The following is a 55,117-nucleotide window of genomic DNA, read 5'->3' on the forward strand; positions in this document are numbered from 1 at the left end:
CTCCAGCACGCCCGGCAGGTGTCGTCTCCAGTGGGCCGCGAGCCTCCCGAGCCCCGGCAGCTCGGCGCCCATGGACAGGCGGTAGGCCGGGATCCGGTCCTCGGGGCGCACCGCGCCCCACAGGGCCGAGACGACGACGAGGGACTCCGCCGCGGCGGCCCGCTGCGCCGTGGTCATCCCGACCGGGTCCAGGGCGTCGTAGAGCACCCCGGTGTAGACGCTCAGGGCCGGTGAGGCGGGCTCCGCGCCCAGCCGGGTGTTGCGCTCGATCTCCCCTCGCAGCCGCTCCCCCACGCCCAGCACCTCGAGGGCGTCCTCGCGGGCGCTCGTCGCGGCCAGCTCGGTCAGGACCTGCTCCCGGGCGGCGGTGAGCCCGGGGAAGGACAGGGTTGCGGGGTCGACGGGCGAGCCGGCGCCGGGGGCGGTCTTGGTCTCGGAGGGCGGGAGGAGGATCAGCACCCGCAGAAGTCTAGTGATCCCGCGCGGCCGCGTCGCACGCGGGACCCGGCCGGAACCGGTCGGGGCCGGTCGGGACGCCCCGGTCCGGCGGGTAGGATGGGCGGCGGACAGGTCGGCCGGGTGACCGCGGGCCGCGCAGCTCCGGCTGCCGCGGCGCGAGGAAAGTCCGGGCTCCGCAGAGCAGGATGATGGGCAACGCCCACTCGGGGAAACCCGCAGGAAAGTGCCACAGAAAACAGACCGCCCGCTCCCGGTCCGTCCGGGCGGCGGGTCAGGGTGAAAAGGTGGTGTAAGAGACCACCAGCGCGCCGGGTGACCGGCGCGGCTCGGTAAACCCCATCCGGAGCAAGGCCAGACAGGGTGCGTCCGAGGGCTGCTCGTCCGAGCACCCGGGTAGGCCGCTCGAGCCCACCGGCAACGGTGGGCCTAGATGGATGGTCACCAGCACGGCACGGGCGACCGGCCGTGTGCACAGAACCCGGCTTACAGGCCGGCCTGTCCCCCGCTCCCCTTCCGGCGCCGACGGGGCCCCCCTGGCCCCGGCCGGTCGTCAGGAGCGGACGAGGATCACCCCGCACTCCGGGCAGGTGAGGACCTCGTCCTCGGCCGCCGCCCGGAACGTCGCCGCGTCGGTGGGGCTGAGCGCCGATCCGCAGGACCCGCACGCGGTGCCCCGCAGCTCCGCGGCCGCCGGCCGCTCGGTGCCGCGCCCGGTCCGGATCTTCTCGTACCGCGCCAGCAGAGCGGGATTCCCCACGCCCTCCGCGGCGGCGGTGCGCGTGCCGGCCAGCCCGCCGCGCTCGGCCGTCAGGGCCTGGCCCTCCTCGTCCCGGGCCGCGACGCGACGGCGCGCCTCCGCGTCGGCCTCCTTGAGCCGCGGCGTGATGCGGGCGCGGTGCGCGACCGCGTCGTCGAGCTCCTGCATGATCTCCAGCTCGGCCTCCTCCGCCTCGGCCAGCTGCCGGGTGCGGGTCTCGATCTCGTGCTGCAGGCCCATGAGGTCCTTGGCGGACCCGCCCTGCTCGAGACGCCGGCGGTCCTTCTCGATCGAGGCCTGGACACGGGCGGCCTTCTGCTCGGCTGCGGCCAGCCGGTCGCGGATCTCCTGCTCCCCGGACTCGAGCTCCTTCGCGGCGGCGATCGCCCGGGCCCTGAGCTGCAGCGCGGCGGCGACGTCGGGGTCGGCCTTCAGCTCCGCGATCCGGGCGGCGATCCGGCGCAGCCGGGCGTCGACCCGCTCGAGCTCCAGCAGGGCGCGTTGCTGCTCTGTCGTGGCGGTGCTCATGCGGGTCCTCCTGCGGTCGGTGCGGCGGGGTCAGCGGCGGGTTCGGAGTCGGGGTCGGCAGGGCCGGGGGCGGGGTGGTCGATGCGGAAGTCCCACGGGTCGGTGCGCCGTTCCGAGACCTCGATCTGGACGTCGTGGCCGCGCGCGGCGAGCGCCGCCCGCAGTGCGGCGGCGCCCACGGGCAGCCACAGCCACTCGCTCGCGAAGTGGGAGAGGTCCACGAGGTACGGGGTGCCGTCGGCGCCGGGGCCCACGGCGGCCTCGCGCGCCTCGGACGCGGGGTGGTGGCGCAGGTCCGCGGTCACGTAGACGTCGGCGCCGGAGGCCCGCACCGCGTCGAAGAGCGAGTCCCCCGCTCCCCCGCACACCGCGACGCGCCGGACGAGGGCGTCGGGGTCCCCGGCCACGCGCACGCCGTGGGCGGTGGGCGGCACGGCGTCGGCCAGGCGCCGGGCCAGCTCCCGCAGGCGCAGGGGCTGCGCCAGGTCCCCCACGCGCCCGATGCCCACGGCCGGGTCCGCGGGGTGCGGCGCGAGCGGCGTCGTCGTCGTGAGCCCGGCGGCCCGCGCCACGGCGTCCGAGACGCCGTCCGGGGCGGAGTCCGCGTTGGTGTGGCAGGCGAGCAGGGCGCACCCGTGCTCGATGAGCTCGTGCACCACGGCGCCCTTGAAGCCGTCGGCGGCCACGGAGGTGACACCGCGCAGGAGCAGGGGGTGGTGGGTGACCAGGAGGTCGGCACCGGTGGATACCGCCTCGGCCACGACGTCGGCCACCGGGTCCACCGCGAAGAGGATGCGGCGCACGGGCCGGTCCGGGCGGCCGGTGACGAGCCCGCTGGCGTCCCAGGGCTCCTGCAGGTGCAGCGGCCACAGCTGCTCGACGGTCTCGAGCACCTCCGACAGAGAGGGTGCGGGCCCGGGCGGGGACGTGCTCTGCGCGCTCATGGGCCCAGTCTAGGAGTCGGTCCCGCACCCGCCCCGGTGCGGGCCCGGAGGGTCGCGGGAATGATGCGGGCCGCGCGGTGTTGTACGGGTCATGGCCTTCTCCGCGCACGACGACGCACGCCCCGCCCCAGCCCCCGACCCGGATCCCGTTCCCGGCGATCCCGCCGAGCCCGTGACCTTCGTGCTCGCCGGCGGGTGCTTCTGGTGCCTCGACGCCGTCTACCGGATCACCCGGGGAGTCACGTCCGTGGTCTCCGGGTACACCGGCGGCGACCCCGGGCGCCCGAGCTACTACGAGGTGTGCTCGGGCACGACCGGCCACGCGGAGGCCGTCGCCGTGACCTTCGACCCGTCGGTCGTGCCGGCGGACGTGATCCTCGACCTCTTCTTCACCGGCCACGACCCCACCACGCTCAACCGGCAGAACTACGACGTCGGCACCCAGTACCGGTCCGCCATGTTCTGGGCCGACGAGAGCCAGCGGGAGCTGTTCGAGCGGTCGATCACCCGGACGCAGCCGGCGTGGGACCGGCCGATCGTCACGACGCTCGAGCCGCTGGGCACGTTCTGGGAGGCGGAGCCCGAGCACCAGGGCTTCTACGCCGCACAGCCCTGGAACGGCTACTGCCAGGTGATCATCAACCCCAAGCTGGCGAAGGTCCGGAAACGTTACTCCGCGTGGCTTACCGCGTAGTAGCGGTTGCGGGGCCTGGCTAGGCTGAGCTAGGACCGCGCCGTCGCGGGCCCCCCAGAGCACCGGCGGCCAGTGCACCACCCGAGATCCGACAGAGAACCGACCACGCAGAAACCGAGGTACGCACATGCCGAAGATCTACAACGACGTCACCGAGATCGTGGGCCGCACCCCGCTCGTCCACCTCAACCGGCTCGACGAGGGCCTGCCCGGCAACGTCGCCGTGAAGCTGGAGTTCTACAACCCTGCCAACTCCGTCAAGGACCGCATCGGCGTGGCCATCATCGACGCGGCCGAGAAGTCCGGCCAGCTCAAGCCGGGCGGCACGGTCGTCGAGGGCACCTCCGGCAACACCGGCATCGCGCTGGCCATGGTCGGCGCCGCCCGCGGCTACAAGGTCGTCCTGACCATGCCCGAGACCATGTCCACGGAGCGCCGGGTCATGCTCCGCGCCTACGGCGCCCAGATCGTGCTCACCCCGGGCGCGGAGGGCATGCGCGGCGCCGTCGAGAAGGCCCAGGAGATCGTGGACTCGACCGAGAACGCGGTCCTCGCCAGCCAGTTCGCCAACGAGGCCAACCCGGCGATCCACTACGCGACCACGGGCCCCGAGATCTGGGAGGACACCGACGGCAAGGTCGACGTGTTCATCTCCGGCGTCGGCACCGGCGGCACCATCACGGGTGCGGGCCGCTATCTGCGCGAGCAGAACCCGGACGTGCGCCTCGTCGTCGTCGAGCCGGCCGACTCGCCCCTGCTCACCGAGGGCAAGGCGGGGCCGCACAAGATCCAGGGCCTCGGGGCGAACTTCATCCCGGACATCCTGGACCGCGAGATCTACGACGACGTCTACGACGTGACCGTCGAGGACTCCGTGCGGGTCGCCCGCGAGCTCGGCACGAAGGAGGGCATCCTCGGCGGGATCTCCTCGGGCGCCATCGTCTGGGCCGCCCTGCAGGAGGCCGCCAAGGAGGAGAACCGGGACAAGCTGATCGTGGCGATCGTGTGCGACTTCGGCGAGCGCTACATCTCCACCCTGCTCTACGAGGACATCCGGGGCTGACCCGCACGACGGGCCCACGACCCGCCCCCCGCCGGGAATAGCGCCGCCTGCCGGTGACGTTGCTCCCGGTGGTGGGCGGGTCGTTCCCGTCCGCGCCCCCACACGTCCTGCCGGCCCCGGCGGGACAGGACCCCGCCCCCGGAAGAACAGAGGAAGACCGTGAGTTTCTGGAGCAGACTCGCCGAGGACCTGCAGACGGCCCGGACGCACGACCCGGCCGCGCGCTCCCGGGTGGAGATCGCCCTCAACTACTCGGGTCTGCACGCCATCTGGATCCACCGGCTGTCCCACCGGCTGTGGCAGCACCCGGACCGGCGGCTGCTGGCCCGCACGGTCTCCCAGCTCGGCCGCTTCCTCACCGGCGTGGAGATCCACCCCGGCGCCACCATCGGGCGCCGCTTCTTCATCGACCACGGCATGGGCGTGGTCATCGGGGAGACCGCCGAGATCGGCGAGGACGTGATGATCTACCACGGGGTGACCCTGGGCGGGCGCTCCCTGGCGAAGGTCAAGCGGCACCCCACCGTGGGCGACCGGGTGGTGATCGGCGCCGGGGCGAAGATCCTCGGCCCGGTGGAGATCGGCGCCGACTCCGCCGTGGGCGCCAACGCCGTGGTGGTCAAGGACGTGCCGGAGGACTCGATCGTGACCGGGATCCCCGGCAAGGTCCGCCCGCGCACCCCCGAGAAGCAGCAGCCGCTCGTGGACCCCTCCACCTACATCGACCCCGCCATGTGGATCTGATCCCCTCGCGCCGCGTCCGCGCCTCCCGCGAGGCGGCGGGCGCCGCCGCCCGGGTCGGGACGACGCCGGCCGGCCGCCCCCGTGCTGGGGACGGCCGGCCGGCGTCGTCGTGCGGGGCGTCGGCTAGGCGACGACCTCGGAGCGGTCCCCGCTCCACAGGGTGTGGTAGACGCCCTCGGCGTCGTCGGTGCGCCGGTAGGTGTGCGCGCCGAAGAAGTCGCGCAGCCCCTGCGTCAGGGCCGCGTTGAGCCGAGGCCGGCGCAGGGAGTCGTAGTAGTTCAGCGTGGTGGCGAACACCGGCGCGGGGATGCCGCGCTCCACCGCACGGGCCACGACGCGCCGCCAGGACGGCAGGGCGTCCTCGATCGCGGAGACGAACTCGGGGGCGAACAGCAGGTTCAGCGGCTGCTTGTCCCCCTTGTACGCCTCCATGATGACCTCGAGCAGCTCGGCCCGGATGATGCAGCCCTCGCGCCACAGGCCGGCGATCGTCGCGAGATCCAGGTCCCAGCCGTACTCCCGGCCGGCCATCGTGAGCATGTCCAGACCCTGGGCGTAGCTGACCAGCTTCGAGGCGTAGAGGGCCTTGCGCACGTCCTCCACGAACTCGGGGTCGTGCACGACGTCCTCGGTGGTGCCCCCGACTCCGGCGGGCAGCACGCGCTGCGCCTCGAGGCGCATGTCCGGCCCGGCGGAGGAGAGCGCCCGGGCGAAGACGGACTCGGCGATCGCCGTGACCGGGGAGCCGAGCTCGAGGGCCTCCTGGACGGTCCAGCGGCCGGTGCCCTTCTGCCCCGCGGCGTCGACGATCACGTCGATGAGCGGCTGGTCCGTGCGGGCGTCGACCTGGCGCAGCACGTGGGCGGTGATCTCGATGAGGTAGGAGGCCAGCTCGGTGCGGTTCCACTGCTCGAAGACGTCGGCCTGCTCGGCCGGCTCGAGCCCCGCGACGGAGCGCAGCAGCTCGTGCGCCTCGCCGATGACCTGCATGTCGGCGTACTCGATGCCGTTGTGCACCATCTTCACGAAGTGGCCGGCGCCGTCCGTGTCGATCCACGCGCAGCACGGCTTGCCGTCCTCGGCCTTGGCGGCGATGTCCTCGAGGAGGGGGCCGAGGGAGTCGTAGGACTTGGCCGGCCCGCCGGGCATGATGGACGGGCCGAGCAGGGCGCCCTCCTCACCCCCGGAGACGCCGATGCCCACGAAGTCCAGGCCCTTCTCGGCGAGCTCGCGCTCGCGGCGCCGGGTGTCCTGGAAGTAGGAGTTGCCGCCGTCGATGATGATGTCGTCCTTCTCGAGCAGCGGCACGAGCTGCTCGATGACGGCGTCCACGGGGGCGCCGGCCTTGACCATCACGAGGATGCGGCGGGGGGTCTCGAGGGCGTCCACGAGTTCCTGGAGGGTCTCCGTGCGGATGAACGTCCCCTCGTCGCCGTGGGCGTCGAGCAGAGCGTCCGTCTTCTCGACGGAGCGGTTGTGGAGGGCGACGGTGTAACCGTGCCGGGCGAAGTTGCGGGCGAGGTTGGCGCCCATGACCGCGAGGCCGGTGACGCCGATCTGAGCTTTCTGTTCTGCTGCCATGCCCCCAGCCTACAAACTCCGGGGGGTCGCTCCGTCCGGTGCCCACTTGTTGCCGCGGTTCGCCGGGGTCCGCCCGTCCTCGCCGAGGCGCAGGCCGCCGCAGGACGTCCGCGGAGGAATCGCCGTCACAATCACCGCTCGCCCCCGAGCGGCTCCTACATTGGTGCTGAGGGACGAGAGCCGGGGGGCTGCGATGGACGCATGGAAGAGGGCACTGACCGGGGTCGTCGCCTGCGCCGCGCTGTGGTCGGGTGCCGGGCTCGCACCGGCTGCGGCCGCCGGCGGCGGGGTCGACCTGCTCCTGGGCACCAAGCAGGTGCTCGACGAGGCGACGGTCGCCCAGGCCAGCGAGGGGGCGGCCCGACTGTGCGGGGGGACGCCCTCCAGCTACGCGAAGAAGGCCCGGAAGGCCGCCGCCACGGGCAGCATCGTGGTCCTCTGCACCCGGCCCGGGGGCAAGCAGGTGTACTTCCGCTAGCCGTGCCCTGCGCCGGCTCCCGCGGAGGGCGCGCACCGCTCGTGGTGGGTCCTACCGGGATCGAACCGATGACATCCACGGTGTAAGCGTGGCACTCTACCAGCTGAGCTAAAGACCCTGACAACCGGGTGGGAGGTTTGCGCAACCGCCGGCACCCGGTTCCCGAACAGGCTACCCGCCGTGACGGACCGGCGCCGACCGGGTGCGCACCGGCCCCGGTGTGATGTTGACCATACTTCGGCGCGAAGCCTACGGGCGGGCGAGTCGCCGCTCGAGACCGACCAGGAACTCCGTCGCGGAGGCGTCGACCTTCAGCCGTGCCGCGGCGTCCCCGCGGGTGCGCCCGTGATTGACGATCAGCACGGGCACGTCGGCGCGCACGGCGTGCCGGACGAACCGGCGCCCCGAGTTCACCGTCAGGGACGACCCGACGACCAGCAGGGCGTCGGCGGCGTCCACCATGCGCAGCGCACGCAGCACCCGGTGCCGGGGCGCGTTCTCGCCGAAGAACACGACGTCGGGCTTCAGGATCCCCCCGCAGACGGGGCAGTCCGGCACCCGGAAGCCGGCCGTGCGCGGCACCACGGCGTCGGCGTCCGGGGCGAACTCGATGTCCTCCGGCGACGAGATGGACGCGTAGAAGCCGGGGTTGAGCTCGTCGAACAGGTCGGAGAGCACGGCCCGCGGGATCAGGGTCGCGCAGCGCATGCACCCCACCTGCGTGTAGCGCCCGTGCAGGTCCACGACGTTGAGGGACCCCGCGGCCTGGTGCAGGCGGTCGATGTTCTGGGTGACCACGCCCGTCACGGCCCCCGACTCCTCGAGACGGGCCAGGGCCGCGTGCCCGGGGTTCGGCCGGGCGCGCGCCAGGTGGCGCCACCCGTACTGGTTGCGCGCCCAGTAGTGGCCGCGCAGGGCGGCGCTGCCCATGAACTCGTCGAAGGTCATGGGGGTGCGCGGGGTGGAGCCGGGGCCGCGGTAGTCCGGGATCCCGGAGTCCGTGCTGATGCCCGCGCCCGTCAGGACGGCGGTGCCGCGGCCCTCCAGCAGCGCAACCGTCCGGGCCAGACCGTCCTCGAGCCCGGCGGCGTCGGGATCGGGGAACTGGTCGGGGCGTACGGGAGCGCCATAGCCGGGGCGGACGGTGGGCATCGTGGTTCGCTCGGGACCGGGCCGGCCGCGCTCAGCCGCGCAGCCTGGCGAGCGCGGTGCGATAGGCCTCGAGCTCTCGGGGGGTGCCGCGCTCGGACCGGAAGGCGTCGACGACGACTCCCTCCGCGTCCAGCACGAACGTGGCCCGCTCCGCGAGACCTGCCACCGGGTCGAACACCCCGTAGCGCTGCGCCACGGCCCCGTGGGGCCAGAAGTCGGAGAGCAGGTCGAAGTCGAAGGACTCCTCCCTGGCGAACGCCCGCAGCGTGTACTTCGAGTCCACGGACACCGCGAGCAGCCTCACCCCGGCGTCGTCGAACACGGGCAGGCTGTCCTGGAGCCGGCACAGCTCCCCGGTGCAGGTCCCGGAGAACGCGAACGGGAAGAACACGATCGCCACGGGACGGCCCCGCAGGCCGCTGAGGGTGACCGGTTCGCCGAACTGGTTCTGGAGGGTGAAGTCCGGAGCGGGGGCGCCGATCTCGAGCATGCGTGGTCTCCTCCGGTGGGGTCTGTGACGCCCGGTCAGACGTTGCGCTTGGGCATGAGACGGGTCGCGGCCCAGTCCGCACTGACGCGTGCGGTCGTGGTCACGTGCAGTCCCGCCGTGGGCGCGGCCTCCTGGACCTCCGCGGGCGGCACGTAGCCGTCCCGGCCGGCCTTCGGGGTCAGCACCCACACCACGCCGCCGTCGTCCAGGGTGGTGGTGACGTCCACCAGCGTGTCGACGAGGTCGCCGTCGCCCTCGCGGAACCACAGGAGCACGGCGTCCACGACCTCCTGGTCGTCCTCGTCGAGCAGGTCCGAGCCGATCACTTCCTCGATGCCGTCCCTCAGGTCGAGGTCGACGTCCTCGTCGTATCCGAACTCCTGGATGTAGTCGCCATCCTTGAAACCGAGCTGGACTACCGCGTCACCCGCGGTGGTCTTGGCCTCGCTCACTGTTCTTGCTCCTTCTGGGATCGGGTCGACGAACGACGACCGCGCACTGCGTACCGGTGCTGGGCTCCGCCTGCCCGTCGGCGGACCGCGGGGGCACGGTGGCGGGCCGGATACCGGCTTCACCGTCCAGACAACACCGGATCAGGGACTCTTTCAAGCTCCCGCACGGTGAGCACCTCCGAATCATGGGGTGACGCGTGGGGTGACACGCCGTGTGACGGTCCGCCCCGGGTGTGGAAGCATGGTCCCAACAGACACCCCGTACGCCCGAGCAGCCCGGTCGGCGCAATCCGCACGACGGGCCGTTTCCCGGACGGCCGCCCGCTCCGGGTGGCGTCCGGACAGCGGAGCGGGCAACGGGTATTTTGAGACTGTCGGACGACCCGGACGCGTCCGCGCGCGCGCACCCGCCCGGGTCCGGTCCGGCAACTCGACGAAGAGAGGTTGAACGTGCCTTCATCCAGCAACCACCACATCCTCAGTGGCTTGACCAACAACCTGAAGGACTCCGACACCGAGGAGACCCGGGAGTGGATCGAGTCCTTCGAGGGCCTGATCGAGACGCAGGGCACGGAGCGGGCGCAGTACATCATGCGCGCCCTCCTCCAGCACGCCGGCGCGAAGAGCGTGGGCGTGCCGATGGTGACCACCACCGACTACGTGAACTCGATCCCCGTGGACCAGGAGCCGGAGTTCCCCGGTGACGAGGAGATCGAGCGGCGCTATCGGGCGTTCCTGCGCTGGAACGCCGCCGTGATGGTGCACCGGGCCCAGCGCCCTGAGATCGGGGTGGGCGGGCACATCTCCTCCTACGCCGGTGTGGCGACCCTCTACGAGGTGGGCCTCAACCACTTCTTCCGCGGTCCCGACCACCCCGGCGGCGGGGACCAGGTGTTCTGGCAGGGCCACTCCTCACCCGGCAACTACGCCCGCGCCTACCTCGAGGGCCGGCTCACCGAGGAGCAGCTGGACGGGTTCCGGCAGGAGAAGACGAAGGCCCCGAACGGGCTGCCCTCCTACCCGCACCCCCGGTCCATGCCGGACTTCTGGCAGTTCCCCACGGTCTCCATGGGCATCGGCCCGATGAACGCGATCTACCAGGCCCAGTTCAACCGCTACCTGCACAACCGCGGGATCAAGGACACCTCCGATCAGCACGTGTGGGCGTTCCTGGGCGACGGCGAGATGGACGAGCCGGAGTCGCGCGGGCTCCTCCAGCTGGCCGCCAACGACAAGCTGGACAACCTCACCTTCGTCATCAACTGCAACCTGCAGCGCCTGGACGGGCCGGTGCGCGGCAACGGCAAGATCATCCAGGAGCTCGAGGCCTTCTTCCGCGGCGCCGGCTGGAACGTCGTGAAGGTCCTGTGGGGCCGCGAGTGGGACGAGCTGCTCGCCAAGGACGAGGACGGCGAGCTCGTGCGGATCATGAACGAGACCCTCGACGGCGACTACCAGACCTACAAGGCGGAGTCCGGCGGCTTCATCCGCGACCACTTCTTCGGCAAGTCCCCGGCCACCAAGGAGCTCGTCGCCGACATGAGCGACGACGAGATCTGGGAGCTCAAGCGCGGCGCGCACGATTACCACAAGGTCTACGCCGCCTACAAGGCCGCGACCGAGCACCAGGGCCAGCCGACCGTGGTCCTGGCGCAGGGCGTCAAGGGCTACGGCCTGGGCAGTCACTTCGAGGCGCGCAACGCGACCCACCAGATGAAGAAGCTGACCATGGAGGACCTCAAGGCCTTCCGCGACCACCTGCGCATCCCCATTTCGGACGAGGAGCTGGAGAGCGACCTCTACGGCGCCCCGTACTACCACCCGGGCAAGGACTCCCCGGAGATCCAGTACCTGCTCGAGCGCCGGAAGGAGCTCGGCGGCTTCGTCCCGGACCGCCCGCACGAGCAGCACGAGATCGCCATGCCCTCCGACGCCGCGTACAAGTCCGCGAAGAAGGGCTCCGGCAAGCAGATGGCGGCCACCACCATGGCCTTCGTGCGGATCCTGAAGGACCTCCTGCGGGAGAAGGAGTTCGGTCACCGGATCGTGCCCATCGTCCCCGACGAGGCCCGCACCTTCGGCATGGACTCGTTCTTCCCCACGGCGAAGATCTACAACCCCAACGGGCAGAACTACCTCTCCGTGGACCGCGAGCTCATGCTCGCCTACAAGGAGTCCCCGCAGGGCCAGATCCTGCACGCGGGGATCAACGAGGCCGGCTCCGTGGCCGCGTTCACCGCCGCCGGCACCGCCTACGCCACCCACGGCGAGCCCATGGTGCCGGTCTACATCTTCTACTCGATGTTCGGCTTCCAGCGCACCGGCGACTCCTTCTGGGCCGCCGCCGACCAGATGACCCGCGGGTTCATCATCGGGGCCACCGCCGGGCGCACCACGCTCACCGGCGAGGGCCTCCAGCACGCCGACGGCCACTCCCCGCTGCTGGCCGCGACCAACCCCGCGGTGGTCTCCTACGACCCGGCCTACGGCTACGAGATCGCCCACATCGTGCGCCGCGGTCTGGAGCACATGTACGGCACGGGCGACGAGGACCACAACGTCATGTACTACCTGACGGTCTACAACGAGCCGTACCAGCAGCCGGCCGAGCCGGAGGGCGTCGACGTCGAGGGCATCCTCAAGGGCATCTACCTGCTCAAGCCCGCCGAGAACGAGGGGCCCCGCGCCCAGCTGCTCGCCTCCGGCGTGGCCGTGCCGTGGGCCCTCGAGGCGCAGAAGCTGCTCGCCGAGGACTGGGGCGTCTCCGCCGACGTGTGGTCGGTGACCTCCTGGGTCGAGCTGCGCCGCGACGGCCTGGCCGCCGAGAAGGAGGCGTTCCTGAACCCCGGTGACGGGACCCGGACCCCGTTCGTGGCCCAGCAGCTGGCCGGGGCCACGGGCCCGGTCGTGGCCGTCTCGGACTTCAGCGCGGACCTGCCGGACAAGATCCGCCAGTTCGTCCCGAACGAGTTCGCGTCCCTGGGCGCCGACAGCTTCGGCTTCTCGGACACCCGGGCCGGCGCCCGCCGGTACTTCAAGATCGACTCGCACTCCATGGTGGTCCGTGCCCTGGAGATGCTCGCCAAGCGCGGCGAGGTCGACTGGCGCGCTCCCGGTGAGGCGATCGAGAAGTACGCCCTGAACGACGTCACCGCCGGCACCTCCGGCAACGCGGGCGGCGACGCCTGAGCCGAGCCCTCCGACGCGCCACGGCGCCCCGCCCACCCGCGTCCGGGTGGGCGGGGCGCCGTCGTCGTCACCGGGTCCGGGGGCGGCGATCCGGTGCTCTAAGCTCGGAGGCATGGCTGGACAGGACGGGAACTCCACGACGCGCTGGCTGCGCCCCTCGCGCAGACGCTCCACCGACCGGTCCCGTCCCGTCGCCCCGCCCCACCCCCGCACGCTCGAGAACCTCAAGGCGAACCTGGGCGCGATCTCCACGGTCGCGACCCGCCGCCTCGAGACGGATCTGAGCTGGTTCGAGGAGCTGCGCGCCGACGAGCGCTCCGAGCTGGGTCTCGTGGCCCAGCGGGGCATCTCCTCGTTCGTGCGCTGGTACGAGGACCCGGAGGAGCCCCTGTGGGTGCTCACCCAGGTCTTCCGGGGGGCGCCCACGGACCTGACCCGCTCCATCTCCCTCCAGCACGCCCTGCAGCTGCTGCGGATCGTCGTCGACGTCGTGGAGGAGAAGGTCCCGGAGCTCGCCAAGCACCACGACGAGGCCGCGCTGCGGGAGGCCGTGCTGCGCTACTCGCGGGAGATCGCCTTCGCCGCCGCCGACGTCTACGCCCGCGCGGCCGAGAACCGCGGGTCCTGGGACGCCCGGCTGGAGGCCCTCGTGGTCGACGGGATCCTGCGGGGGGAGCACTCCGACTCCTTGCGCTCCCGCGTCGCGGCCCTGGGCTGGGTGTCGTCGGGCCCGGTCACCGTGCTCACGGGATCCGCGCCCGAGGCCGCCGGCCCGTCCACCGTGGCCCGGCTGCGGCGGCTGGCCGGCCGCTACGCGCAGGACTCCCTCGTCTCCATCCAGGGTGACCGGCTCGTGCTCATCCTCGGGGGTCTGTCCGACCGGGACCTCGCCCTCGAGAAGCTGACCGCCGCCTTCGGGCCGGGGCCGGTGGCCTACGGCCCGGAGTCCCCCACGGTCTTCGAGGCGGGCCGCTCCGCCCGGCTCGCCCACGCGGCCCTGTCCGTGGCGCCGGCCTGGCCCGCGGCGCCGCGCCCCGTGCACTCCGAGGACCTGTGGCCCGAGCGTGCCATGGCCGGGGACGAGAACGCGCGCACGGCGATGGTCGAGTCGGTGTACCGTCCGCTGACGCGGTCCGCGACCGGGCTCGTGGAGACCCTGTCCGCCTACGTCTCCGTGGGCCACTCGCTGGAGGCCACCGCCCGGGAGCTGTTCGTGCACGCCAACACGGTGCGCTACCGGCTGCGCCGGATCAGCGACCTGACCGGCTGGGACCCCCTGGTCCCCCGCGACGCGTTCGTGCTGCACTGCGCCCTCGTGGCGGGCCGGCTCGCCGACTCGTGCGCACCCATCGACACGTCCGCCCCCGCCGTGGGACCGGTCTTGTAGCTTCCCTACAAACACCGCCGCCGGGCTTGGTGCCCTCCGGGCCCCCGCCCGGGGGCGCATCCTTGCGAAGCTGTAGCGGTGATCGCGATCGTCTGCCCCGGACAGGGCTCCCAGAAACCCGGCTTCCTCACCGAATGGCTCGCCCTCGACGGCGTCCGCGCCCACCTCGAGGAGCTGGGCGAGGCGGCGGGGCTCGACCTCGTGCACTACGGCACCGAGGCCGACGAGGACACCATCAAGGACACCGCGGTGGCCCAGCCCCTCATCGTGGCCGCCGGCCTCGTGGCGGGCCGGCTGCTCGGCGACCGGATCGGCCCCGGACGGGACGACCTCCTCTTCGCGGGGCACTCGGTCGGTGAGATCACCGCCTCCGCCCTGGCCGGCGCCCTCACCGAGGCCGATGCCATGGCCTTCGTGCGCACCCGTGCCAACGCCATGGCCGAGGCGGCCGCGGCCGTCCCCACGGGCATGAGCGCGGTGCTCGGCGGCAAGGAGGACGAGGTCCTCGCCGCCGTCGAGGCCGCGGGCCTGACGGCCGCCAACGCCAACGGGGGCGGGCAGACCGTGGCCGCCGGCACCCTCGAGCAGCTGGCCGCCCTCGCGGAGAACCCGCCGGCCCGCGCCCGGGTGATCCCGCTCAAGGTGGCCGGCGCCTTCCACACCGAGCACATGGCCCCGGCCCTCGAGCCCCTGCGCGAGCTCGTCCCCCGGCTCTCGCCGGCCGACCCCGTGCACCCCCTGCTCTCCAACGCAGACGGCCGGCCCGTGGCCGGCGGCGCCGCGAACCTCGAGTCGCTCGTGGCCCAGGTCTGCCGGCCGGTGCGCTGGGACCTGTGCACGCGCACGCTCCTGGAGCGCGGCGTCGAGCAGCTGGTCGAGCTGCCCCCGGCGGGAACCCTCGTGGGCCTGGCCAAGCGAGGCATGAAGGGCGTCCCGGCCCTGGCCGTGAACTCCGCGGCGGAGCTGGAGCAGGCCAGGAGTATTCTTGACTGACGTCCGCGCGCGCACCCTGTGCGCCGCCCGTCCCGAGGCCGGAGCAGCCGTTCCGCCCCGCCCAGCCGGCCCGTCCGCCGCGCCCGGCCGCACGAAGGAGCAACGACCCCTGTGGTGACCCTGAAGCAGCAACAGACCAACGCGCACTCCCGGATCCTCGGCCTGGGCGTCTACCGTCCGGACGTGATCGTGACCAACGACGACGTCTGCCAGTGGATCGAGTCCTCGGACGAGTGGATCCAGCAGCGCACCGGCATCAAGACCCGGCACCGCGCCGCCGAGGAGGTGAGCGTCCTCGACATGTCGGAGCACGCCGCCCGGGAGGCGCTGGCGGCCGCCGGCATCGAGGCCTCGCAGCTCGGGGCGGTCATCGTCTCCACGATCTCCTTCCCCTACCTCACCCCCTCCGCCGCGGCGGCCCTGACCGACCGCCTGGGGGCCACCCCGGCACCCGCCTTCGACATCTCGGCCGCCTGCGCGGGCTACTGCTACGGCATCGCCCAGGCCGACGCCCTCGTGCGCTCGGGAGCCGCGGACTACGTCCTGGTCATCGGTGTGGAGAAGCTCTCCGACGTCATCGACAACAGCGAGCGCTCCATCTCGTTCCTGCTCGGGGACGGCGCGGGCGCCGTGGTCATCGGCCCCTCGGACACCCCGGGCATCGGTCCGTCCGTGTGGGGTTCCGACGGCTCCAAGTGGGACGCCATCCGGATGACCCACCCGCTCACCGACATCCGGGCGGTGGAGCAGGGGCGCGAGCGCGCCCAGTCGCCCGACCTCATGGACCCGGAGACCGGCCGGGTGCGCGAGGACGCCACCCTCTGGCCGACCCTGCGCCAGGACGGCCAGACGGTCTTCCGCTGGGCCTCGTGGGAGGTCGCCAAGCGCGCGCAGGAGGCCATGGACGTGGCCGGGGTGCAGCCCGAGGACCTGAGCGCCTTCATCCCCCACCAGGCGAACATGCGGATCATCGACCAGATGGCCAAGACGCTCAAGCTCCCCGAGTCCGTCGTCATCGCCCGGGACATCGCCGACTCCGGCAACACGTCCGCCGCGTCCGTGCCGCTGGCGACGCACCGCCTGCTCGCCGAGCACCCGGAGCTGTCCGGGAAGCTGGCCCTGCAGATCGGCTTCGGCGCCGGCCTCGTCTACGGGGCGCAGGTCGTCGTCCTCCCCTGACCTCCGCCGGCACGAGGACCGCCCCCGGCGGTCCTCCCCACGTGTCGGCGCCGCCGCGGGGCCCTGCGAGTCGTCGTAGGGTTGAACCGCACACCCGTTGTCCCCCGGCCCGGCCTTCCGGCCTGACCGGGACAGATGCACCCGGCACCTGCCCGGGGGCGCCCGTCACCACCGGCTGCTCCGGCAGCCGCAGAGAAAGGAAGCCACCATGGCGAGCAAAGAAGAGATCCTGACCGGCCTGGCCGAGATCGTCAACGAGGAGACCGGCCTCGAGACCGAGGCCGTCCAGCTGGACAAGTCCTTCACCGAGGACCTCGACATCGACTCCATCTCGATGATGACCATCGTGGTCAACGCCGAGGAGAAGTTCGACGTGACGATCCCCGACGAAGAGGTCAAGAACCTCAAGACCGTCGAGGACGCCGTCAACTTCATCGACAACGCCCAGGCCTGATCCGGCCGGTCGGTGCGCGGCGCGGCGGACCGCAGGATCCGCCGCGCCGCACCGACCCGCGACCGGGCGGGCCGCCCGCCGCTTCACCCCAGGACACGAGGAAGTGCAGTCATGACCCGCAAAGTAGTCGTCACCGGTCTCGGTGCCACCACCCCGATCGGTGGCACCGTCCCCGAGCTGTGGCGCAGCGCCACCACGGGCGTCTCCGGTGTCAGAGCCATCGAGCACGACTGGGTGGACACCTACGATCTGAGCGTGCGGATCGCCGCGCCCGTCTCGACCCCCGCCAGCGAGGTGCTCCCCCGGGTCGAGGCCAAGCGTCTGGACCCCTCCGGGCAGCTGTCCGTCATCGCCGCCCGCGAGGCGTGGGCCGACGCCGGCTTCTCCGGCTCCAACGCCGAGAACTCCGACGAGATCGACCCGGACCGCTTCGCCGTGGCCTTCGGCACCGGCATCGGCGGGGTCTGGACCCTGCTGGACGCCTACGACACCCTCCAGAAGCGCGGCGCCCGGCGGGTCATGCCCCTCACGGTCCCGATGCTCATGCCCAACGGCAACGCGGCGGCCGTCGGCATGGACCTCAAGGCCCGCGCCGCGTCCATCACGCCCGTCTCGGCGTGCGCCTCCGGCACGGAGGCGTTCTACCAGGGCATGAACCTGATCCGGTCCGGCAAGGCCGACCTCGTGGTGGTCGGCGGCGCCGAGTCCGCCATCCACCCCGTGACCATCGCGGCGTTCTCCTCGATGCAGGCGCTGTCCAAGCGCAACGACGAGCCCGAGCGCGCCTCCCGCCCCTACGACACCGCCCGTGACGGGTTCGTGATGGGCGAGGGCGCCGGAGCCGTGGTGCTCGAGTCGGAGGAGCACGCCCGCGCCCGCGGCGCGCGCGTCTACGCCGAGCTCGCGGGCGCCGGGCTCACCTCGGACGCCTACCACATCACCGCGCCCGACGAGGAGGGCCGCGGCGCCGCCCGCGCCCTCGCGGAGGCGATGGAGACCGGTGAGTTCGGGCCCACGGACGTCCGGCACGTCAACGCCCACGCGACCTCGACGCCGAAGGGCGACGCCCCCGAGGCCGGTGCTCTGCGCCGCGCGTTCGGCTCGGCGGTCGACGACATGTGCGTCTCGGCGACCAAGTCGATGACGGGACACATCCTGGGCGGCTCGGGCGCCGTGGAGGCCGTCCTCACCGTGCTCGCCGTGCACCACCGCACCGCCCCGTGCACGATCAACCTGGAGAACCAGGACCCGGAGATCGATCTCGACGTCGTCACGGACGCCCGCGATCTTCCCTCCGGCGACTTCGTGGCCGTGTCCAACTCCTTCGGCTTCGGCGGCCACAACGCGGTCGCCGCGTTCCGCACCGTCTGAGCGCACGGCCGGCGGGCCCACCCCGTCAGGCGTACGACGAAGGGCCGTCCCGCTGCTCGCGGGACGGCCCTTCGTCGCGTCGTGGGCCCCGCTCCCCGGAGGCGGGGCGGGACGGCGGTCGCTCAGCCGACGCGGTGCAGCCAGCGCACCGGGGCGCCCTCCGCGGCGTGCCGGAACGGCTCGAGCTCCTCGTCCCAGGCCTCTCCCAGGGCCAGCGAGAGCTCGTTGATGACGAGCAGCGGGTTCCCGGCCGCCGTCTCGTAGGCGTAGCGGATCCGGTCCTCCGAGACCATGATGTTGCCGGCGGCGTCGGTGGTCGCGTGGAAGATCCCGAGGTCGGGGGTGAAGGACCAGCGGGCGCCGTCATGGCCGCGGCACGGGTTCTCGGTGACCTCGAACCGGAGGCGTCCCATCGTGCGCAGCGCCGAGGCGAGGAGGGCGCCGGTGCCCGCGGGCCCCGACCACTCGAGCTCGGCGCGCACGGCGCCGGGCTCGGCGTTCTGCTGGGTCCACTCGAGCTCCGTGCGCTGGCGCGCGACCGACTCCAGCGCCCACTGGATGTGCGGGCACAGAGCTCGTGGGGCCGAGTGCACGTAGAGCACTCCGCGCGTGGTGGGTGAAGACATGACCTGTTCCTCCGTCGTGTAGGTACGTCTTCCCCAACGCCCTGCACGGAAGCGGTCCCACCCGTCGGGTCGCGGCGAGCGTGCCGCACCCGGATGATGCTGTTGTCCGGGCTCCCGTGCCGCCGCGGGGATTCGAGGCCCGCACGGCGTCCGGTCGCCCCGGTGCCGCACCCGTCGTTCCGGCCGGCGCCGACCACGTTGCCGTGTCCGGGACGTCGAGTACAATACGCCACTCATTCAACTGCAAACGTTCTCCGGGCGTCAACCCGGGACGCCGTGTTGCTCCCGGGGTCCCGGCCCGCGCGCGCGTCAGGCCCGGGGATGGGCCTGCCGGTAGACGGATCCGAGGCGGTCCACGGAGACGTGCGTGTAGATCTGGGTGGTCGCCACGGAGGCGTGGCCCAGGAGCTCCTGCACCGTGCGCAGGTCCGCGCCGCCGTCCACGAGGTGCGTGGCCGCCGAGTGCCGCAGGGCGTGGGGACCCCTCGCGGCGGTGTCGGGGACGGTGCCCAGCTCGCGCTCCACGACCCGCCGGACCTGTCGGGCGTCGATGCGCCCGCCCCGGGAGCCGAGGAACAGCGCGGGACCGCTGCCCGCCCCCGCCAGGGCCGGCCGGCGGGCGAGCCAGAGCTCCAGCGCCTCGTCGGCGGGGCGGCCGAAGGGGACCGTGCGCTCCTTGTCGCCCTTGCCGATCACTCTGAGGACCCGCCGGGAGCGGTCGACGTCGTCGACGTCGGCGCCCGTGAGCTCGGCCACGCGCGCGCCGGTGGCGTAGAGCAGCTCGAGGAGTGCGCGGTCCCGGGCGACGAGCGCGGCGTCCGCCCCACCGGTCCCGGGCGCGGCGGACCGCGCCGCGAGGTCGTCGAGCAGCTCCCGCAGCCCGTCCGCGGGCACGACGTCCGGGAGGTGGCGCCGGCGCCGGGGCGCGACGAGGCGCAGGCTGGGATCGGGGCTCACGAGGCCCGTGGCGGCGGCCCAGCCGAAGAACCCGTGGACCGACGCCGTCCAGCGGGCCATGGACGAGCGGCCCGCTCCCTCGGCGTGCCGGGCGGCCAGCCACGCCCGGAGCATGTCCAGGTCCACGGCCGCCGGCGCGGCGACCCCGTACCGGGCGTGCAGCCAGGTGAAGAGGGCGCGGAGGTCGCCCGTGTAGGCGTGCACGGTGCGCGGGCTGCGCGCCAGCTCGTGCACGAGGTGCTCCGTGTACCGCTCCAGGGCGCGAACCACGGCCGTGGGCAGCGGGGCGGGCTCGGACGTCATGGGGCGAGTCTAGCGACGGCGGCGCCACCCCTCCCCCGCGCCCTCCGCCAGGCCTCGCTCCTCGAGCCGACGCAGTCCGCCCAGCACTTCGCGGGCCGATAGCCCCGCGACGCGGGAGAGGTGGTCCGGGCGGCTGTGCACCGTCAGGGGCAGGGCGTCGAGGAGCACGCGGTCGCGGTCCGAGAGCCCGTCGACGACGGAGGGCGGGCCGGTGCGGTCCGGGGCCGGCGCCGCCCCGAGGGGCTGGACGAGCTCGAGCACCTCGTCGACGTCCGTGACCAGCACGGCGGTGCCCTCCCGCAGCAGCCGGTGGCAGCCGGCGGAGGTGCCGGCGTGGACGCTGCCGGGCACCGCGCCCACCGGACGGCTGAGCCCGTCCGCGTGGTGGGCGGTGTTCTGCGCGCCCGAGCGCCACCGGGCCTCGACCACCACCGTGCCGGCCGAGAGGGCGGCGATGATCCGGTTGCGCTGGAGGAAGCGGTAGCGGCTGGGGGTGCACCCGGGGGCGACCTCGGCCAGCAGCAGACCGGCGGCCTCGACCGCGCGGAGCAGCTTGTGGTTGCCCGGCGGATAGAGGCGGTCGATCCCGCACGCCATGACCGACACCGTGACCGGGCGCGCGGTGCCGGTGGCCAGTGCGGCCGAGTGGGCGGCCTCGTCGATGCCGTGGGCGCCGCCGGAGACGACCGTCCAGCCGCGGGAGGCCAGGGCGCCGGCGAGGTCCAGGGCGACCTGCCGGCCGTAGGTCGAGCAGTCGCGGGAGCCGACGACGGCGACGGAGCGGGCGGCGGGGAACCCCAGGAGCCGTCGGTCGCCGCGGCCCCACAGGCCCACCGGCTGGAACAGACCCAGATCGGCGAGCGCGCCGGGCCAGTCGGGGTCCTCGGGGATCGCGAACCACGCCCCTGCCCGGGCGGCCGTCTCCAGGTCCTCGGCGGGGTCGAGGTCCGGGGCCCGCGGGGCCCAGCGGGCCAGGGCTCGCCGGAGGTCCACCTGGCGGGGACCGTACCCGGCCCCGGCGGCGGCCCGGACGAACGCCGGGTGCTCCGCGGCCCGGATCGGGCGTGCTCCCGTGGCGATCTCGAGCGCCGCGACCGGCCCGAGCGCCGCCAGCAGCAGCATCGCGGTGGGGTCCGTGGGCTCCACGAGCCGGGACAGGCCGGCCCGGGCCAGGAGCAGCGGGTCGTGGCAGGGGCGCGGGGCGGGCGGGACGTGGTGCATGGCGGGGTCCTCCTGTCGCGGGCGGGGCGGCGGCGGTCAGGCCGGGACGAGGGAGCGGAAGTACAGCGCGGTGTCGACGTCGTCGAGGACCGGGACGCCGCGGCCCTCGAGGTCGGCCAGCGTCCAGGCGACCCGGAGCACCCGCTGGTGACCGCGGGCGGTCAGGGAGCCGCGGTCCATGGCCCGCTCCAGGGGCGCGGTGACCGCGCGCGGGGGGCGCAGGGCGCCGTGGAGGAGACTGCCCCCGAGCTCGGCGTTGGTGCGCAGTCCCAGGCCGCGGAGGCGCTCGGCCTGCGCCGCCCGCGCCCGGGCGACGCGCACGGCGATCTCCGCCGTGGTCTCCCCCTGCCCGGCACCGGCGGCGAGCTCGCCGTAGGAGACCGTCGGGACGGCGATCTGCAGGTCCACCCGGTCCAGCAGCGGGCCGCTCAGCTTGCCGAAGTAGCTGCGGCGCACTCGCGGGGTGCACGTGCAGTCGGCGCCGCGCCCCCCGGACTTCCCGCACGGGCAGGGATTCGCGGCGAGCACCAGCTGGAAGCGGGCCGGATAGACCGCCGAGGCCGCGGAGCGGTCGATCGTGACCCGGCCGTTCTCGAGGGGCTGGCGCAGCGCGTCGATCACCCCGCGGTCGAACTCGGGGGCCTCGGCAAGACATTGCATAACATCCCGCAGTGTCGTATATTTATGCATAGGAATGTATAACCATGCGCAGTAGCAACACCCCTAGCCAGAGCCCCATCCAGGCCGCCATCTACACCCGCATCAGCTCGGACCGCCGAGGGACCGCCCTGGGTGTCCAGCGGCAGCAGGAAGCCTGTAGAGAGCTGACAGAGCGCAACGGCTGGCAGGTCATGGCCGTCCTTGAGGACAACGATCTCAGCGCCTACAGCGGCAAGCATCGACCGGCTTATGCCCGGCTTCTAGAGCTAATGGAGACCGGACAGCTTCAAGCTGTGGTTGCTCTCCACACTGACCGACTCCACCGCTCCCCTATGGAGATGGAGAAGTTCATCGACATCTGCGACCGCCAGAACATCTCTGTCGCCACCGTTCAAGCTGGACCAATCGACCTTTCCACAGCCAGCGGACGAATGGGTGCCCGCGTCTACAGTGCCGTTGCCCGCCATGAGGTCGAGCACGCTATCGAGCGCCAACGAGCGGCCAAGCTCCAAGCCGCTAAGTCGGGCAAGCCGTCTGGCGGCAATCGGCCCTACGGCTACGAACAAAACGGCATGGTGATCATCGAGCATGAAGCCGCCGTCGTCCGTGAAGTGATCGACCGCTTCATAGCTGGCGACTCATGGAGAACGATCGCCATCGATTTGAACAGCCGTGACATCCCAACCGCCAAGGGCAACAAGTGGACTCCCATCAACGTCCGCAACGTAGCCGTGCGCCCCCGCAACGTTGGTATCAGGGTTCACAACGAGGACCGCTACCCTGCCGCCTGGCCTCCACTGATTAGCCAGGACAAGTGGGAGGATCTGCAACTAGCCATCAAGCGTGGTCAAGCCGTCTACGGCCAACGAGGCACTGGCCGGCGACACCTCCTGAGTGGCTTCGTCTACTGCAGCATCTGCGACCAGCGTATGCACATCGTCAACAGCGCCACCCGTGGTGGTGACTACGTGCCTGCCTTCGCTTGCAGGAAATACGACATCAATAAGGAGCCTCTAGGGTGCGGCAAGCTCAAGCGACGGATGCCACCACTAGAAGAGCTGGTCCTTGATGCCGTGATGTACCGGCTCAGCACTCCACGGCTGGACGATCTGATCGCCAGTAGCGAGTCAGCTGCACCAGAGCTCAAGCAGTTTATCCGTGACCGGGACGTCCAAACCGAACGTCTCAACGAGATTCTGGACCTTTACTCAACTGGAGAGCTTGACTTCAGCGAGTACAAGACCGCTAAGGCTAGTGCTGCCGCGCACCTAGAAGAACTAGACAAGCAGATCGCTGACCATGCAGGTAGGCGAACTCTGGTTAATATCCCAGCCGGCCAAACCGTGCAAGAGACTTGGGACAAGTCAGATCTCAAGTGGCGACGCGAACTGCTCGACACTTTGATCGAGAAAATCTACATCGACCCACGTCAACCCGGAAAAGCGATGCCTGTTTTCAAAGGAAAGTATCGATTCGATCCCAATCTCATCCGCATCATCTGGCGTGCCTAAGCTACAGCCATGTTTGCTGTGGTAATCTGCGCCCATCGAGAGGGGACGGGCATGTCAAGAGATGACGAGATGACACCCTTAGAGGCAGGGCATGAGCTTTACAACTTGCTTAAGTACGGCCCGAAGTCAAGCAGTACACCAGTAAGGCGAACAGAGACAAGGCGTATCACTCGACGTCTCCCAAACGGCGAGATTGAGATACTTGAGCAGGAGTTTACTTACGAGGGCTACGAGGACTAAGGGGAGAAATCATGGGCGAGGGCTTCGGGTTTTTTGTGTTTGTCATAATTTTCATGACGCTTTTTCTTGGCGTACTTTTCGCGTGCTTGTGGCTGGCCTATTCCAAGCAGGGACAGCGTAGGCTCAAGAAGGAGTCGATGAAGCGCCAGATCAAGCAAGGCATGAGAGAGGCCGAGATTGAGGACGGCTTGAGCGAGGAAGTGCTGGCTGAGGTCATGGAAGAGCAGCGGAGGAAGCAAGCTAGGCGCGGCCGATGATGGACAAGATCATCAGCGGCTTCCTCGGCCTTCTCTTCGTAATCATCATGATCTACGTACTGATCACCCTACTTGAGCCGTTTGCCTGGATGATCGCCCTAGCTGTGGCTATTGCCGTCGGCATCGCCGTCTGTGCCGGCCTCTATAAACTGATCACGAGCAAGCGCCGCTTCTGGTAGAAACGAGCGTGTTATGCCACAGTAAAAATGGCATGACTTGGCTTCTTCTATCTTTGTTTTTCACTGCCGCCCCGACGATTGGGCTTTTTAGTATGAAGCTGTTTCGGCAACGCCAGTACGACGACGATCGCAAGTACTACAAGCTGACGTTCCCAAGCAGCCTGAACGAAGAAGCCATCCAGTCGTGGCTCAACGCCATAAGTGGCGCTTTCAATGTTGGACCCTCACGCGTCTTTGGCACCCCGACCATCACCTTCGAGACTTGGTCGACCTCGAAAGGGATCACCCACCGTCTGATCGTGCCGACTCACCGCGCTAGCTACGTGGCCGATCAGCTACGGACTCACATACCTGGCCTGAGCGTCACGGAAGACATCGAAAGGCCGTCACCGCACTGGACTTACGCCATTGAGATTGGCATGAGTCACCCCGACCGACCTTTACGCATACCCAGCAGCAAGAGCATTGCAGCTGGACTTCTGGCAGCTGTTCAGACGCTCCAGGACAAGGAAGTGGTGCTGACGCAGTGGGTACTGACCTCAGCAGTCGTCGAGCCTCTACCGTCCCGAGACAATCGCGCTAGGTCTTCCGACTTCAGATACCGGGACCTACTAAGCGGCCAACCCGATGCTGGCCATGACGAGCTCGAGAGTCGGCGCCGCAAGCTGGAGCACCCAAACATGCTGGCAGTCGGACGCATTGCAGCCGTGGGAGCCGGTGAGTTCCAGGCCCGCACCTTGATCAAGGGCGTCAAGGATGCCCTGGCAGCTACCAATAGCCCGGCCAATCAGTTCAAGGTCACCCGCACGTTCAGCGACAAGCTAGCTCGCCAGGTGAGCGAGGCCGCGGCACCCATGTTCTACCCAGCGCAGTTCAACCTTCCGGAGCTCACAGCCTTGATCGGCTTCCCTATCGAGCAGCCCTTCATCGCTGGCCTACCTCAAGGCACGACTCGCCACTTGTTCGCCAATGACGACATCGCCAGGACTGGCCGCATCCTTGGGCACAGCAATTACCCCGGCCACGAGCGACCGATTGCTCAGGACTACAAGCTGGCGACAACCCACACCTTTATCGGTGGCGGCACGTCCTCGGGTAAGTCCACACTGATGGCCAATTCCTTCGCTCAGGACGTTGCCAACGGCTTCGGAGGCATCGTGATCGACGCGGCCAACAGTGAGTCAGACGAGACGCTGTTCCACCGGGCTATGCAGCGCATCCCGCCGCACCGCATTGAAGACGTGATAGTCCTCGACGTCTACCGTGACCGGCTCTCCCCTGTCGGTTTCAACATCCTGGACCAGGGCGACCCTCGAGTAGTGGCTGACCAGATAGCCGAGCTGTTCGGGCATCTGTTCGACAACGACAAGGGCATCTGGACTAGGGAGCTGCTGTTACACGGCCTCTACACGCTGGCTGAGTACCCCGGCTCCACCTTCACTGACCTCATGCCGTTGATCCAGCCGACCAATGACGACGACGCGCTATGGGCTGAGCAGACCATAAGGAACGTCAAGGACCGCGAGCTGGTGGAGTTCTGGAAGCGCTGGAACGCCTTTACGGACAAGGAACGGCACACAGCCATCCAGCCGCTTCTCAACCGCATATGGCAGCTCACAAGCCGTCCTGAGACGCGGGACATCATCACTCAGACCACCTCGTCGTTCCAGATGACCGATGTCCTACGGGACAACAAGATCCTGCTCGTCAACCTCAGCGGTCTACCTAAGCAGACCTCGGAGCTGGTTGGGACGCTCATCATCAACGCACTGTGGAACGCGGCGCAGCAGCAGACGCCGGCCAAGCCGAACTTCCTCTACCTCGATGAGTTCCAAGTCATCACGAAGCTACCGATAGGGCTGGACGACATGCTGGCTCGTGCCCGCAAGCACAAGCTCGGAGTGACGCTTGCGACTCAGTACGTGGACAAGCTGCCGTCCGAAATACAAGCGGCCATCGTCAACAACGCCCGGTCGAGGATCATTTTCCAGTCGAGTGCTAAAGAGGCTCGCATCTGGACGCCTGAGTTTGGAGCTCAGTTCGTGGACACCTACGACTTCATCAATATCCGCAAGTATGAGGCGATTGCTCAGCTCGCCACTTCAGCCGGTACGGGAGTGCCAGTGACGCTAAAGGCCCTGGCTCCAATCCCACCAACCGGCACGGCAGATCGGGTCAAGCAAGCCTCACACCATCGGTACGGGCGCAGCCTGCAGGACATCGAGCAGCAAGTAAAGAAGCGACGCCAACCACTACATAAACCGCGTGGTCAGCGTCGCCCCATTGGGATCACAAAGCTCGAAGACTAGCTTTCGTTGCGGTGAGCCGACTTGTAAGCAGCCTCGATCTCAGCGCTAATGCGGCCACGGTCACTGACCTCAAGGTTCTGCGACTTCGCCCACTCGCGCACCTTCTTGATGTGCTCCTTACGGTCATCCGACGTGCTGCTCTTGCTGGAGCGAGTCGCGGTCTGACGCCGGTTGTCTACCTTAGTAGCGACGTTACGGTAGCGCTCCAAAAGGTTGTCGAACTCAGTAGCCTCATCCGACGACAGGTCAATGTGGTAGTCAGCACCGGCAAAGCTAAAATCAATGCCGACCGGGTTCTCCAGAACCTCACCGGACAGATCAGAAGTGACAACAACCTGGGTAGTACGCGCCATGATTGGCTCCTTTCGATTTGGGCTCGTCACCAACATACACGACTCAAGACAAAGCGAAAGCCGCTCCAAGGCTTTCCTGAGCGGCTTTGTGTTTGCGAGTGGATGAATTATCGACTTCACAGCCAGGACGCTTCCTGCGCGGTCCTACGCGGCTTCTAGGCCATCCTGATGCACGGCGTCTAGTGCGATCATGCCGAGTATGCGATGAACCACGGCGTCTGACTCTTTGTACATCTGCTCGACGCGTTGCCGTAGCTCCGCATCTTCCGGGGTGAATGATGGAAGCTCCCGGCCAAGCATGATGTTAGGCCCCGACCTCGTCAATCGCTGGCTTCATGAGCTTTGTGTACGTGATGGCCGCTGCTAGAGCTATAACTAGCCACTGAACGACGAAGGCCGCCCAGTTGTCGAACGATGGTAGGCCAGTGGTCACTACCGTACCGATGAGGCTGAGAGCGATGTTGATGTAAAGCGGGTAGCGGCTAGTCCACTCGACAGGTACATGCTTGAGCAGCTGGGTCACGACTACCACTGCGCCAGACGCGGCAACGGTAGCTGCTGTTACTAGGTCGGCTATGTTGATTTGAGTTAGGTCCATATTCCTCCTTTACTTTACTTCGTACACACCCGGCCTGAGGGTGGTCGGCTGCACTTGCGCCGCCAGCGCCTTAGCCGGCTCCTTATAAGCCTGACGCAATGCGCGCGGCAAAAAGGTCGTCGGATCAAGCTGGCCCTTAGCTGCTAACTCTTGTTTCCTCTTGTAGTGTGTCGACGTGATTAGCACCTTCTCCGTCTCGGCGAAGGTTCGCTTGCCGACGTTAGTCTTGATGGCGTTGGCGTTTGGCTTCTCACCGAAGAGAGCCAAGTACAGGTAGTTAAGTTGCTGTAGTGTGATCATCTTTTCCTCCTTCTCAAACTTTATGACTCGCGTTGGGCCGATGTACTCCGACCAGCCCAAGTACCTGATGTCGGCAGCCCAGCCGTCAATAAGCTGCTGAGTTAGCTTGTCCAAGCTGCTGAAAGTGATCTGGTCTGCCACTGGCTTTGAGTCGTTCGGGGACGTGTAGGCGACACCACTACCGTCAGCATTGAACTTGGCGATTAGCACATGACCGAACTGGCCCCAGCCCGAGTAATGCAGTGGAAGCCACACACCTTTCGGCACATTCTTGTCTGCGTGTCGACCTAGAGTAATTGGATTAGGGTAACGCACACCCAAGTAAGTACCGCCCTGCCACGATATAAGTGCAGTGGGGCCAGACCAGTCCGCACCATAGGCCGTTTGCACGTAGGCCAGGCACATACCCACCCAGTCATCGAGGGCCTCACCCTCCTGGTAGATCACAGGGTCAAAATTGGGCGTCTTTACTTGCTTCCAACTCATACCACCCCTGTCATTTCCTTATCACTTTCTCGACGTTCAACTGCTTCACGTTCAACGTACTAATGGCGTTGTAGTTGCGATCCTGCTTCTCGTCGATCTGCACGAACATCCGGACCAAATCGGCTTTGAACTCCTCATGCTCACGTCGACGCTCCTCCTCATTGTCCTGTTGCGACTTAAGAAGCGCAGCTAGGCCGTCAAGGGAAGAGGATAGTCTGGTGAGCACGTTCTCGTTCTGCGTAAAGAGTTTTTTCAGCAACCAAATGAGCGCACCACAGAGAGTGGCAACGATCGCGAGAGCTGTAATTGCTACTTCTGCACCGTCCATTTAACCGTAAGCCTCATATGCGACTTGGAAAGTTCCGTTGGCGCTTACGACGTCTATAGTAAATCCGTCCGAATCACAGCTCACCGCATTTGCTCGCATACTGAAAGTCGTAGATCCGGCATTGATCCAACCCATACATGCTGTTGAAGTTCCTTGTTGTGAGTATCCGCTTGCACCTACAGCTGTGGTTTCCACATGTTGACTCCCGGCCGCGTCCATAGCGCCCGACATCGCACGAGCACCAGATGTTGAACCCGCAGACTCCAAATAGAATTTGACGAGTTTAGGCTTGAAACCGAGACCAGTAATGGATTTGTTGCCGGTACTTGAAAAGGTCGAAGCAGGAATAGTACCTATTTTAAAACCGCCGTCACGCTCCGCAGGGCCCACCGACGCTGCTGGCAAGTTGTTCGCCACAGCCTGTGCCAATCCGGCAGCCGATACACGTTTAGTCACATTACCCGAAGTATCGACAATCGGGATCAAGTCGTTGCCATCTGATATTGGTAGTTCTGGTAGATCGCTAATTCGTTTTGCCATGTATTTGTTCCTTTACTTTTCAATTTAACACATTAGCTTGGTTGATCCGGTAATTTTTCATACTGATCGTTTTGCAAGCTTTCCTCGATGTCCGCGACTATCTCGGCTTGTTCCGGTAAGAGTTCTCCCAGCTCGAGAGTCAGGCTGGTGGGCGTATAGGTGAGGCTGACGATCTGCATCAGTAGCCCGTCGATGAAGTTCCCGAAGTTGCCGAAGGTCACCGTTTGGCCGAGCTTGATCGACTCCAGGTCGTACTTGGCCGAGCTGATCGTGAGCGTGGTCGTCCAGATCGGCTGGCTGTAGCGCGACATCTCCTTATTGGCGTACCGCTGCATGGAGTCAGGCAGCGAGAAGCGCCGGTCAGTGATGCGGTGGAGTCCCATTCCCCACGAGGCCTGACTTGCCGAGTCCTCGTACTTCTTGAGGATGTTGACGCCGCTGACCTCAGCGCCGACGAAGTAGACGCGGTTTCTCAGGTTCTCGATCGAGCGCTTCAGTTCCAGGCTCTTGATGTGATGGCCTTTCAGGAACTTGTGGTGCGGCTGAGTGGCCGGCGGTTGCAGGTAGACATAGTTGTCAGCCACGTTGCCGTACCAGTACCAACCAGGTGGCGTCTGTGAGTGCAGGCTTTCAATGGCTTCAAGCTTGGTGTTCAGCACGAACTTCGCGGTGACCTGATCTGTGTTGGCCGAGCTGATCGAGGCGGCTGAATAGGTCATAGGCCCCGGGTTGGTATCCAGGACGCTTCTAGCGATGTCGTGGACGTACTGGTTGGAGTACGTGACTCGGATGGTCTCGCCGCTACGCACGAGCTCGTGCGACAGCTTGTGGCCGTTGCTTGCCAGGGTCACCGTCACGCCAGTTGCATCGCCGTACTTGGACTCATAGTCGAGGATGAAGCCACTGAAAATCCGCACGCCGTTTGGCGCGCCGTAGGCCACCAGCAGCTCCTCGCCGTCCTGAGTGGTGATCGGCTCACCATCCTGGGTGACGAGGGTGTCGAAGCCTCCGTAGATCACGTAGACGTCGACGCTGTAGTTGATGTCCACGTCGGTCCCCTCACCGACGCTGTTGTTGGTCTGGTAGCTGACCATGAGGTTGTGGCCGTCTTCACTCGTGATCGGCTCACTGTCTTGGGTGGTCATGACATCGCGCTTCTCCTTAGTGGTGTTCGGAGAGCGAGACAGTTGCACCGTCATGGTGGTGCCGGGAGTGTTGAGCCGCTGCGTGAACTGCGGGTCGTCCTTGACGTCGGTCCAGGTGCCGACGAACTCGCCGTTGGGCTTGTAGACCTTGTAGAGGTACTTCTTGGCGTCCTGACTACCGACGGATGACCAGTGCGGGGGTAGCAATGACGAATAGGCCGATCCTGTGCCGGCTAGAACGCCTGAACCTAGTGGTTGCTGCCCGCTCACCTAGCTATCCAACCGCCACGTTTACCGCGTCTGTGTACGCCTTTTTCAAAGCGGGAGCTAGTGCCGGTAGCCCTTGGGCGGACTTGATCAAGTTGTATAGCTGCTGTGCGGTGTACGGCTCATTTTGTGGGTTGCCGAGCAAGACTTCGTTGATGACTTGATTGGTCTCGCCAGTGCTTGCCGAGCCTGTCATGTAGATAGAAGCGCGAGCGGGGTAGTACCGGCCGTCCACGACGACGTTGTAGTCGATCTGAGTGCCCATGGATGAGACTGTGTCGTAAGTGATTTGTTTGGTTAGTGGCATGATTTAGTTCCTTTCGTTTATTAAACAGCTACGCCCGGCAATGAAGTGGGCCAAGAATCGTCTGATGTGAATGAGAAGTCTCCTTGTACACTATCGCCAGTCGTCCAGTTACCCGAAGTCAATCCAGCATACACACTTAGTCCAAAGTCTGATGGTGCGGTCATGTTCAATACAAAAGCAGGGAATGTATTGACTCGAACCGTTCCTACTGAACCGCCACCAAATCCCCAAGATGCAGTACGCCTAAAGCCTGTAGGAAAATTGCCATCCAAAAATGATTTTGCGGTAGTTCTAGCTCCAGATGGAGTAGCTCCTACTGCTAGTGAATGTATTCGGGTATATACGACTTGCTCTATGCGTCGAACTTCTATATTTCCACCAGACCAGAATGTCCCAAGAGTAAGTCTCCTCCACCCAGTATCCCCCTCCAACACCTGCCACCCCGTATTACCAGTCCCCACCTTCTTTATCCAAGAGCTTGCTCCGTTGGTTACAGCCTTATCTATATAGATAGAACCTACAGGAGCTGATACTACTCCGTTAGGGAAGCCTGTGCCTTGCAATATCCTAGAGTCAACGTAGTTTTTCGTCGCTATATGAAACTGGGAAGTTGGCTCGCCCATGTTCGCTTGCCCATCAGCATTTCTCTGCACCAACGAGTTTGCAACTGATCCCGGCGCATAAGCTACTGAAGTCTGGTTTCCGCCAGAAGTGGTAGCCGGTATGTGAGACGGTGTAGCGATAACGTTTATTTTGCCAGCAAGTGCCGTATCAACAGCATCCACGGCATCCTTTGTTGACTGAATGGCGCTCTCAATGTCAGTGAGAGTCTTAGCTGTAGTAGTGCCCAAAATAATCCAGCCCTGCTTTACGTCCCTGGCCTCAGTCCCCTCCTGGGTCCGGACCACGAACACCTCATCACCTTGAATGTCGTCTATGTACCCGATTTCAGCGTTGTTGCGTTCCGGTGCTTGACCGCTCGGGACCATGGTCACTGGCATGTTGACGCTGAACAACGCACCCTCGCCCGGCTGCAGCGTGAAACTAGTGACCGGCGTGTATGTGGCCGGCGCTGTCAGTATGTGGCCGACTGCTAAGTTCTTATGATTATCGAATTGGAAGCTCATTTTGTTTTCTCCGTTTGGTTATATGCACTCATCATCTCCTCCTATAGCCACCTTCTTACATAGCCAGCGGTCAGCAGAGCATTCCGAGTCGTGAAGTCATCGTTGTACCCCAGTCGACCTATGCCAGCCTCGAACTCCGGCAACTGCCCGGTGAAGTCGGTCGCGATGTTATTGACAAACACCGTCCCCTCAATGGTGCTAATTTCCAGTAAGTCACCTGCGACCCAGTCGCGGGTTACCTGTATCTGTCGGAGGCTGATGCCGTTTGAAATCGTGACTGTCTTGCCCACTCCCCCGGTCACATCGTTGATCAGAACGCTAATGACCGGCTCAGCCTTATAGCTGCCGCCTACGTCAATTGGGATCGTCGCTGATGAGTTCGTGATCAACTCACCGGCAACCAGCGTCGTGCTGCTCAGGTCCCAGCCCATGCCGTCCGGCGACAAGAACTCAATCGAGAACCCGAACGACGTCAGTCCGATGCGGCTGAGGATGACGTTCTGAGCTGAGGCCAGGTAGCGTCTCACTCCCCCGGCATAGTCGATGTCTAGCGCCTGGTTCTTGGCTCCCATGGCCCTCATGAACTCATCACGAGCCTGCTCGACCTCAGCGATGGTGGACTTGCGGAACCAGCCCTCCACGGTGAAGGTCTTACTGTCGTACTGCTGCTTGACGATCAGGGCGCCGTCACGCTCAGCCAGTGGGTCCGCTTGGATCCTGTTGGTCGGGGCCGAGTAGATGTCAGTATCGGTCACCCGAAAGCCGTTAGCCTGTAAATCAAATGCGCCGTATTTCAGTCCTATCATGATGCCATTCCTATGCGAGCTAGTCGCTGTGTCTTATCTATGCGCTTAAAGAACTCCTCAACGCTTTCAGCAGTCTGGAAGGTAAAGTTGCCGCTCAAGTTGTTTGTAACGCCTCCTGCGCCCTCTCCTGCAAGCTCAGAGCGTGTTCTGTATGCCTGAGTGACTTGTGAGCCGCGTGGAAGGTTGACTATTTCCGGACCATGTTCACCAACTAATGTGCGGCCACCTGGAGAGTAGATCGTTCCAATAGCGTTCTTGTTCTTTGGCGCTGCAACTGGCGAGTTTGAACTGCCTTCAGTGCTGTGCTTGCCTACAACGTTGAAGCTAAAGGTGCGACCGTTTAGTCCACCGAGCGTTCGATTCAACCCTGCGGCTTCGTCATTTTGCTGTCGGATCTGATCTGCCGTGAGTGCAAACGCGCCTTGTTTGCGCTTTTCCGCAGCGGCTACGGCGCTTTCCTGGTTGGCTAATTCTTGCTGAGCACCCTTGTTCTTGTTGACGGCATCCCGAGCTCGATCATTAGCACCAGCTAGGTCATGTTCGGCTTGACTTAGTTGAGCAGCGGCTTCACGAGCCTCCAAAGAGCCTGCCCCATAGTCACGAACGGCTTGAGCGTGAGTACGAGTTGCACGTTCAACGCGTAGGTTTGCCTGTTCAAGACCAAGCTCCGCTCCCCGTAAGTCGTCGGCGGCTGCCTTAGCGTTACGTTTTGCGTTTGCTAGATCGTTCGTCGCGTTCTTGTTGCCGTTGGCCGCGTTAGTTGATGACCAGAAAGCAGCTACAAGGGCGACAACGGCACCTGTGACCAGAGCTATCGGGTTAGCTTTCATTACTAGGTTCAGCGCGCCTTGTGCCACTGATAGGGCCCAGGTGGCAACTGTCGCGGCGTTCTGGACGATGGTGAAAGCGGTGATGCCGGCCGTCAGCCCTACGACTACAGGCAGAAGTGTGTTGAACGTGGCTACTGCGCCAGGGATGCCAGCGTTTATTGCCTGGACGAACCTCGACGCTTCGTTGGTCAGTTGAGTCACGTAAGGCAGAGCCATTGAGCCGATAGTCAGGCCGAGCTCGGACATGGAGTTCCGTAGTCCTTCGCTAGCTCTTTGGAATCCACCCATCTGAGCTGCTGCTGCCTGTTGAGCTGCACCACTCTTGCCGACTGCGTTAGACATGCTGTCGTAGGAAGTACCGGCGTTATCAGCCAGGACCGCGGCGGCACGGAATGCGTCCGTTCCAAAGATGGTGGCCAGCGTGTTCTGCTTTTGTTCTTCGGTTAGACCCTTGGTGCTGTTCTTGAGGCGACGAGACATCTCTTCCAGCCCAACGAACTTGCCGGATGCGTCGTAGGCGTTGAAGCCGATCTCTTCCATCGCCGTTGCCGCGTCCTTGGACGGCTTGGCTAGGGCGATGAGCATCGTTTTGAGTGATGTACCAGCGTCTGATCCCCTTATGCCGTTGTTGGCGAACAGGGAGAGCGCCGTGACAGTCTCATTGAGGTTGAGGCCGAACTGTTTGGCGACAGTCGCTGACTGCTGCATACCGTCTGCTAGGTCGCCGAGCTCAGCCTGTGAGGCGTTGGCACCAGCCGCCAGCATGTCGGCTACCTGGATGGCTTCACTACCTTCTAGGCCGAAGGCGTTGAGCGCTGAGGCGGCTATGACAGCGGCATCAGCGAACTCGATGTTGCCAGCCTTAGCCAGCGACATCACTGACTTGGCTGCGTCCATAGTGTCCTCGACGGACAAGCCAGCCTTGGAGAGCTCGACCATCGTCTTTGCGGCGTCGGCTGCCGAGACGCCGGCCAAGTCGTTCGATGCACCGAGTTCACGCGCCAGCTCGGACATGGCAGACATTTCTTCACCAGTTGCCTGTGAGGCCTGCTTGAGCTGGGACAGGCTTGACTCGTAGTTACCAGCGCTCTTGACGGACGCGGCTAGACCAGCGGCAGCTGCAGTACCGGCAGCTAGTAGCCCGACGCCAAGGGTTCGTGCGAACTGCTTGAAGTCTTTGTCAGCCTTGGCGGCCTTATCCCCACTCCGCTCGGTGGCGTTGGCTACCGCATTGACAGCACTAACGGCGTCCTGGTGGCCGAGAGCTTTTATGAGGATGGATATGTTATTCGCCATGCAGTTGTTTGTGGGCTATTTGCCTTTCTGTTCTTAACTTACCATGGCCAATACGCCATGACTATGACTTAACGTTTCTTTTGGCCGCGACGGCTTCCTTCTCCTTTTCTAAACTCCACATCATGCGGGCAAAGTTGACAGCTTCCAGTGGTTCGTTCTGAAACTCTTGGTAGCTCATATGGAAGTACTCACGGTAACGATAGGCCATAATCTCATCGACCATGGCGTCGGTAACGCCTTGAGTTAGATCCCTTACTATGAAGTCGCGGTATCGTTCTCTTGTGTCGTAGGCTCGTCGCTCGAAGTCTGATCCTTCGCCATATCTTTTGGGTCGTCGTACTGCGCCCCCGTAATTTCAACGAAGAGCCGGCGGATAACTGACGCAGGGAAACTATCGAAGTCGTCGGGAGTGTAGTCAACCAGTTCAATCTTGTTATTGTCACCGAGCACTTTGATCTTTCCGCCGATGATGTGCTCTTTAGTTACAGCAGCGATAGCCTTCATAGCCTCGGCATCGTCGTCAGGAGTCGCCATCTCCTTAGCTTCGGCGTAAGTGACATGACGCCACTCGACGTAGCAATCCGCGTCCCATCCCGGGATCATTTCTAATGTGGTTCGTCTAATTATCGCCAATCGTCGTGCGGTCATGTGTTTGTTCTCCAGATTAAATATCACCCTCATATAATCACGAGGGTGATATTTAGTAAAGGGTTAGACCTTAGGCCGCTGCGTAGCTTGCTCGTTTGTTCTTCAGAACTGGGACGATTGAGGAGTTGGTCGCTACGTCAAACTCACAGAAGTAGCTGATGGTCGCTGTCACGATGTCATCACGGTCGCGTGAGCTTTCTAGTTCGCGGAAGCGGACCTTGCTTGCTGTGAAGACCAGGCTCTCATCACCGTTGACCATAGCTATCTCCATGGCGTGTCGAGCGTTGGCTAAGTAAGCCTCCTCGTACTCGGTGCTGGTAGCTCGGACGACGAACTCGCCCTTGGCCTCAAAGGTGCCTAGATCGAACTCGGGCTTGTCATCGGTTCCTAGTGGATCGAAGGCAGTAGCTTCGCGCTCACCGTTGAGCTTGAGGCTGCGGGCCTTGATTACGGGTGCGCCAGTCAGGCCAGCTAGGTCGGCTGATGTCTTGATGGTGATGTGCTTAGAAGTGAACTCAGCCTCTTCTACGAACGCTGGTGTTGCAGTAGTGCTCTCCCCTACTCGTGCCTTGATTGCACTGGAGACAGTCACGTAGCCGCCGGCCTCTGCTTCTAGCTCGAAGCTTTCAACGGTCCCGTAGGTGAAGCGCTCAGTCTTTAGTGGCGTCACTCGGGTAACAGATAGAGCGGTTGGCTCACTGGACTGCTTCATGCTGTAGGTGTGGGTCACGATGCCGTCAACATCTGGTGCGCTTGAAACGACTTCACCCCACATGCCGAGCATCAGGAAGCCGACTGTCTCGACGGTTACTTTGCCGCCAAGAGTTCCTTCAACCCACTTGTTAGTCACTTCGCTATCGTTGACGCGCTCAACGACGCCCATAGCGCTCTCGTTCTCAACCACGTTAGTCATTGGCTGTAAGCTCTGGTCCAACCAGCGCATCCAACCTTGAGCTGCTACGCCCGCGCCTGGAGTCGCTTCAACACCGAAACCGATGGCTTCTCTTCGTCCGATATATGGTTTAATTGGTGGCATCACCTACCTCTTTCTTATTCTTTACTTTGTCTTCTAGGTCAGCTAAATCTGACGCTTCTACTGTTCCGACGCCCGGCACAAAGTAGGGACGAGTAACAGGAGCTTCAGTCTTATCTGCTTTTTCTTGATTGGCTGTTGACTTCTTGTTCATAATCTCAATCTAGCACCACACGGGCGCTAATTAAACAGCAAAGTCGTCGACGTCCACTGTGTAAGTGATAGTAAAGGTAACGTGACCCTCTGAAGTAAGCAGGTTATTCATACGCGGGACGATGCCATACTCGACACTTACTCGTGGAGCAACAGCTACTATTCCCTCGGTGCCAAATCGGCGTAGCACGCCCTTGACGGTCTTCTCCCCATACTCACCAGTCTCGGGATCACGCCGACCGACATACTCCCTGATCTTGCGTTCGGTCATGTTGAGCGGGTCAGCCTTGTCGTTGTCGAAGTCGTCCTTCTTATTCAGGACCACCTTGATAACGATCTCTTCCGTCACATCGTCTTGTGCGTAAGCGCCCTCTACGGTGTCATCACGAGTCTGCGTGACGATGATGGCTGGAAGGTTGAAGAGTGGGATGTCCTCAGGATCGCCGTCGTAGTACTCCTTGAAGTCAGTATCGAAGGCATCCTTCATCAGCTTGATGACGCGCTGCACGTTGTCTTCGTACTTAGACACCACTGACCTCCATATGGCGACTGATGTCGGAACGGATCAGCTCAACCACCTGGCGCTCACGAGTGTCGTCTACCTTCATCACCACGCGTGCCGGCATCCGGCTAGTCCCCTCCTGGATCCAAGGGAAGTGTGGGGCAGTGTTGTTGACTCGGGCCGTCAGCCGAGTATTGGTCGACTTGAAGCTGCCCATCAGTTCGCCGCTCTTGACCAGTGGTGGTCGGCCTGGCCAACGGCGTGCCTTGTAGGCGGCGTAGGAGCTGCTGAGCGGCGCCCACGGCTCTCCGAAGACCTGACCTCGTGAGGCGAACACCTCACCGCTGAAGAAGTCGGTCAGGTAGTCTCCGGCCTCTTCCATACCTTGAGACAGGTCGAGTAGGGCCACGCCAAATTTGCGCAGCTTCTGCGCCAGCTCGGTGCCCCCTCGGACTTCGATGGAGACTACGGCCATCTAGAACTGATCCCCTATACGGAAGAAGCGCGGAGCTGACTCATCTGGCCAGCTGCTCACTGTGTCGCCAGTACCAAGCGATGTGCCGTTGTCGTCCATCAGGACCGACTCACGGTTCTTGTAGCTGTCGATGGCTGCTCGAGCGTCCTTCAAGCGGTTCCGGTAAGCGGTTGTCTCCCCGTAGGCCTGGACCAATAGCAGTGCCGCGGCCAGCTTGATCGTCAGGGTGCGGATGATGGCCGGTGCTGGATTGAACGGCGTCGTATATGCGCCAGAAAGCGAGCTGTTGATCTCCGCCTCAGCTGCTCGGCGCTGCAGGTCCACTGTCGTGTCGGGCAGGTTCAACGCGTTCTGGAAGCCGGCCTCTTCACGGATCTCGCGCAGGCTGGCGTAGTGACGGTATGAGCTGCCCCGGACTGGAGTGGATGGCGCACTCTCGTAGGTGTCGCCCTTGACGTAGGTGTAGCGGTACCAGAAGGCCTCTCCACCATCAGGGTCGCGATAGTAGGTGCTGATCTGATCGGCGTCGATCTCACGCTCGGCGATCTGCGTCCAAGCGGCATCGTCAGTTGGCGGCTTGTTCAGCAGATCACTGGCTCGGTAGATGCGGATGGTGTCAGCCAGTACGGCTGTGACAGCGTCGTGGGCGCTGTGAGCGCGTTCTAGTGGCAAGGCCAGGTCAACAGTCGTCTCGTCTACCACGGCGGCAACAGCGGCCTTCTCAACGCTTTCGCGGCGCAGCGTGCCGATGTAGAGCGGGTCACCTACGGCCAAGCCCTCAGTGCTGACGACACGTATAGTGCTGACGCCAGCGAGCACATCCACTGAAAGAGTGGTGCGTTCCTTTACGATGAACTCTTGGAATGATTCGAGCTGTACTGTGTATGCCATATGTTATCAATTAAACACATTACGGGCGATTTTAGTAGATGGTGCGAACGTGAGAACCCTAAGGTCATTCATAATAAATAGGAACGAGTGAAACTTGTCGCAATTTCTCAAGAGTGTCCTCGAGGCCGCGCAGAGCGAGCTGGGACTCATCATTGTCGGCATCCTGGCAAGCCTTGTTGGTTTTTTTGGCGGGCGCTATATTGAAAAAAGAGACGCACGCAAGGAAAAGCTTCTGGATGACATCATGTCGGAAAGACAAAGACACCTTGACCTTCTTGAAGACTTTGGGAGCAAAGCTCGAGATGCATTCGGGCATCTCGAGCTATATTACATTCATCGAGAAGAGGCCATAAAAGGCGACGTTGAGGGCAAGTCCGATGACTATATCAACCTCCGCGCTTCCCTTGCGGACAAGGAACGCGAACAAGCCAGCGTCGCAGTGGATGAACTACGTCCAATGCTTGATAGAATCAAGGTGAAAACCAAGAACATGTCCCAAGAAGCCTTCGCTCTGTATGGTGAATTAATGGACAACCGTAAGACGGCATATGCTTCAGCAATGGTTTTCAATATGGCCGAAATAAAAGAAAATTCCATGAGGCCATTTGAGACCGCCCTGACCACGTACAAGTCCAGGCCAATCGAGAAAGAAAAGGCGCTCACATCGTGAACGCCTCTCCACTGTCACAGTAGCCGCAGCTACTTGCTAGACTTTTTTGTCTTTGTCTCTGTTTTCGCTTCCGCCTTCGGTGCTTTCACCTCTTCGGCGTAGCCAGCTTCCACTAGTTCTTTGCCTAGCTCAGCTTGCACTTCGACCACATCACCCTTTGGGCGATTGCTCTGGTCGATGAACAAGTTACGGTTTACTTTGACCTTCATGGCCTAGCCCTACAGCACGTCAGCGATCAGGTAGTAAACATCGGTTGAGAAGATCACCTGATCGTTGTAGTCGTTGTTTCGGACATAGGTACCCTTAGGGTCCTTCTCTTCCCACTTGTCGACGTACTGAGCGCCTTCAAGAGCTAGCGTGTAGCCACCGTTCACCTGCATCAAGCCTGGAGTAGTCGTGATGAATGTGAAGATCACGTTGTCACCCCACATGTCTACGAACTCAGGTTCTGCATCTGGGTTCTCAGTGTCTTCCAAAGTTCCCTGAGCCTTACCGATTCGGATGCTTGAGATGCCGAACGGTGCAAGCACTCGTAGGACTTCCGCTTCACCGATGATGCCGGCCTGAACATACTTGAAGCGTTCGATCACAGCTGGGTGGCTGACAAGAGCAATCCAAGCGTCGTAACCGATAATCATCGTGTTAGGTAGCTTGAAGGCTTTCTTGCGGAAAGCCTTGAGAGCTGTAGTCATCGTCGCAATAGGGTCAACCTCTGCGTCTGTGAATTTGCTGCCGCTTGTAAGCGTTGTGTTGTTAGTGATGATGCTGGTGTCAGTAAGAATCCGAGCGGCCTTGTACTCTTCAGAGAGTGCCATCTGGCTCTTGATTACTTCTAGTGTCTGGCTTTCGATGTCGAAAGCAGAGTCAACTAGCTTGTACTGATCCTTAGCGATGAAGGCTTTTAGTGCCTTCTCAGTTAGCGGTCCCCAAGTGCCCTTTGTAGGGTTGACTGAGATCTCACGAGTGAGGGCTTTACCTGTACGGGTAAGGTCTTCACGGATGATCAGAGACTCTTTACCCCATGCTGGGAAGGTGCCTGATGCCGCGTTGACTGGGATGCGTGGGAAGACTAGAGGCGCGATTAGATCGCCGTCTGGGTTCTTCCACAGTTGGCTCATGTTAGTGAGCGCTTGATCTTTCTGGTAGTCCATATTCAGTTTTTCGTCCTGCTTATTTTTCTATTAGGCCGCAACCTTGTCAGTCTTCAAGTACTCGACGACATCGCCAGCGACACCAGCTGAAACAGCTGTACCGAAGACCACGTTGCCGGCAGCAGCTGTTACCGCTGCACCTGAAGCGTTTGATGTAAGTTCTGCACCCTTGGCGACTGTTGCACCAAGGCGTACCTTGAATGTGCCCTGGCCGTTGCGTAGTGCGAATGAAGCGGTAGCTCCAACCTTCGCACCTGTTTCGACAACACCAGCGATGTCAGTAGCGCTGTCAGCCAGCACAACCTTGTCATCGGCGTTGAGTTTGACAATCTGGTATGGACGAACTTCTGCTGCTGCTTCTGCTGCGCCGTAACCACCTTCTCGGAATGTAGTCATATCTTTCCCCTTATTCCTTACTGTTTATTCTCTTGCTCGGCTGTGAACTGCTTGCGCAACCCAGCATCAGCCTTGAGCACGGCACGGGTTGCGTCACCGATGGTCTTGGCTTCGCCTTTGTCGACGAGCTCTTTGGCTTGAGCGAACACGCGGTCGACGACTGATGCGCCTTCGCCACCTTCGCCGTTGCCAAGCTCACCGGCTAGCAGCTCGTTCTCTGGAAGGTTGTTGATGAACTTCTCCAGACGTGTGCGCTGGTCGCCTGCTGAGGCCAGTAGTAGGTCTACAGCGTCGCCCTTGTGGTCGCTCTTGATGCGGCCCTTGGCGATGCTGGCGCTTACGAACTCTTCCGCTTCTTTGCGGGCGAGCTTCTGTAGGGCTTCGCGGCCGGCAGCTGCGTCAGCACGAAGCTGCTTGAGTTCTGCCGCGTTCAGTCCACCCTTGGCGCTTGCCTGGACTCCGTCACCTTGGTCGGCGTCGTCAGAGTCGTCATCACTCCCCTGGTCGGCGTCGCCTTGGTTGTCGTCAGCATCGTCGGCTGAATCATCTTGGTCTGTCTCGTCTACGAGTTGGAACGTCGTGCGCTCTTCGTCGGTGAGATCTGCTTTGTGCTCGGTAAGAAATGCCTTCTCTTCGTCGGTCAGATCTTCGAGTTTTTTGACACGTACCTCTGATAGGTCCATATCACCTCCTTTTTCGTTTGGTTTATCACTGTTGCCAGCGTCGGTTGACGCCATGACCGGCTTCAGCTTCGTGAATAATGGAATGTTTGTTAGGCCTGCGCCCGTGAAAACGTTTTCCACGAACTCGCCCTCAATTTGTGGGTTCTCCCACGGCCAGTCGCGTGGGTTCCACTCTGGAGAGATGTAGCGATACTCGCCATCCTCCAGCGATTGGCGGGCTGCTGGGGTCCACTCGATGTTTCCCCATAGCTCAGTGCCGTCGTTGTCTACGAACAGACCGGTGATCCAGCCAGCGGCCTTGCCGCCCATGTCGTGTCCGTAGTTGATCGGGGCCTTCTTGCTTCCTTCTACTAGACCTATGCCTTCTTCGAAGTGGTTGATCATTTCAGCAAGGTCAGTGGCAGTCATTTCAAAAGCGCCATGCCATGGCGTGTGCCAGTGGCCAATGCTCATTAAGTGGATTTTGTCAGGTATGGCAACACCGTCACCTGAGGCCGCAGCTTCTAGCTTGATAACTCTCTGTACTGGTTTGATTGTCTTACTCATCTAGTTACTAATCTGGAGTAGCGAGAGGAATTAGTCAATAGTAAAATCGACAGTAAATTCAATAGTAAAGATTAGTAGATGTAGATCAGCCCACACCTACAACGAGGATGTCCAGCCGGTCGGTCTACTTCCCTACCGTCGGCCAGGATGAACAGCTCATCTATGTCGAGTGTCTTGCCGACCTGAGGAGCGCACAGTTTGCAGGCGCCGGCCAAGCCGTCCCAGGTCTTCTGCTTAGCTCCCGTGCTCTTGGCGTAGTGCTTCAAGCCTGTCTGGTAAGCGTTCACTGGTTCGGTCTGTGCGATGAGCTCAGCCCGGATTGGGTTGTCGATCGCCCTCATCAGTCGCTCAGTGGAGGCGTTAATGTCCTCCCCTAGTGCGATGCTCTTGGCTACCGATTCCCGGATCTGCTTACGGGTTGTGTCAGTGACGCCCTTGACGAGGTCCGCGGTGTATCTGCGAGCGGCCTCTTGGATCTGCACATCAAGCCGAGCGACGTCGAGCGTGGCCATGCCGAGTGGGATGCCGTAGACGCTCTCCCCCGCCACGACTCCCGTAGCTACCAAGTCAGTGATGACGGCGAGGATGGCGGCGGTCAGTAGCTTCTGCTCTTCCTTCCACACTTCGTCGTCGTTGTTGGCCACCGGACCAGCGTCAGCCTTGATCGGCTCAGGTAGTCGGGACCAGTCCACGTAGGCCGGCGCACGTAGAGCCAGCTGATGTAGGTACTCAGCCACGTGAGTCTCTAGCTGCGCCTCTAAGTACGTCAGCAGCGCGAAGGTAGTCGGATCAGCCTTGTAGCTCTCCTGCCAGTCCTCAGCCGCGACGATGGCCGCTCGTAGCTGTGTGCGTGCCTCAAGCAGCTCTAGACGTGTCGCCATACAACTGCCTCGTAATGGACGCGTGGAGCTTGGTTGCTGCCTCGACCTGCTTCATGATGTCCTTGGCAGACTCCTTGTCCTTAGCCTCGGTCTGACGAGTGCCGTCATCTTCAGCTTCATCGTCCCGCTCAGGGAAGCCGATCAAGTTGCGGACGTGGGCTTCGTCTTCGTCGGATGCTGTGAGCAGGCCTGCGTCAGTGAAGCGGGTGACTGCTTCAGCAGTGGCGGCGATGTCCACATCAGCGAAGTCTGCGTAGCGCAGTTCCGGGTAAGCGTCGACGTCAAAGTTGAGGTCGACGAGGGTCTTAATGACGTAACCCATCGTGTCTGCGATGCCAGCAGCGATCGACTCGTTGGCCATAAGGAACAGCTTGGAGTGGTCCTCACTAGTTGCCCGTGAACCACTGCCACCTTGAGCGCCGAGCTCGAGGAACTGAGCCAGCACGTTCTTGCCGATCTCTCGTACGTGGTGATTGATCATCGGCGTGGTGTCCTTCAGAGTGCCGGCCTTCATATCCATGAAGTTGATGTCCCAGCCGTCCGGCTCTTCGATGTAGGCCTCTTCATTGGCCCGGAGGTTGCGAGCTGCCCGCCTGGCGGATGTCAGTGCGTTCTTGTCGGCGCCCTTCGGATGCTTGATCTTCACGACTCCAAGAGCCTGACGCTCAGTCGCTACCGCGTCGATTTGGTAGTACTTGTCGACGTAGAACCAGTGCTTGTAAGCGGCACGGAGGATAGAGCGGCCAGCGTAGTTGTCGCCCTCTTGCTCATTGGTGAAGACGACAATCTTGTTGAGCGGGATGTGCAGCTGCTTGCCGTCCGGGGTCATCTGAGTGATACCGGGTTTGCCGTCTCCTGCTTCCCAAGCCGTGATGGTGGTCTGCTTACGGAAGGCCAGCTTCTTCAGCACGATGCGCTCGTGACCGTCGACGATGCGCGGCTCGAAGACCATCTCGTGGACCGAGAAGCCGAACTCGAGGTGAGTCAGGATCTCGTTGAGCGTCTGCTGCCACTTGATGCTGTCGAAGAGGTTGTAGTCGATGAAGGCCTTGATCTCGACGTCCTTGTCCTCAATGGAGGCTGCCTCGACGAACCACTTGGTCGACTTGATTGGAAGCTTGACCGCCTTGAGGGTGGCGCTGACAGTGGCGTCAGAGCGGCGCATCTCGTCGTAGATACGGATGGCGTTTAGACCGGTGAGTTTTGAGTTGTACTCTTCGCCAGTGATGATCCCATTGAAGATATTGATACCTGACTCGCCTATTTCAGGTCCGGTTACTTTTGGTGGGGTTTTAGAATTACTGGCCATCTACCACTAAATGTAAATCAGAACCGACTATCTAACAAGCCCTTAGTAATTAGGCTATCGTCGTAATCATCCTCATCGTCGTCTTCATCACGACGGAATTGCAGCACCGGCTTATCGATTAGATCAGTCAGTCCATAGCGCAGGGCGTCCATGCTGTGGTCCCACAGACCTATTGGCACGTTGAGCGGGTCGCCGTTCTTGTCCTTCTTCCACAGGTAGTTGCGGTACTCCTTCCAGACGTTGAGGCTGCGCTTAGTCACCCAGATCTTCTGACCCTGGACTAGCTGGATGCCCTGGTTGATAGAGCCTGGGCCCTTCTCAGCGCCGATGATGTTCAAGCCATAGCCGTCGATCTCGTCGATGGACTTCGGCTCTGAGGAGTCAGCTACTACCAGCGTCAGCCCTTCGCGGTAGTTCGGCAGATCAAGGATGAGGTCCGCGATCTGCTTGTTGCTCATGCCCTTGGTGAAGCACTCCTCGTCAAGCACGTAGCCACCGTTCCACTCGTAGATGCCCACGATGGCGGTCGGGTCGTTGGTGTAACCGAAGTCGAGCCCGTAGCGCATGAGCCGGGCTTCGTCCGGTACAGCGTCGATGGTCTGCCAGTCTCTGTAGATCTGGCCCTCGTTGATGCCAATCTCCCCCAGCCCGTAGATGCGCCACATGTTCGGGTCGCTCTTCAGGGTCTCGATCTCGCTCACGATGCTCTGTGGCAGCGCTTCGTTGTCAAGGTAGGTCAGCTTGTCGAACTCAGCGTCAGGGCGGTCCAGCAGCTTCGTATGGACCCAGAACTCATTGACCGGGTTGAAGTCCAGGTAGATCACCATGGATGTACGCATGGCCAGCTGGCGGTAGGTCTCGTAGAGCACGTTGTTGCACTCGTTGACGAAGAGGATGTGGCGAGCTGGGCCGCGGACCTTATCCGGGCTGTCCGCGCTGAAGAACTCGATGATCGAGCCGGTGGCGAACGTGTAAGTGAAGTCAGGCGACTGCTTCCAGCTGGCCTTCTCGAAGTACTTCCGAGCCTTCATGATCTTGAGGAAGTCACGCATGGCACCCTTGCGCAGATGAGGCAAGGTCTCACTGACGATGCTGATGACCAGGTCGTCGTGGGACTGAGCCAGGTCGATCAGGCACATCAGGATGGCGATGGTCTTGCCAGCTCGAGCCCCGCCTTGAAGGATGCGCAGTCTCGAATTGAGGCGCTGGATCTTCTTGAGCGACGTAGTGACCTCAAAGTCCATGAGTCAGTTACTCAGCCTTGGTGCTTGGCTTCGGCTTCTCGGCAGGGACCGGCAGTGGAGTCGTGCCACCCAGCAGCGGCGCCGGCATCTCCTTGATGTGGTGGTCCGTCTCTTGCTTGTCGACGTAGTCATGCTTGACCAGCATGAGCTTTGTGATGGTTGAGTTGAAGCGGTTGTAGAGCCCGCCGTTGATCAGTCGCACCGCTTGCTCGGCCATAATCTCTTCAAAGATGTCGGAAAACTCGCGGCCTAAAGGGGTGTCGAGATCCTTCCACTCGTACACAGTAGAGCGGTGGACACCGAGGTAGAGCGCAAGACCTTCCTTGGTTGGAAGCACACCAAGGCAAGTGCTGAGGTACTTGTTCGCCTTCTCGACTAGATCTTTGGTGAGTTTGGTAGGTCGTGCCATATGCCCTTATTTATGACACAAATGAGGCAATTAGTGAAGATGCCCCAAGCTTTCGTCGATGTTAAACCGTGAACGACGCTTCGACGAAATCGATTTCTTCGGAGGAGAGACCGAACATGGAGTAGAACAGGGCGTCCACTTCAGCCTGAGCTGCATCAACTCCGTCAACAATCTCCTGCATCTTCGCTTGGTAGCCTTCGAAATACTCCTGCAGCTCGTCCTTCTTCTGGACCGACATCTTGCTCTTTAGGCCCTTGAGCATGTCGAAGTAGTCGACATCCCACCACTTGTTGAACTTTCGTGGCCAGACCGCTACACCAGTTTCCTGCTTAGCGAACTTCTTAAATCGGGCATCAGTCTTGATGAGCGAAGCATGGAGCTCCGCAAGCGTGCTGGCCAGTTCAACAAAACGCCCTTGCTCCTCAGCCGAGACCTGTTTAATCGGCGTATTCTTCAGAGTCGGAGCGGAGTACAGCAGATAACCACCGTTCATGCGCAAGCCGTCAAACAGGCACTCAAACGCGAAGTTGTACAGCTTAGAGTTGAGCCAGCAGAGCACGTACTCAGGCTTGAAATCTGAAGTAAACGAGTGGACGCAATTCGTGTTGATGGAGGCGTACTCACCCTTAGCGTCATAGAACGCCTCGCAGGTCTTGCCAATCTTGGAGATAACGATCTTGGGGGACGAGTACAGCGACCGGCGGTTGGCTGACACGATCGGGCTGGAGACCTTCAGCCTTGGCCGCACGAACGTCTTGCCCTGGTTAGTCAGCTGGTCGTAGCCCCAGGTGGACGCGTACGGGTCAATGGTTCCCGTGTTGATCAGCTTGGGACCAGTCTCCTCGTCCTCAGCGATCAGAGGCGAGTAGTCGTCAGCTTCCGAGGCCGTGGACGTGGCATTGATCGTCCCCGCCTTGGACAGACCGACACCCTGCTGAAAGACCTTCTCAGTGATGTCGATCTTGTCGTTGAGCAAGAAACCCAGGATGTGCTCATTGAGGATCGACAACCTGCTGGAGTCGAACTCCTTCAGGACCGGCCGTTTCGTCTCCTCGTCGATGTTCCCCGCAACCAGCGTGTACCCATCGCCAGGCGGCAGCTTGTCCAGGATGGTGATGACTGGGTAGGTGCTGGCGTCTTCGAAGACAGTCTTGTCTGAGTAGTCCAGCAAGGTCGAGAACCTGTAGTTGTCGACCAGCCAAGTCCGTAGCCCCTTGCCGTAGCTCGCAGACAGATAGCGATTGGGCGAAATGAACCCGAGTCGACCGCCATCCTTGAGCAGTTTCATACCCTTCTCAAAAAAGTAGATGTAGAGGTCCACCGAACCCGTCGACGTCTCATACTTCTTCTTCAGATATTTGCGCTCAACCACAGGCATGGACCGCGAGAGTTCCATGGCGCTCACATAAGGCGGGTTACCGAACACAATATCGAATCCGCCAGTCTTAAACACGTCTGGGAAAGCCACTTCATAGCTAAACCCCTTGACCTGATCAACGGCCTTGTCCGAGATCAAGCTGTTTCCACACTTGATGTTGTCATCGAGCGAGGTGAGCTTCTTGCCGGCCCTGGCCGTCTTGAGCCACAGACTCAGCTTGGTGATCTCAACGGATTCGTCATTGATGTCTACGCCAAACAGGTTCTGACGCAGGATGGAGTCGATCCAGTAGTCAACCGTGAAGAAGTCCTCTTCTTCGAGGATCGCCACAACACGCTCGTTCTCGCGCAGCAGGTAGTCCAGGGCATACACCAGGAAGGCCCCACTTCCACAGGCGGGGTCAATCACCTTCACGTTCTGGAGGACGTACTGATACTGCTTGTAAGCCCGGACTTCACTTTCACGATACGTCTCATCTTTACGGCGCTTAGAAAGCTCGTGCTTCTCGATGAGTGCCTGTTCTTTGTCCTTCAAGAAGGCACCCAGGGTGCTGTCGACGATGTACCGGACGATGTAGTCAGGGGTGTAGTAGACGCCCTCAGACTTACGCTTGCCGGTAACCTTCTCGCGCTTGACGAGCTCGTCCAAAGCGTCGGCCGGCGGCGCATCGGTTTCGACCTTGCTCTGGACCTTGGAGCGGATCTCTTCCAGGTCGGTGATCGACTGCTCAAAGATATGCCCCAGGATGTTGACGCTGAGGTCTTCTTCGAAGTTGTAGTTGCTCAGGTTCAGAACGCCCTTGAGCGCCTCGTCAGAGACCTTCAGGCCATCGAGTACCGGGTCATGAGCGAACAGCCCACCGTTATAGCCAATGGGGATGCCGAGGTTGTCGCTGCCGCTGTCGATGGCGCTGAAGAGAGACTTGAGCATCATCCACAGTGAGGAGTACGCCGAGGTGTCGGCATCCCGCTGCACGCTGGCAAGTACGTTCTCCGGCAGTAGTCCGCGGTCTTCAGCGAAGCAGGAGAAGACCACTCGGTCGACGATCTTCTGGCCCAGCTGGATCGCCAGATCGAACTTCGTCCTCAGATCCGGGTTGTGCCGGTAGATGTCCCTCAGCAGCTCGAGACGAGCGTCCTTGTACTTGGCATAAAACTCTTTGCCGATTGCCTCTTGCTCAATGCGAAAGTGAGACAGCAGCTGTTCAGTCTTGGACTGGCCTCGATCCGCGACGAAGTTCTCGCGGCGTAGTAGGCCGTACCACGTCTTGAAGGCGTAGTAGTCGCCTGCTGGGTTGACGAGGTCGTCCAACGTCCACGTCTCGAAGTCCAGCTGGTTGTCGTTGTAGAGGCGAAACTCGTAGAAGTTGCTCACCACTACAAACGGGCAGGTGCGGTACTGAGTCTTGTACTTGAAGCCCTGCTGAACCGGGCTCATGTTGCCCTCACGCCTCTGTGGGCGGTCGAGGGCTGTGGCTGCACCCTTGAGCTCGACGACAGCTGCAATGTTGGCGATGTCGGCGCTGGTGTCTGTGTAGCTCAGAACAGCGTCAGGCAGCTGCTTCTTCTCTGTCGTGGCCTTGGGCTCGAACGTAAACGGAGTGGCCGGCTTGTCCTGGTAGCCCAGGATCGTAATGAAGAAGTCGGAGTTGTAAGCCTGCTCGCGGCTCGTCTCCTTGTCGGCCTTCAGGGACCCATGGCGGTAGTCCTTATGCCACCGACGGACGATCTCCAGCTTGTCCTGGATCTCCTCCGTGCTGACTTCCTCAGCGAGAGCCTCAAGTTTGCGTTTGCCAAATAAGCTAGCCACCCGAGGGAGTCTAGGTGACGGCTTCTTGCTTGCTCGGTAAGGCCACGCTTGAACCAGCGCTTCAAGTCGGACGTCGGTGCTCCTGTGGTTCACTGTCCCCTCGTCCACTCCCCTGCGCCTGTCCCTCCCATTCGGGACAGTCATCAGCCTCCAGGCTAGGGCACTGTCAAGCACCCAGTTAGCTTGTCGCGATGGATCGCTAGAGCCGATGAAAGTGCACACGAGGCAGGAGGAATGGTGACGCTCCACGATGAGCTTGAGGAGGCGGTTGACAAGATCGCCCTCACGAAATTGAACGTCAGGTACGGTCGGTCGGTTCCTGACGTCCAGGATTTCAACCTGAGCAACGAAGGAATCAAACTCGACGCCGCCTACATGTATGTCGACCTCGTCGGCTCTACGCGCCTGGAGGCCGACCATGAGGAGGAAACTGTAGCGAGGTCGCTCAAAGCCTTCTTAACTACAGTCACCAAGGTGATTCTTCACTACAAGGGTGAGATTCGAAGCTTTGATGGCGATCGGGTCATGGCAATTTTTATTGGCGACGACAAGTGCGCGAGGGCTGTTCGAGCGGCATGGGCAATCCGCTGGGCCATCGAGAATATCGCCCAGTACACCTTATGGGCTACGATAGATGAGCTCTTTAATAGCAAGTGGAAGATGCAGGCTGGGATCGGTATCGACACCGGTTTTGCGATGCTCATCCGTGGTGGCGTCCGGGACAACAATGACATCGTGTCCATTGGCTATGCGCCAAACATCGCTGCCAAGCTAAGCGATATCCGAACTAAAAACGCTACATACATTACCGAGGACGTCTGGGAAGAGCTACCTTTCGAACTCAAGTACAAAGAGCTGGCCAACGACAACTACGAAGCCAAATGGAGCACCGCGCGCTATCAAGACCTTGGAGGGCGAACTGCTCAGATTCGCTTCTCCACGTACTGGCTGATACTGAAATGACCACTCCCGCCGAACACGCCTGGCAGATCCACTCCGCTCAGATGGACTGGACTGGCAAGGTAGACGCCAAAGCGAGCTTCGCTCTGGCACTCGACTCAGCAGCCATCGCCGCCCTTGTTGCGTTGTCTGCGGAGAACATGATTTTTGCCGATGTCATGGACAGTTGGGCAAGGATTCCCTACTGGGTCAGTGTCGGGCTGTTCGCTGTCGCTGGGGGTTGCGCCCTATGGGCGGTGGCTCCATCACTCCGCTGGTGGGCCTTGAATGATGAGTGGGACGACAACTACATCTACTTTGGCCACGTAAGGCACTGGCACGCCGAAAACCTCTCGATGGTTCTTGGTAGCGGGGACATCACCCCAGTCTTGTCACGTCAAATCATTCAGATGTCTCGCATTGCGTGGAAAAAGCATTTGAAGGTTGGATTCTCCCTGTGGCTAGCCGGCGCAGGGGTGCTGTCGCTGATAGTTGCCGCAATCGCCGCTGGTATGGAAATAGATAAACGCACCACTCCTCAGCAAGCGGCGCAAGCCGTATGCTTTAGCGAACAAGCCAGCACTCGCCCCCAGGAGGCTGCTCTATGCGTTCCCCGCTCGCTTTAACCGCCGTCACCTTGTCCATGCTCCTCCTAGCTACGGGCTGTGGCGCAGAAGAGCCCGCTGAGGCTGAGGTCGCGCCAGCTGCTGAAGAGTCCACTCCGGCATCCTCACTCCCCCAGCTCGAGACCGGCCAGACGAACAGGGAGCTTGCGGAAGATACGACCGATGCACTCACTCAGTGGTTCAACGCTGGACAGGGCGAAGTAAACGCTGAGTGGGACGGACCGGACGGTGATGAAGAGCTGCATGAGGACTTGGGTGTCATTGCGAGGTCTGTAGCGAAAAAGCACCAACCCGAGTGGGCTGATGCTCTGTTAGTTGAGGACTACGACACCGTGACGACTGGCTGGCCGCTCAGTGAGCTGGTCGAGGTACACGCTCATCAGCTGTACGAGGCTGCTCGGGGTGAAGGACCGACCCAGTTTGAGGTGGACGGTCCAGTAGAGGAACTAAGTTCTGATCCACTGACGCTATCCATCCCCATCGACGGAGAGCCGGTGACGATCAGCTTCGAGGAAGACGGAGAGGTGATGCGGATCCTGTCGATTGAGCAGTGAGACCACAGTGGCTACCGCTCGACCACGTAGTCGACGGTTCGCTTCGCCTTGCACCGCTCGCAGCCGAGCACGACGAAGTAGGCTTCCATACCGATCCACTCGCCACGAGGGCGCACAGACTGCTTGAACTTACGCCAGTCATGTTGACACCCGCCTTTAGCTTCCAGAAGCGTCTGTGGAGCTCGTGACGCTCTCACAGCGGCAATCTTGGCGTGGAGACGTTGGCGATGAGTGGCGAAGTCGATCATGACCTAAGCTCGATCCTTTTGGCTGTTGAGTTGAGCTATACGCTTTTCTCGATACCTACCTAAGCTCTGATAAGCAGGAGGTATACCAGCTACTTCGTCTATACGAGCCTCAAGCTGCCACTGCTGTTTGTTGGCTTCGAGGAGTTGCTTGATATTCGCAACTTGATCTTGATGCCAGTAGAACTTTGGATTGCCATGCTTGTCGAGCGTTATAGCATCAATGATTTTATCTCGCAGCTCGTCAAGCGCCTTGCTCTGTGGCATGTCGCCACATTTCCCGCACAGACAGTCACGCAGTACGTCGTCATCGTCGTAGTAGGACTGGCACTTGTATTGGTCGGTCACGCCCTACGCCTCCACACACCCGGCGTACAAGGACAATCGCTCGGCCCGCACCCCACCTATGTAGTCGGTAGCGCCAGCGAAGTCGTAGGCACCAAGGTGCTCCCCTAGCGTCATGAAGATCTCGTCATCCAGTGCTAGCACGTCGTGGCAGGCCTGCGGAGTGACCTCCTTGGTGACTGTCTTAGTCACCACTCGCTCAGTCGGTTCACCGGCTACTTGCGGACCTGGTGTGCTTTGGCCGGCTGCGCCGATCATGACTCCGACAATGAAAATCAGTATGCCAGCTAACGCGTTATAGCGAAGTGGGTGTTGCTCCTTTAGTTGTTCTAGTTTGTCCATATTTAGTTGTTCCCGTTTACGTTTACTAAGCTATCAACTAGCTCTTCCCGCACACCATCCAACCTAGTACCGCGGGTTGGTTCACTCGATGACGTGGGGAAAGGGTGAGTTGATTATTGCCTTATCGACTGCCTTCACTATGCGCCTATTTGAAAATAAAAGCAATAGACAAACACAACAATGTGTTGTTAAAAAAGCGGAAGCCCTTTCCACTTACGTCCTTCAGTGGTTCGCTTCAGCTGGTCATTAAGAGTGGCGCTGTGCCGCTTCGCACTAGCAGTCGACTCAGTTGTATGGTCGCGACCCTCTGTACTGCTGGGCATCAATCTCCACTGCCCCTCCTCTGTCTTGCCGGGTGTCCCCATCCAGATTTCGAAGTGCTTAGCCTTCACCGTCTTACCGTCACTGTCCCATGTGAGCTGGATGCGGTACCCGTGCCCGAGGAAGCCACGATGCCAGAACGACGGACTCTCCCACACGACACCGAAGTAGACAGGCTGGTTAAGCTCATGCCCCTCAAGAGCAACCTCGCAGCTAAGCGGCTCATCGTCGGCAGACCAGCTGGTGCGGCTGTCTGAGAAGTTCCGAGCGTCTACGTCCCCCCACACGGCCAGGCTGGTGTTGTACCTGACGCCTGGACCCCTTGCGTAGACACCGAGGGCAACGTGAGTGGCGGGCCAGTCTATGGGCCTCTCACGGTTCAAAGGCGCCACCAGGAACTGCAGACCAGCGGGGCTTGAAGAGACACGCTGTAGCTGGAACGAGCGATACGTGTAGTAGGCAGCTACTAGAGCAGCGATGAGTGCGGCCACGCCGATGATGAGGCTCGGTACGTCCATGAAGTCAGCCTAGATGGATAGGCTTGCATGTACTCCACGGGAAGGTCGCCATGTCACTTGATGCTCTACTCAAAGCTCTGCCAGGATCACCGCCGTGGCTGGTGGTATTACTACTCATTATCATCGCAACCTTCCTCCTGGAACGAATCGTCGGCCTCACGACCAGCTTCACGGCCAGGCGTAGCGATCACCAGCTACTCGACCAAGCGGACAAAGCGGTGTCCATACTTGAAAAGCTTCCCGAAAACCACAAATCAAGGACTCAACTACTTGCCTACATCTCGCACGGGCCAATAACTGAACTAGCAGCAAGGCAGTATTCAAGGACAAGCCGCAAGCGTGAAACAATTGAAAGAAAAAAACAACGCGCCAACGCTATGGCCGCCGCGATCATGTCGTTCATAGCCTACGCACTGTCCGTGCCTATTGTAGTCAACGCAATTAATGAATTACTTGCAAATTACGATGTGACGCCTTTCTATCAAGTTGTCGGAAACGCGTTGGCTCTTATTATTCTGACCTTGCCATTCGTTATTCTGGGCGCAGTGACGTACTGGTACATGGAATTAGTACAAAAATTTGAAGGAGTATTACGCAGAGCCCTCAATAACGCAAAGGTCCGACGCATTCGAGAAAAACAGGAGAAGCGAGGGGTTGGTGGAGTCTACGAAATCTGAGCCATACGCCCCGGTTCCAGGAAAACGATAGGATTGTCGGCATGATCGCTAAGGAGCTACGAAGTTATGAATAGCCAGCACCAAAAAGCGCCATGGGATCGGGACAGCTCCTCAAGCAGTGAAATAGCGCCCATTTCGACACACTCAATCGTTAGCCCGTCAAAGTGGCTAGCGGATGACGTGTTCTGGAAGCAAGTCGCTTCGAACGTTATAAGTGCAGGGATCATAGCAGTTATGGGCATAACGGTTATCTCGATCGCCAGCACTAGGCTAAGCGGAGAGACAGATAAGACCTGGACCACCGTGCTCGGTGCCGCAATGGTTCTTTTGAGTCTGCCATTCACAATGCTTGCAGCAAAAGTGGCACATGTAGGTAAAAAATCTTCAATAGCCAAGAACTTGCTTTTCTTCGTACTTACCTTTGCTGCAGTTGGCTTCGCCGTGCTTGGCTCAACAATCATGTTTATAATCGCAGTCGACAACATCATTGAACCTATCGTAAAAGCGGAGTTAGATCAAAAATGGGGAAATCTATAAACAGCAACACATGATGGCCCTCACTGGTTGTGAAACCCGGACACCACCAAACCGCTAATAAGCTATTGATATTGCATGCCGTATTGTTTATGATAAGAACAACTATTCGGATCTTCGTAAGTCTGAATAGGGGGATAAAAGTAAAACCCACCTCGTTGAGATGGGCTCGGATCTTCGTATAACTTCATTATGAACGAACCGAAACTTTTATGCAATAGTTGTGGGGAGTCCCAGACTGTCGGCTTTAGGCGCAACTCAAAAACAGCCTTTAAGACAGCTAAACGTTTTAGGCTATCGTAAAGCTTGCTTTGTACTGATGGATCAAAGTCAAACAATCCGCGCACTTTCACAATCAGTTCACAGTTCATACAGCTGCTGCGGTAGTAAGTGGCGGAATAGGTAGACGCTTAATTATCGGTAAGACTCTGAAGTCGATACAAGGGCAGAGTCATGCAGGGTGACTAGAACGGGTTAGCAAACGGTCGTAAAACGAGAACCTAGGATTACTCTTGGTTGACCGACCAGTGCCCGGCAAATCCCTGCCTTGCTACCGCAGTAGCTGTATGAAACCGTTGAAGGTAGCTGTGAGGGAGCCATAGTCAGGCGAAGCGCTGTGAACAGCAGGTCTACATGCCGCACACCCGCCCTACGTAGAAGGGGGCAGCAGAAGCAGGTGGAAAGTTCACTCCCTCTCACATACCTTCAATACCAGTCGAACGAGACTATAACCAATCACGCTCTACTGGAACAACGGGGAGTTACTAATCAAGCTAACCCTGATGTGAACGTCCAACAGCACCCCACTCAGGGAATGCTTTAGTATCAACTCCCCCCGTAGCTTACGGATTCAAGAAGGGAGTTTTTAGAGTGCCCAAAAATAAGCTTGCAAAAAGATAGCCACCCACTCATAATGCCAACCATGAACGGGCATCAAGAAACCAAAACAAACCTAACCGACCTAATAAACAAGCGCTTCACGATCCAGGACCACCACTGCGAGTACTTCCCGCCGACACTGGCAGAGCGAAGAAAGAATTTACACCGCGTGCAATACAACATACAATTCAAGAAGGCCTATGCAATACCACGCAGAAAGCCCTCGCATGGAAAAACCCCGGAGTAATCCGGGGTTGCTCTTTGTCTAAATCAGTAGACCTATTGTCACAGCCTGTATGACGATCGTGAGCCAGTAGATAGGTTCTCGGTCGTCTTTTCGCTTGTAGCGCCTTGTATAGCGTTTGGTGCGGTTTAGCCAGAACTGTTCGCCGGTACGT

Annotated in this window: 60 protein-coding genes, 1 tRNA gene and 1 other RNA gene (1 of these 62 cut by a window edge); 21 read left to right on the forward strand and 41 right to left on the reverse strand. The window is 62.1% G+C overall.

The window, feature by feature from the left end:
- Positions 1 to 459 carry the 5' portion of a YaaA family protein gene (locus Q0817_RS05175; protein WP_298585088.1) on the reverse strand. 315 nt of this gene lie to the left of the window's left edge, so 459 of the gene's 774 nt are visible here — the first part of the coding sequence; it begins with the start codon at positions 457 to 459; the stop codon falls past the left edge of the window.
- Positions 460 to 567: 108 nt separating this feature from the next.
- Between Q0817_RS05175 and rnpB the strand changes: the two genes are divergently transcribed.
- An RNA gene (rnpB, locus tag Q0817_RS05180) (RNase P RNA component class A) lies at positions 568 to 961 on the forward strand.
- A 48-nt stretch (positions 962 to 1,009) separates the two neighbouring features.
- Here the strand turns inward: rnpB and Q0817_RS05185 are convergent.
- Positions 1,010 to 1,744 (reverse strand): zinc ribbon domain-containing protein, encoded by a 735-nt coding sequence (locus tag Q0817_RS05185; protein WP_298585089.1) that lies wholly within the window; start codon positions 1,742 to 1,744, stop codon positions 1,010 to 1,012.
- On the reverse strand, positions 1,741 to 2,688 hold the full coding sequence (locus Q0817_RS05190) for a Nif3-like dinuclear metal center hexameric protein (protein ID WP_298585090.1): 948 nt from the start codon (positions 2,686 to 2,688) through the stop codon (positions 1,741 to 1,743). The genes Q0817_RS05185 and Q0817_RS05190 overlap by 4 nt, the downstream gene beginning before the upstream one ends.
- A 91-nt stretch (positions 2,689 to 2,779) precedes the next feature.
- Here Q0817_RS05190 and msrA point away from each other — a divergent pair, with 91 nt between their 5' ends.
- The 3 genes from msrA to epsC all read left to right on the forward strand — a co-directional run bounded on the left by msrA (position 2,780) and on the right by epsC (position 5,189).
- A complete protein-coding gene (gene msrA, locus Q0817_RS05195) occupies positions 2,780 to 3,382 on the forward strand; it encodes a peptide-methionine (S)-S-oxide reductase MsrA (RefSeq protein WP_298585091.1) in 603 nt (200 codons plus the stop codon).
- 127 nt (positions 3,383 to 3,509) lie between these two features.
- Positions 3,510 to 4,445: a cysteine synthase A gene (cysK, locus tag Q0817_RS05200; RefSeq protein WP_298585092.1), complete on the forward strand. Its 936-nt coding sequence runs from the start codon at positions 3,510 to 3,512 to the stop codon at positions 4,443 to 4,445.
- 159 nt (positions 4,446 to 4,604) lie between these two features.
- On the forward strand, positions 4,605 to 5,189 hold the full coding sequence (gene epsC / locus Q0817_RS05205) for a serine O-acetyltransferase EpsC (RefSeq protein WP_298585093.1): 585 nt from the start codon (positions 4,605 to 4,607) through the stop codon (positions 5,187 to 5,189).
- 123 nt (positions 5,190 to 5,312) lie between these two features.
- Here the strand turns inward: epsC and gndA are convergent, their stop codons facing one another.
- Positions 5,313 to 6,770, reverse strand: coding sequence for an NADP-dependent phosphogluconate dehydrogenase (gene gndA / locus Q0817_RS05210; protein WP_298585094.1), 1,458 nt, complete (start codon positions 6,768 to 6,770; stop codon positions 5,313 to 5,315).
- Positions 6,771 to 6,963: 193 nt separating this feature from the next.
- On the opposite strand from gndA, the gene Q0817_RS05215 reads away from it, so the two are divergent.
- Positions 6,964 to 7,248, forward strand: coding sequence for a hypothetical protein (locus tag Q0817_RS05215; protein WP_298585095.1), 285 nt, complete (start codon positions 6,964 to 6,966; stop codon positions 7,246 to 7,248).
- Positions 7,249 to 7,290: 42 nt separating this feature from the next.
- Here the strand turns inward: Q0817_RS05215 and Q0817_RS05220 are convergent.
- The 4 genes from Q0817_RS05220 to Q0817_RS05235 form a co-directional block, all read right to left on the reverse strand.
- Positions 7,291 to 7,366 (reverse strand) — tRNA-Val (locus tag Q0817_RS05220).
- Between the two features lie 131 nt (positions 7,367 to 7,497).
- Positions 7,498 to 8,400, reverse strand: a complete 903-nt coding sequence (locus Q0817_RS05225) for a Sir2 family NAD-dependent protein deacetylase (protein WP_298585096.1) — start codon at positions 8,398 to 8,400, stop codon at positions 7,498 to 7,500.
- A 31-nt stretch (positions 8,401 to 8,431) separates the two neighbouring features.
- Positions 8,432 to 8,890 (reverse strand): peroxiredoxin, encoded by a 459-nt coding sequence (locus tag Q0817_RS05230; protein WP_298585097.1) that lies wholly within the window; start codon positions 8,888 to 8,890, stop codon positions 8,432 to 8,434.
- A gap of 35 nt (positions 8,891 to 8,925) precedes the next feature.
- Positions 8,926 to 9,342 (reverse strand): DUF3052 domain-containing protein, encoded by a 417-nt coding sequence (locus tag Q0817_RS05235; RefSeq protein ID WP_298585098.1) that lies wholly within the window; start codon positions 9,340 to 9,342, stop codon positions 8,926 to 8,928.
- A 450-nt stretch (positions 9,343 to 9,792) separates the two neighbouring features.
- On the opposite strand from Q0817_RS05235, the gene aceE reads away from it, so the two are divergent.
- The 6 genes from aceE to Q0817_RS05265 all read left to right on the forward strand — a co-directional run bounded on the left by aceE (position 9,793) and on the right by Q0817_RS05265 (position 17,915).
- Positions 9,793 to 12,531 carry a pyruvate dehydrogenase (acetyl-transferring), homodimeric type gene (aceE, locus tag Q0817_RS05240; protein ID WP_298585099.1) on the forward strand — a complete coding sequence of 913 codons (2,739 nt, stop codon included), beginning with the start codon at positions 9,793 to 9,795 and terminating at the stop codon, positions 12,529 to 12,531.
- Positions 12,532 to 12,643: 112 nt separating this feature from the next.
- The gene (locus tag Q0817_RS05245; RefSeq protein ID WP_298585100.1) at positions 12,644 to 13,918 is read left to right on the forward strand and encodes a CdaR family transcriptional regulator; all 1,275 of its coding nucleotides are present in this window, start codon (positions 12,644 to 12,646) and stop codon (positions 13,916 to 13,918) included.
- A 78-nt stretch (positions 13,919 to 13,996) separates the two neighbouring features.
- Entirely contained in the window at positions 13,997 to 14,911 is a 915-nt protein-coding gene (locus tag Q0817_RS05250; protein WP_298585101.1) for an ACP S-malonyltransferase, read from the forward strand.
- A 111-nt stretch (positions 14,912 to 15,022) separates the two neighbouring features.
- Positions 15,023 to 16,090, forward strand: coding sequence for a beta-ketoacyl-ACP synthase III (locus Q0817_RS05255; protein ID WP_298585103.1), 1,068 nt, complete (start codon positions 15,023 to 15,025; stop codon positions 16,088 to 16,090).
- Between the two features lie 208 nt (positions 16,091 to 16,298).
- Positions 16,299 to 16,544 carry an acyl carrier protein gene (locus tag Q0817_RS05260; RefSeq protein ID WP_017833742.1) on the forward strand — a complete coding sequence of 82 codons (246 nt, stop codon included), beginning with the start codon at positions 16,299 to 16,301 and terminating at the stop codon, positions 16,542 to 16,544.
- A 111-nt stretch (positions 16,545 to 16,655) separates the two neighbouring features.
- A complete protein-coding gene (locus Q0817_RS05265) occupies positions 16,656 to 17,915 on the forward strand; it encodes a beta-ketoacyl synthase (protein WP_298585105.1) in 1,260 nt (419 codons plus the stop codon).
- A 122-nt stretch (positions 17,916 to 18,037) separates the two neighbouring features.
- Here the strand turns inward: Q0817_RS05265 and Q0817_RS05270 are convergent, their stop codons facing one another.
- The 4 genes from Q0817_RS05270 to Q0817_RS05285 all read right to left on the reverse strand — a co-directional run bounded on the left by Q0817_RS05270 (position 18,038) and on the right by Q0817_RS05285 (position 21,682).
- Complete coding sequence (locus Q0817_RS05270) at positions 18,038 to 18,541, reverse strand: DUF3145 domain-containing protein (RefSeq protein ID WP_298585107.1); 504 nt, start codon at positions 18,539 to 18,541, stop codon at positions 18,038 to 18,040.
- 309 nt (positions 18,542 to 18,850) lie between these two features.
- Positions 18,851 to 19,801 carry a tyrosine recombinase XerC gene (locus Q0817_RS05275; RefSeq protein WP_298585108.1) on the reverse strand — a complete coding sequence of 317 codons (951 nt, stop codon included), beginning with the start codon at positions 19,799 to 19,801 and terminating at the stop codon, positions 18,851 to 18,853.
- Positions 19,802 to 19,810: 9 nt separating this feature from the next.
- Positions 19,811 to 21,022, reverse strand: a complete 1,212-nt coding sequence (dprA, locus tag Q0817_RS05280) for a DNA-processing protein DprA (RefSeq protein ID WP_298585109.1) — start codon at positions 21,020 to 21,022, stop codon at positions 19,811 to 19,813.
- Between the two features lie 36 nt (positions 21,023 to 21,058).
- A complete protein-coding gene (locus Q0817_RS05285; protein ID WP_298585110.1) occupies positions 21,059 to 21,682 on the reverse strand; it encodes an ATP-binding protein in 624 nt (207 codons plus the stop codon).
- 44 nt (positions 21,683 to 21,726) lie between these two features.
- On the opposite strand from Q0817_RS05285, the gene Q0817_RS05290 reads away from it, so the two are divergent.
- From Q0817_RS05290 to Q0817_RS05305, 4 genes are all read left to right on the forward strand, one after another.
- Complete coding sequence (locus Q0817_RS05290; RefSeq protein WP_298585111.1) at positions 21,727 to 23,193, forward strand: recombinase family protein; 1,467 nt, start codon at positions 21,727 to 21,729, stop codon at positions 23,191 to 23,193.
- 251 nt (positions 23,194 to 23,444) lie between these two features.
- Positions 23,445 to 23,690, forward strand: coding sequence for a hypothetical protein (locus tag Q0817_RS05295; RefSeq protein ID WP_298585112.1), 246 nt, complete (start codon positions 23,445 to 23,447; stop codon positions 23,688 to 23,690).
- Positions 23,687 to 23,869, forward strand: a complete 183-nt coding sequence (locus tag Q0817_RS05300; RefSeq protein ID WP_298585113.1) for a hypothetical protein — start codon at positions 23,687 to 23,689, stop codon at positions 23,867 to 23,869. The genes Q0817_RS05295 and Q0817_RS05300 overlap by 4 nt, the downstream gene beginning before the upstream one ends.
- A 32-nt stretch (positions 23,870 to 23,901) precedes the next feature.
- On the forward strand, positions 23,902 to 26,178 hold the full coding sequence (locus Q0817_RS05305; RefSeq protein ID WP_298585114.1) for a type IV secretory system conjugative DNA transfer family protein: 2,277 nt from the start codon (positions 23,902 to 23,904) through the stop codon (positions 26,176 to 26,178).
- Here Q0817_RS05305 and Q0817_RS05310 read toward each other — a convergent pair.
- The 17 genes from Q0817_RS05310 to Q0817_RS05390 all read right to left on the reverse strand — a co-directional run bounded on the left by Q0817_RS05310 (position 26,175) and on the right by Q0817_RS05390 (position 38,263).
- Positions 26,175 to 26,531 (reverse strand): Lsr2 family protein, encoded by a 357-nt coding sequence (locus Q0817_RS05310; RefSeq protein ID WP_298585115.1) that lies wholly within the window; start codon positions 26,529 to 26,531, stop codon positions 26,175 to 26,177. The genes Q0817_RS05305 and Q0817_RS05310 overlap by 4 nt on opposite strands.
- 304 nt (positions 26,532 to 26,835) lie before the next feature.
- The gene (locus tag Q0817_RS05315; protein ID WP_298585116.1) at positions 26,836 to 27,129 is read right to left on the reverse strand and encodes a hypothetical protein; all 294 of its coding nucleotides are present in this window, start codon (positions 27,127 to 27,129) and stop codon (positions 26,836 to 26,838) included.
- 9 nt (positions 27,130 to 27,138) lie between these two features.
- On the reverse strand, positions 27,139 to 27,915 hold the full coding sequence (locus Q0817_RS05320; RefSeq protein ID WP_298585117.1) for a hypothetical protein: 777 nt from the start codon (positions 27,913 to 27,915) through the stop codon (positions 27,139 to 27,141).
- A 10-nt stretch (positions 27,916 to 27,925) separates the two neighbouring features.
- On the reverse strand, positions 27,926 to 28,243 hold the full coding sequence (locus tag Q0817_RS05325; protein WP_298585118.1) for a hypothetical protein: 318 nt from the start codon (positions 28,241 to 28,243) through the stop codon (positions 27,926 to 27,928).
- Positions 28,244 to 28,783, reverse strand: coding sequence for a hypothetical protein (locus Q0817_RS05330; RefSeq protein ID WP_298585119.1), 540 nt, complete (start codon positions 28,781 to 28,783; stop codon positions 28,244 to 28,246).
- A gap of 32 nt (positions 28,784 to 28,815) precedes the next feature.
- Positions 28,816 to 30,198, reverse strand: a complete 1,383-nt coding sequence (locus Q0817_RS05335; RefSeq protein WP_298585120.1) for a phage tail protein — start codon at positions 30,196 to 30,198, stop codon at positions 28,816 to 28,818.
- Positions 30,199 to 30,202: 4 nt separating this feature from the next.
- On the reverse strand, positions 30,203 to 30,460 hold the full coding sequence (locus Q0817_RS05340; RefSeq protein WP_298585121.1) for a hypothetical protein: 258 nt from the start codon (positions 30,458 to 30,460) through the stop codon (positions 30,203 to 30,205).
- Between the two features lie 62 nt (positions 30,461 to 30,522).
- Positions 30,523 to 31,629: a hypothetical protein gene (locus Q0817_RS05345; RefSeq protein WP_298585122.1), complete on the reverse strand. Its 1,107-nt coding sequence runs from the start codon at positions 31,627 to 31,629 to the stop codon at positions 30,523 to 30,525.
- 41 nt (positions 31,630 to 31,670) lie between these two features.
- Positions 31,671 to 32,435, reverse strand: coding sequence for a phage tail domain-containing protein (locus Q0817_RS05350; RefSeq protein ID WP_298585123.1), 765 nt, complete (start codon positions 32,433 to 32,435; stop codon positions 31,671 to 31,673).
- Positions 32,432 to 34,561: a phage tail tape measure protein gene (locus tag Q0817_RS05355; RefSeq protein ID WP_298585124.1), complete on the reverse strand. Its 2,130-nt coding sequence runs from the start codon at positions 34,559 to 34,561 to the stop codon at positions 32,432 to 32,434. Before Q0817_RS05355 ends, Q0817_RS05350 begins: the two co-directional genes overlap by 4 nt.
- Before the next feature lie 61 nt (positions 34,562 to 34,622).
- Entirely contained in the window at positions 34,623 to 34,784 is a 162-nt protein-coding gene (locus Q0817_RS05360) for a hypothetical protein (protein WP_298585125.1), read from the reverse strand.
- Positions 34,785 to 34,816: 32 nt separating this feature from the next.
- Complete coding sequence (locus Q0817_RS05365) at positions 34,817 to 35,209, reverse strand: hypothetical protein (RefSeq protein WP_298585126.1); 393 nt, start codon at positions 35,207 to 35,209, stop codon at positions 34,817 to 34,819.
- Positions 35,210 to 35,279: 70 nt separating this feature from the next.
- Complete coding sequence (locus tag Q0817_RS05370) at positions 35,280 to 36,245, reverse strand: phage tail tube protein (RefSeq protein WP_298585127.1); 966 nt, start codon at positions 36,243 to 36,245, stop codon at positions 35,280 to 35,282.
- Positions 36,232 to 36,396: a hypothetical protein gene (locus tag Q0817_RS05375; RefSeq protein WP_298585128.1), complete on the reverse strand. Its 165-nt coding sequence runs from the start codon at positions 36,394 to 36,396 to the stop codon at positions 36,232 to 36,234. Before Q0817_RS05375 ends, Q0817_RS05370 begins: the two co-directional genes overlap by 14 nt.
- A 30-nt stretch (positions 36,397 to 36,426) precedes the next feature.
- The gene (locus tag Q0817_RS05380) at positions 36,427 to 36,924 is read right to left on the reverse strand and encodes a hypothetical protein (protein WP_298585129.1); all 498 of its coding nucleotides are present in this window, start codon (positions 36,922 to 36,924) and stop codon (positions 36,427 to 36,429) included.
- A complete protein-coding gene (locus Q0817_RS05385; RefSeq protein WP_298585130.1) occupies positions 36,917 to 37,372 on the reverse strand; it encodes a hypothetical protein in 456 nt (151 codons plus the stop codon). The genes Q0817_RS05380 and Q0817_RS05385 overlap by 8 nt, the downstream gene beginning before the upstream one ends.
- The gene (locus Q0817_RS05390) at positions 37,373 to 38,263 is read right to left on the reverse strand and encodes a phage protein Gp36 family protein (protein ID WP_298585131.1); all 891 of its coding nucleotides are present in this window, start codon (positions 38,261 to 38,263) and stop codon (positions 37,373 to 37,375) included.
- 94 nt (positions 38,264 to 38,357) lie between these two features.
- On the opposite strand from Q0817_RS05390, the gene Q0817_RS05395 reads away from it, so the two are divergent.
- Positions 38,358 to 38,933: a hypothetical protein gene (locus tag Q0817_RS05395; protein ID WP_298585132.1), complete on the forward strand. Its 576-nt coding sequence runs from the start codon at positions 38,358 to 38,360 to the stop codon at positions 38,931 to 38,933.
- Positions 38,934 to 38,962: 29 nt separating this feature from the next.
- Here Q0817_RS05395 and Q0817_RS05400 read toward each other — a convergent pair whose 3' ends face one another.
- The 9 genes from Q0817_RS05400 to Q0817_RS05440 form a co-directional block, all read right to left on the reverse strand.
- On the reverse strand, positions 38,963 to 39,142 hold the full coding sequence (locus tag Q0817_RS05400) for a hypothetical protein (protein WP_298585133.1): 180 nt from the start codon (positions 39,140 to 39,142) through the stop codon (positions 38,963 to 38,965).
- Between the two features lie 9 nt (positions 39,143 to 39,151).
- Positions 39,152 to 40,084 carry a major capsid protein gene (locus Q0817_RS05405; protein ID WP_298585134.1) on the reverse strand — a complete coding sequence of 311 codons (933 nt, stop codon included), beginning with the start codon at positions 40,082 to 40,084 and terminating at the stop codon, positions 39,152 to 39,154.
- Between the two features lie 30 nt (positions 40,085 to 40,114).
- Complete coding sequence (locus tag Q0817_RS05410; protein ID WP_298585135.1) at positions 40,115 to 40,480, reverse strand: hypothetical protein; 366 nt, start codon at positions 40,478 to 40,480, stop codon at positions 40,115 to 40,117.
- Positions 40,481 to 40,497: 17 nt separating this feature from the next.
- Positions 40,498 to 41,616 carry a phage protease gene (locus Q0817_RS05415; RefSeq protein WP_298585136.1) on the reverse strand — a complete coding sequence of 373 codons (1,119 nt, stop codon included), beginning with the start codon at positions 41,614 to 41,616 and terminating at the stop codon, positions 40,498 to 40,500.
- Between the two features lie 164 nt (positions 41,617 to 41,780).
- A complete protein-coding gene (locus tag Q0817_RS05420) occupies positions 41,781 to 42,590 on the reverse strand; it encodes a hypothetical protein (protein WP_298585137.1) in 810 nt (269 codons plus the stop codon).
- Entirely contained in the window at positions 42,565 to 43,899 is a 1,335-nt protein-coding gene (locus Q0817_RS05425) for a DUF935 family protein (protein ID WP_298585138.1), read from the reverse strand. Before Q0817_RS05425 ends, Q0817_RS05420 begins: the two co-directional genes overlap by 26 nt.
- A 17-nt stretch (positions 43,900 to 43,916) precedes the next feature.
- Positions 43,917 to 45,143: a PBSX family phage terminase large subunit gene (locus Q0817_RS05430; RefSeq protein WP_298585139.1), complete on the reverse strand. Its 1,227-nt coding sequence runs from the start codon at positions 45,141 to 45,143 to the stop codon at positions 43,917 to 43,919.
- Positions 45,144 to 45,150: 7 nt separating this feature from the next.
- A complete protein-coding gene (locus Q0817_RS05435) occupies positions 45,151 to 45,552 on the reverse strand; it encodes a terminase small subunit (RefSeq protein ID WP_298585140.1) in 402 nt (133 codons plus the stop codon).
- 61 nt (positions 45,553 to 45,613) lie between these two features.
- Entirely contained in the window at positions 45,614 to 48,913 is a 3,300-nt protein-coding gene (locus Q0817_RS05440; RefSeq protein WP_298585141.1) for an Eco57I restriction-modification methylase domain-containing protein, read from the reverse strand.
- Between the two features lie 63 nt (positions 48,914 to 48,976).
- Between Q0817_RS05440 and Q0817_RS05445 the strand changes: the two genes are divergently transcribed.
- From Q0817_RS05445 to Q0817_RS05455, 3 genes are read left to right on the forward strand one after another with little or no spacing between them, the layout of a single operon-like run.
- Positions 48,977 to 49,702: an adenylate/guanylate cyclase domain-containing protein gene (locus Q0817_RS05445; RefSeq protein ID WP_298585142.1), complete on the forward strand. Its 726-nt coding sequence runs from the start codon at positions 48,977 to 48,979 to the stop codon at positions 49,700 to 49,702.
- Positions 49,699 to 50,304: a Pycsar system effector family protein gene (locus Q0817_RS05450; protein WP_298585143.1), complete on the forward strand. Its 606-nt coding sequence runs from the start codon at positions 49,699 to 49,701 to the stop codon at positions 50,302 to 50,304. The genes Q0817_RS05445 and Q0817_RS05450 overlap by 4 nt, the downstream gene beginning before the upstream one ends.
- Complete coding sequence (locus tag Q0817_RS05455; protein ID WP_298585144.1) at positions 50,283 to 50,858, forward strand: hypothetical protein; 576 nt, start codon at positions 50,283 to 50,285, stop codon at positions 50,856 to 50,858. Before Q0817_RS05450 ends, Q0817_RS05455 begins: the two co-directional genes overlap by 22 nt.
- 11 nt (positions 50,859 to 50,869) lie before the next feature.
- On the opposite strand, the gene Q0817_RS05460 is transcribed toward Q0817_RS05455, so the two are convergent.
- The 3 genes from Q0817_RS05460 to Q0817_RS05470 all read right to left on the reverse strand — a co-directional run bounded on the left by Q0817_RS05460 (position 50,870) and on the right by Q0817_RS05470 (position 52,629).
- Positions 50,870 to 51,106, reverse strand: a complete 237-nt coding sequence (locus Q0817_RS05460) for a hypothetical protein (RefSeq protein WP_298585145.1) — start codon at positions 51,104 to 51,106, stop codon at positions 50,870 to 50,872.
- 3 nt (positions 51,107 to 51,109) lie between these two features.
- Positions 51,110 to 51,451 (reverse strand): hypothetical protein, encoded by a 342-nt coding sequence (locus Q0817_RS05465; protein ID WP_298585146.1) that lies wholly within the window; start codon positions 51,449 to 51,451, stop codon positions 51,110 to 51,112.
- Positions 51,452 to 51,978: 527 nt separating this feature from the next.
- The gene (locus tag Q0817_RS05470) at positions 51,979 to 52,629 is read right to left on the reverse strand and encodes a hypothetical protein (RefSeq protein ID WP_298585147.1); all 651 of its coding nucleotides are present in this window, start codon (positions 52,627 to 52,629) and stop codon (positions 51,979 to 51,981) included.
- Positions 52,630 to 52,679: 50 nt separating this feature from the next.
- On the opposite strand from Q0817_RS05470, the gene Q0817_RS05475 reads away from it, so the two are divergent.
- Both Q0817_RS05475 and Q0817_RS05480 read left to right on the forward strand, forming a co-directional pair.
- Positions 52,680 to 53,306: a hypothetical protein gene (locus Q0817_RS05475; RefSeq protein ID WP_298585148.1), complete on the forward strand. Its 627-nt coding sequence runs from the start codon at positions 52,680 to 52,682 to the stop codon at positions 53,304 to 53,306.
- Between the two features lie 66 nt (positions 53,307 to 53,372).
- Positions 53,373 to 53,843, forward strand: coding sequence for a hypothetical protein (locus Q0817_RS05480; protein ID WP_298585149.1), 471 nt, complete (start codon positions 53,373 to 53,375; stop codon positions 53,841 to 53,843).
- The last annotated feature ends 1,274 nt before the right edge of the window (positions 53,844 to 55,117 follow it).

The organism is uncultured Kocuria sp. (assembly GCF_947500125.1).
GTDB lineage: Bacteria > Actinomycetota > Actinomycetes > Actinomycetales > Micrococcaceae > Kocuria.

Bases quoted from the DNA above. Each gene is read 5' to 3' on its own strand.
- Q0817_RS05185 (WP_298585089.1), bottom strand. From the start codon at position 1,744: ATGAGCACCGCCACGACAGAGCAGCAACGCGCCCTGCTGGAGCTCGAG.
- Q0817_RS05190 (WP_298585090.1), bottom strand. From the start codon at position 2,688: ATGAGCGCGCAGAGCACGTCCCCGCCCGGGCCCGCACCCTCTCTGTCG.
- msrA (WP_298585091.1), top strand. From the start codon at position 2,780: ATGGCCTTCTCCGCGCACGACGACGCACGCCCCGCCCCAGCCCCCGAC.
- cysK (WP_298585092.1), top strand. From the start codon at position 3,510: ATGCCGAAGATCTACAACGACGTCACCGAGATCGTGGGCCGCACCCCG.
- gndA (WP_298585094.1), bottom strand. From the start codon at position 6,770: ATGGCAGCAGAACAGAAAGCTCAGATCGGCGTCACCGGCCTCGCGGTC.
- Q0817_RS05215 (WP_298585095.1), top strand. From the start codon at position 6,964: ATGGACGCATGGAAGAGGGCACTGACCGGGGTCGTCGCCTGCGCCGCG.
- Q0817_RS05225 (WP_298585096.1), bottom strand. From the start codon at position 8,400: ATGCCCACCGTCCGCCCCGGCTATGGCGCTCCCGTACGCCCCGACCAG.
- Q0817_RS05230 (WP_298585097.1), bottom strand. From the start codon at position 8,890: ATGCTCGAGATCGGCGCCCCCGCTCCGGACTTCACCCTCCAGAACCAG.
- Q0817_RS05245 (WP_298585100.1), top strand. From the start codon at position 12,644: ATGGCTGGACAGGACGGGAACTCCACGACGCGCTGGCTGCGCCCCTCG.
- Q0817_RS05260 (WP_017833742.1), top strand. From the start codon at position 16,299: ATGGCGAGCAAAGAAGAGATCCTGACCGGCCTGGCCGAGATCGTCAAC.
- Q0817_RS05265 (WP_298585105.1), top strand. From the start codon at position 16,656: ATGACCCGCAAAGTAGTCGTCACCGGTCTCGGTGCCACCACCCCGATC.
- Q0817_RS05270 (WP_298585107.1), bottom strand. From the start codon at position 18,541: ATGTCTTCACCCACCACGCGCGGAGTGCTCTACGTGCACTCGGCCCCA.
- Q0817_RS05275 (WP_298585108.1), bottom strand. From the start codon at position 19,801: ATGACGTCCGAGCCCGCCCCGCTGCCCACGGCCGTGGTTCGCGCCCTG.
- dprA (WP_298585109.1), bottom strand. From the start codon at position 21,022: ATGCACCACGTCCCGCCCGCCCCGCGCCCCTGCCACGACCCGCTGCTC.
- Q0817_RS05285 (WP_298585110.1), bottom strand. From the start codon at position 21,682: ATGCAATGTCTTGCCGAGGCCCCCGAGTTCGACCGCGGGGTGATCGAC.
- Q0817_RS05290 (WP_298585111.1), top strand. From the start codon at position 21,727: ATGCGCAGTAGCAACACCCCTAGCCAGAGCCCCATCCAGGCCGCCATC.
- Q0817_RS05295 (WP_298585112.1), top strand. From the start codon at position 23,445: ATGGGCGAGGGCTTCGGGTTTTTTGTGTTTGTCATAATTTTCATGACG.
- Q0817_RS05300 (WP_298585113.1), top strand. From the start codon at position 23,687: ATGATGGACAAGATCATCAGCGGCTTCCTCGGCCTTCTCTTCGTAATC.
- Q0817_RS05305 (WP_298585114.1), top strand. From the start codon at position 23,902: ATGACTTGGCTTCTTCTATCTTTGTTTTTCACTGCCGCCCCGACGATT.
- Q0817_RS05310 (WP_298585115.1), bottom strand. From the start codon at position 26,531: ATGGCGCGTACTACCCAGGTTGTTGTCACTTCTGATCTGTCCGGTGAG.
- Q0817_RS05315 (WP_298585116.1), bottom strand. From the start codon at position 27,129: ATGGACCTAACTCAAATCAACATAGCCGACCTAGTAACAGCAGCTACC.
- Q0817_RS05320 (WP_298585117.1), bottom strand. From the start codon at position 27,915: ATGAGTTGGAAGCAAGTAAAGACGCCCAATTTTGACCCTGTGATCTAC.
- Q0817_RS05325 (WP_298585118.1), bottom strand. From the start codon at position 28,243: ATGGACGGTGCAGAAGTAGCAATTACAGCTCTCGCGATCGTTGCCACT.
- Q0817_RS05330 (WP_298585119.1), bottom strand. From the start codon at position 28,783: ATGGCAAAACGAATTAGCGATCTACCAGAACTACCAATATCAGATGGC.
- Q0817_RS05340 (WP_298585121.1), bottom strand. From the start codon at position 30,460: ATGGGCACTCAGATCGACTACAACGTCGTCGTGGACGGCCGGTACTAC.
- Q0817_RS05345 (WP_298585122.1), bottom strand. From the start codon at position 31,629: ATGAGCTTCCAATTCGATAATCATAAGAACTTAGCAGTCGGCCACATA.
- Q0817_RS05350 (WP_298585123.1), bottom strand. From the start codon at position 32,435: ATGATAGGACTGAAATACGGCGCATTTGATTTACAGGCTAACGGCTTT.
- Q0817_RS05355 (WP_298585124.1), bottom strand. From the start codon at position 34,561: ATGGCGAATAACATATCCATCCTCATAAAAGCTCTCGGCCACCAGGAC.
- Q0817_RS05360 (WP_298585125.1), bottom strand. From the start codon at position 34,784: ATGGTCGATGAGATTATGGCCTATCGTTACCGTGAGTACTTCCATATG.
- Q0817_RS05365 (WP_298585126.1), bottom strand. From the start codon at position 35,209: ATGACCGCACGACGATTGGCGATAATTAGACGAACCACATTAGAAATG.
- Q0817_RS05370 (WP_298585127.1), bottom strand. From the start codon at position 36,245: ATGCCACCAATTAAACCATATATCGGACGAAGAGAAGCCATCGGTTTC.
- Q0817_RS05375 (WP_298585128.1), bottom strand. From the start codon at position 36,396: ATGAACAAGAAGTCAACAGCCAATCAAGAAAAAGCAGATAAGACTGAA.
- Q0817_RS05385 (WP_298585130.1), bottom strand. From the start codon at position 37,372: ATGGCCGTAGTCTCCATCGAAGTCCGAGGGGGCACCGAGCTGGCGCAG.
- Q0817_RS05390 (WP_298585131.1), bottom strand. From the start codon at position 38,263: ATGGCATACACAGTACAGCTCGAATCATTCCAAGAGTTCATCGTAAAG.
- Q0817_RS05400 (WP_298585133.1), bottom strand. From the start codon at position 39,142: ATGAAGGTCAAAGTAAACCGTAACTTGTTCATCGACCAGAGCAATCGC.
- Q0817_RS05405 (WP_298585134.1), bottom strand. From the start codon at position 40,084: ATGGACTACCAGAAAGATCAAGCGCTCACTAACATGAGCCAACTGTGG.
- Q0817_RS05410 (WP_298585135.1), bottom strand. From the start codon at position 40,480: ATGACTACATTCCGAGAAGGTGGTTACGGCGCAGCAGAAGCAGCAGCA.
- Q0817_RS05415 (WP_298585136.1), bottom strand. From the start codon at position 41,616: ATGAGCATTGGCCACTGGCACACGCCATGGCATGGCGCTTTTGAAATG.
- Q0817_RS05420 (WP_298585137.1), bottom strand. From the start codon at position 42,590: ATGGCGACACGTCTAGAGCTGCTTGAGGCACGCACACAGCTACGAGCG.
- Q0817_RS05425 (WP_298585138.1), bottom strand. From the start codon at position 43,899: ATGGCCAGTAATTCTAAAACCCCACCAAAAGTAACCGGACCTGAAATA.
- Q0817_RS05430 (WP_298585139.1), bottom strand. From the start codon at position 45,143: ATGGACTTTGAGGTCACTACGTCGCTCAAGAAGATCCAGCGCCTCAAT.
- Q0817_RS05435 (WP_298585140.1), bottom strand. From the start codon at position 45,552: ATGGCACGACCTACCAAACTCACCAAAGATCTAGTCGAGAAGGCGAAC.
- Q0817_RS05450 (WP_298585143.1), top strand. From the start codon at position 49,699: ATGACCACTCCCGCCGAACACGCCTGGCAGATCCACTCCGCTCAGATG.
- Q0817_RS05455 (WP_298585144.1), top strand. From the start codon at position 50,283: ATGCGTTCCCCGCTCGCTTTAACCGCCGTCACCTTGTCCATGCTCCTC.
- Q0817_RS05460 (WP_298585145.1), bottom strand. From the start codon at position 51,106: ATGATCGACTTCGCCACTCATCGCCAACGTCTCCACGCCAAGATTGCC.
- Q0817_RS05470 (WP_298585147.1), bottom strand. From the start codon at position 52,629: ATGGACGTACCGAGCCTCATCATCGGCGTGGCCGCACTCATCGCTGCT.
- Q0817_RS05475 (WP_298585148.1), top strand. From the start codon at position 52,680: ATGTCACTTGATGCTCTACTCAAAGCTCTGCCAGGATCACCGCCGTGG.
- Q0817_RS05480 (WP_298585149.1), top strand. From the start codon at position 53,373: ATGAATAGCCAGCACCAAAAAGCGCCATGGGATCGGGACAGCTCCTCA.